The 57671-nt window shown below is 33.7% G+C and carries 42 protein-coding genes (1 of these 42 running past the window's edge); 19 read left to right on the top strand and 23 right to left on the bottom strand.

The genetic code is table 11. The features are described 5' to 3' along the window. From FEM21_RS04985 to FEM21_RS04940, 10 genes are all read right to left on the bottom strand, one after another. Positions 1-215, bottom strand: the start of a protein-coding gene (locus FEM21_RS04985; protein ID WP_236353526.1) for an acyltransferase family protein. Its footprint begins 853 nt before the window's first position; only the first 215 of its 1068 coding nucleotides appear in the window; it begins with the start codon at positions 213-215; the stop codon falls past the left edge of the window. A gap of 77 nt (positions 216-292) precedes the next feature. Next, positions 293-2527 (bottom strand): alpha-N-acetylglucosaminidase, encoded by a 2235-nt coding sequence (locus tag FEM21_RS04980; protein WP_051627481.1) that lies wholly within the window; start codon positions 2525-2527, stop codon positions 293-295. Between the two features lie 26 nt (positions 2528-2553). Further along, a complete protein-coding gene (locus FEM21_RS04975; protein ID WP_035658549.1) occupies positions 2554-3540 on the bottom strand; it encodes a family 43 glycosylhydrolase in 987 nt (328 codons plus the stop codon). A 30-nt stretch (positions 3541-3570) separates the two neighbouring features. Further along, positions 3571-5865 (bottom strand): GH92 family glycosyl hydrolase, encoded by a 2295-nt coding sequence (locus tag FEM21_RS04970; RefSeq protein WP_035658548.1) that lies wholly within the window; start codon positions 5863-5865, stop codon positions 3571-3573. A 28-nt stretch (positions 5866-5893) separates the two neighbouring features. Further along, positions 5894-7471: a glycoside hydrolase family 28 protein gene (locus FEM21_RS04965; protein ID WP_035658545.1), complete on the bottom strand. Its 1578-nt coding sequence runs from the start codon at positions 7469-7471 to the stop codon at positions 5894-5896. A gap of 242 nt (positions 7472-7713) precedes the next feature. After that, positions 7714-8562 (bottom strand): DUF4861 family protein, encoded by an 849-nt coding sequence (locus FEM21_RS04960; protein ID WP_035658542.1) that lies wholly within the window; start codon positions 8560-8562, stop codon positions 7714-7716. Positions 8563-8641: 79 nt separating this feature from the next. After that, complete coding sequence (locus tag FEM21_RS04955; protein WP_035658540.1) at positions 8642-10438, bottom strand: hypothetical protein; 1797 nt, start codon at positions 10436-10438, stop codon at positions 8642-8644. Between the two features lie 14 nt (positions 10439-10452). Beyond that, a complete protein-coding gene (locus FEM21_RS04950; protein ID WP_035658538.1) occupies positions 10453-12768 on the bottom strand; it encodes a GH92 family glycosyl hydrolase in 2316 nt (771 codons plus the stop codon). A 431-nt stretch (positions 12769-13199) separates the two neighbouring features. Then, complete coding sequence (locus tag FEM21_RS04945) at positions 13200-14816, bottom strand: RagB/SusD family nutrient uptake outer membrane protein (RefSeq protein WP_035658536.1); 1617 nt, start codon at positions 14814-14816, stop codon at positions 13200-13202. 31 nt (positions 14817-14847) lie between these two features. Next, positions 14848-17862 (bottom strand): SusC/RagA family TonB-linked outer membrane protein, encoded by a 3015-nt coding sequence (locus tag FEM21_RS04940; protein WP_035658533.1) that lies wholly within the window; start codon positions 17860-17862, stop codon positions 14848-14850. 577 nt (positions 17863-18439) lie between these two features. Here FEM21_RS04940 and FEM21_RS04935 point away from each other — a divergent pair. The 4 genes from FEM21_RS04935 (at position 18440) to FEM21_RS04920 (ending at position 23803) form a co-directional block, all read left to right on the top strand. Beyond that, positions 18440-19318, top strand: a complete 879-nt coding sequence (locus tag FEM21_RS04935; protein ID WP_035658530.1) for an inositol oxygenase family protein — start codon at positions 18440-18442, stop codon at positions 19316-19318. Positions 19319-19350: 32 nt separating this feature from the next. Then, positions 19351-20931 carry a solute:sodium symporter family transporter gene (locus FEM21_RS04930; RefSeq protein ID WP_035658528.1) on the top strand — a complete coding sequence of 527 codons (1581 nt, stop codon included), beginning with the start codon at positions 19351-19353 and terminating at the stop codon, positions 20929-20931. Between the two features lie 39 nt (positions 20932-20970). Further along, a complete protein-coding gene (gene nagB / locus FEM21_RS04925; protein ID WP_035658526.1) occupies positions 20971-22899 on the top strand; it encodes a glucosamine-6-phosphate deaminase in 1929 nt (642 codons plus the stop codon). Between the two features lie 91 nt (positions 22900-22990). Further along, positions 22991-23803 (top strand): SDR family oxidoreductase, encoded by an 813-nt coding sequence (locus tag FEM21_RS04920; RefSeq protein ID WP_035658524.1) that lies wholly within the window; start codon positions 22991-22993, stop codon positions 23801-23803. A gap of 105 nt (positions 23804-23908) precedes the next feature. On the opposite strand, the gene FEM21_RS04915 is transcribed toward FEM21_RS04920, so the two are convergent. Beyond that, positions 23909-24766, bottom strand: coding sequence for a leucine-rich repeat domain-containing protein (locus FEM21_RS04915; RefSeq protein WP_035658521.1), 858 nt, complete (start codon positions 24764-24766; stop codon positions 23909-23911). A gap of 175 nt (positions 24767-24941) precedes the next feature. On the opposite strand from FEM21_RS04915, the gene FEM21_RS04910 reads away from it, so the two are divergent. Beyond that, positions 24942-25427, top strand: a complete 486-nt coding sequence (locus FEM21_RS04910) for a DUF1761 domain-containing protein (protein WP_035658519.1) — start codon at positions 24942-24944, stop codon at positions 25425-25427. A gap of 39 nt (positions 25428-25466) precedes the next feature. Here the strand turns inward: FEM21_RS04910 and FEM21_RS04905 are convergent, their stop codons facing one another. After that, a complete protein-coding gene (locus tag FEM21_RS04905) occupies positions 25467-25745 on the bottom strand; it encodes a 4a-hydroxytetrahydrobiopterin dehydratase (protein ID WP_035658516.1) in 279 nt (92 codons plus the stop codon). 94 nt (positions 25746-25839) lie between these two features. Between FEM21_RS04905 and FEM21_RS04900 the strand changes: the two genes are divergently transcribed. Next, positions 25840-26988 (top strand): peptidogalycan biosysnthesis protein, encoded by a 1149-nt coding sequence (locus tag FEM21_RS04900; protein WP_035658514.1) that lies wholly within the window; start codon positions 25840-25842, stop codon positions 26986-26988. A 4-nt stretch (positions 26989-26992) separates the two neighbouring features. Here the strand turns inward: FEM21_RS04900 and FEM21_RS04895 are convergent, their stop codons facing one another. Then, on the bottom strand, positions 26993-27871 hold the full coding sequence (locus FEM21_RS04895; protein WP_035658512.1) for a diacylglycerol/lipid kinase family protein: 879 nt from the start codon (positions 27869-27871) through the stop codon (positions 26993-26995). A gap of 62 nt (positions 27872-27933) precedes the next feature. Here FEM21_RS04895 and FEM21_RS04890 point away from each other — a divergent pair, with 62 nt between their 5' ends. Then, entirely contained in the window at positions 27934-28899 is a 966-nt protein-coding gene (locus tag FEM21_RS04890; protein ID WP_035658510.1) for an App1 family protein, read from the top strand. Positions 28900-28916: 17 nt separating this feature from the next. Here the strand turns inward: FEM21_RS04890 and FEM21_RS04885 are convergent, their stop codons facing one another. Continuing rightward, positions 28917-30824 (bottom strand): ABC-F family ATP-binding cassette domain-containing protein, encoded by a 1908-nt coding sequence (locus tag FEM21_RS04885; protein ID WP_035658507.1) that lies wholly within the window; start codon positions 30822-30824, stop codon positions 28917-28919. 64 nt (positions 30825-30888) lie between these two features. On the opposite strand from FEM21_RS04885, the gene FEM21_RS04880 reads away from it, so the two are divergent. Further along, positions 30889-31269, top strand: coding sequence for a DUF983 domain-containing protein (locus tag FEM21_RS04880; protein WP_035658505.1), 381 nt, complete (start codon positions 30889-30891; stop codon positions 31267-31269). 2 nt (positions 31270-31271) lie between these two features. On the opposite strand, the gene FEM21_RS04875 is transcribed toward FEM21_RS04880, so the two are convergent. From FEM21_RS04875 to topA, 7 genes are all read right to left on the bottom strand, one after another. Continuing rightward, on the bottom strand, positions 31272-32324 hold the full coding sequence (locus FEM21_RS04875) for an NAD(P)/FAD-dependent oxidoreductase (protein WP_035658503.1): 1053 nt from the start codon (positions 32322-32324) through the stop codon (positions 31272-31274). Positions 32325-32407: 83 nt separating this feature from the next. Beyond that, positions 32408-33298 (bottom strand): type IX secretion system ring subunit PorN/GldN, encoded by an 891-nt coding sequence (gene porN, locus FEM21_RS04870; protein WP_035658719.1) that lies wholly within the window; start codon positions 33296-33298, stop codon positions 32408-32410. Between the two features lie 58 nt (positions 33299-33356). Then, positions 33357-34892, bottom strand: a complete 1536-nt coding sequence (porM, locus tag FEM21_RS04865; protein ID WP_035658501.1) for a type IX secretion system motor protein PorM/GldM — start codon at positions 34890-34892, stop codon at positions 33357-33359. Between the two features lie 55 nt (positions 34893-34947). Further along, entirely contained in the window at positions 34948-35598 is a 651-nt protein-coding gene (gene porL, locus FEM21_RS04860) for a type IX secretion system motor protein PorL/GldL (protein ID WP_035658499.1), read from the bottom strand. Positions 35599-35654: 56 nt separating this feature from the next. Further along, positions 35655-37070, bottom strand: coding sequence for a T9SS ring complex lipoprotein PorK/GldK (porK, locus tag FEM21_RS04855; RefSeq protein ID WP_035658496.1), 1416 nt, complete (start codon positions 37068-37070; stop codon positions 35655-35657). 258 nt (positions 37071-37328) lie between these two features. Next, positions 37329-38477, bottom strand: a complete 1149-nt coding sequence (locus FEM21_RS04850) for a formimidoylglutamase (protein ID WP_035658718.1) — start codon at positions 38475-38477, stop codon at positions 37329-37331. 56 nt (positions 38478-38533) lie between these two features. After that, entirely contained in the window at positions 38534-41050 is a 2517-nt protein-coding gene (gene topA / locus FEM21_RS04845; protein WP_035658494.1) for a type I DNA topoisomerase, read from the bottom strand. 301 nt (positions 41051-41351) lie between these two features. Here topA and miaB point away from each other — a divergent pair, with 301 nt between their 5' ends. The 9 genes from miaB (at position 41352) to groL (ending at position 48667) form a co-directional block, all read left to right on the top strand. Beyond that, positions 41352-42797, top strand: a complete 1446-nt coding sequence (gene miaB / locus FEM21_RS04840) for a tRNA (N6-isopentenyl adenosine(37)-C2)-methylthiotransferase MiaB (RefSeq protein ID WP_035658492.1) — start codon at positions 41352-41354, stop codon at positions 42795-42797. A gap of 89 nt (positions 42798-42886) precedes the next feature. After that, positions 42887-43123 (top strand): GxxExxY protein, encoded by a 237-nt coding sequence (locus FEM21_RS16770; RefSeq protein WP_316930339.1) that lies wholly within the window; start codon positions 42887-42889, stop codon positions 43121-43123. Beyond that, a complete protein-coding gene (locus tag FEM21_RS16765) occupies positions 43069-43260 on the top strand; it encodes a GxxExxY protein (RefSeq protein WP_316930340.1) in 192 nt (63 codons plus the stop codon). Before FEM21_RS16770 ends, FEM21_RS16765 begins: the two co-directional genes overlap by 55 nt. 94 nt (positions 43261-43354) lie before the next feature. Beyond that, complete coding sequence (locus FEM21_RS04830) at positions 43355-44611, top strand: sigma-54 interaction domain-containing protein (protein WP_035658490.1); 1257 nt, start codon at positions 43355-43357, stop codon at positions 44609-44611. 141 nt (positions 44612-44752) lie between these two features. Then, positions 44753-45256, top strand: coding sequence for an LptE family protein (gene lptE, locus FEM21_RS04825; protein ID WP_081824637.1), 504 nt, complete (start codon positions 44753-44755; stop codon positions 45254-45256). Positions 45257-45308: 52 nt separating this feature from the next. Next, positions 45309-46151 carry a tetratricopeptide repeat protein gene (locus tag FEM21_RS04820; RefSeq protein WP_035658488.1) on the top strand — a complete coding sequence of 281 codons (843 nt, stop codon included), beginning with the start codon at positions 45309-45311 and terminating at the stop codon, positions 46149-46151. A 3-nt stretch (positions 46152-46154) separates the two neighbouring features. Continuing rightward, positions 46155-46496, top strand: a complete 342-nt coding sequence (gene secG / locus FEM21_RS04815; protein ID WP_035658485.1) for a preprotein translocase subunit SecG — start codon at positions 46155-46157, stop codon at positions 46494-46496. A gap of 143 nt (positions 46497-46639) precedes the next feature. Beyond that, positions 46640-46915: a co-chaperone GroES gene (locus tag FEM21_RS04810; RefSeq protein WP_035658483.1), complete on the top strand. Its 276-nt coding sequence runs from the start codon at positions 46640-46642 to the stop codon at positions 46913-46915. A gap of 123 nt (positions 46916-47038) precedes the next feature. Next, complete coding sequence (groL, locus tag FEM21_RS04805) at positions 47039-48667, top strand: chaperonin GroEL (RefSeq protein WP_035658480.1); 1629 nt, start codon at positions 47039-47041, stop codon at positions 48665-48667. Positions 48668-48742: 75 nt separating this feature from the next. Here the strand turns inward: groL and FEM21_RS04800 are convergent, their stop codons facing one another. Further along, on the bottom strand, positions 48743-49993 hold the full coding sequence (locus FEM21_RS04800) for a glycosyltransferase (RefSeq protein WP_035658478.1): 1251 nt from the start codon (positions 49991-49993) through the stop codon (positions 48743-48745). A gap of 105 nt (positions 49994-50098) precedes the next feature. Here FEM21_RS04800 and miaE point away from each other — a divergent pair, with 105 nt between their 5' ends. Beyond that, positions 50099-50680, top strand: a complete 582-nt coding sequence (miaE, locus tag FEM21_RS04795; RefSeq protein WP_035658475.1) for a tRNA-(ms[2]io[6]A)-hydroxylase — start codon at positions 50099-50101, stop codon at positions 50678-50680. 129 nt (positions 50681-50809) lie between these two features. Further along, a complete protein-coding gene (locus FEM21_RS04790) occupies positions 50810-53458 on the top strand; it encodes an AsmA-like C-terminal region-containing protein (protein WP_236353524.1) in 2649 nt (882 codons plus the stop codon). An 80-nt stretch (positions 53459-53538) separates the two neighbouring features. Here FEM21_RS04790 and FEM21_RS04785 read toward each other — a convergent pair whose 3' ends face one another. After that, positions 53539-57486: a LamG-like jellyroll fold domain-containing protein gene (locus tag FEM21_RS04785; protein WP_081824636.1), complete on the bottom strand. Its 3948-nt coding sequence runs from the start codon at positions 57484-57486 to the stop codon at positions 53539-53541. Positions 57487-57671 lie beyond the last annotated feature (185 nt).

Genomic DNA, 57671 nt, shown 5'->3' with positions numbered 1-57671 from the left:
AGAAGAAAAATGATAACGCTGCGTTTGATGACTTTTTTCCAAAATACATTAGCCGTAGTTTCTTTCATTTTTCCCATAGAAAAACTCATTGCATTTCCCATTGCAAAAAGAAAGGAAGGAAATACCAAATCGGCTAAGGTAAATCCAAACCAATTGGCATGAGTCAAATAGTCATAGAAATGAGCTCCCGTTCCAGGTGTATTGACTACAATCATTAAACAAATCGTTAGTCCCCTGAACATATCAAGGGACAAAAAACGATTGGAATTTGGGTTAGAAATTGCGTTCATGTTTAGTAATCGTATTTAATTGGTGCCATTCTTTCCGTTACGGGAATAATACGGGATCTGTATTTTTTATGTAATGCTTTGGCAACATCATTTGGATTCCCTTTAGCTTTTACAGGAAAATCTTTTCTCTCCGTTACCCATTTCCATTCCCATTCTTTTATTTTATTATCAAAATTATCCTGATTGAATTTTCCCCAATTGGCTTTTACATCTGTAAAAAATTGTTGCCAACGCGGTTTGTAAAAATCAGTAAACAGTCCACTCCACTGACGGTTGCTGTATTCATGCAATCTGTTATCAGCTCCACCCCAAAGCGTAATTAAATCACGGGCGTTTTGCTCATACAATGCTTTTTCTTTTTCATCAATTCCCCAGCTTCTGGCATCGGCAATCCATGGTCCTAAAAGGAAATCCTGACGTGTCGCTAATAACAAATCCATATCGTCAATCAATTCTAAAAATTCCTTGCTGTATTTATCAAATGCTACTTTATCGTTATTTTGATACGCCTTAGTTATTTCTTGTTGCAAAGGCAGTGCATAATTTGCCAAAACTTGTCTGCTCACATCTACCAAATCATATTGGAAACCATCTGATTTTTGAGCAACAGGAATGGCTTTTATAAAAAGATCCCAGGCTGGAAGTAAATCTTTTGGTGCATAATTTAATTTGGTTCTCGCCCAACGACGATAGCCTTCAAAAGTAGGACGCGACACAATAATTGATTCTGCTCCATCACGAATCACTTCTCCATTATATACTGTTTTTACCAGAATATCCCAGGCTTTAGAAATATCAGCATTTGATTTTCCGTAACGGTTTAAAGTGTATTTAGCTAACCATGAATTTAATTCAATTGGTGTATCTCTCCAGGTATTATCCGTCATCAACTCATACAAAACCGGATTTTGTTCAATGGCTTCCATTGTTAATCCAATTCCTTTTAATTTTCCTGATTTAGGATCTTTTAAAGCTTTAGCAGGTTCATTGGCAACGGCTTCGATTCTTCCAAACATTGAAATATTTCCACCAAAATTGTGCAGCATATTCCAAATCCATTGTTTGCCATAAAAAGCTTCTGTTCGTTTCCAAACGGGTTCAATTTCGGTAGCCAAATCCAATACAATCATGCGATCATCAGGAACTGCATCCAGCATTCCTTTGATTTGTGGCGCTTCCCAAAATTCTCTGTGACTGTAAAAAAGCCAACCCTGCATTACCCAAACCGCATCTTTATCGGCTGATTTCATGCCTTCGAAAATCTTCTTACTTAATTCAGAAAGATAAACAGGATCATTCGAAGGCGGTGTATTTTCGTTAAAAGTATCTGCTGAATACAAGTGATCGGTTCCGTAAACTTCAGATTGTTTTTCTAAGAATTTCTTACCAATTTCGGCAAATAACGGATCATCAGAATCTAAGATGTAAGTATCTTCAAAATCATTCCCCCAGTTGGTTTGTTTTAATTTAGCATTTGGAAAAAACTTTTTAAAAGAAGCAGGAACGTGACCTGTAAAAGCAGGCAACACGGTTTTCATTCCTAATTCACGTTCTCTTTTTAGAATTTTCAATTGTAAATCGCGGTGCGTGTCTTTCCAGTTTTTAGACAAAGGTCCGCCCCAGCCATCTAAATTCCCCATCCAAAACCAGGAGAAATAAGCAGGTCCACTAAAAAAAGTACTCAAATCTTCATCGGTAAAACCATAAGATTTATAAACTTCATCCCAGATGTATTCTTCTCCTGTAATGGCAAGCGGCATGTTGATTCCGTGCAAAGCCATCCAGTCAATTTCTTTTTCCCAACGAGTCCAATCCCACCAACTCATGCTGTAATTGAACGTACAATAGTTCAAATAATAGCGGTATTCATAAGGTGTTTTTTTATGAATCAATTTAGGAACTGCTGGTAATTTTTTAGGCAAATTCAAATTGGTTCCATTCCAGGTAATTTGGCTGTTTGTGAAATTATTTAGATAATAATACAAAGCCGATGCAACCGAAACCCCATTGTTACCTCTTAAAACAATTTTGTCTCCCTTAGAAACAATTTCGAACCAATCTTCTTTATTGGAAGATTCGATTTCGACACTAAACTGCGAAGCGTGGTTAGGCACAACACGAGCAATAAGCTGGCCAGCAGTAGTAGCTATTTCTGTTTTTGATTTTGTCGGTTGACAGTTTCCTGCTTCAAAAACAAAAACAATAAACAATAGGATTAATTTAAGATTGGTTCTCATATTTTTTTAGATTATATTATAGAAAATCAGAAACTGGAAATACCAGTTGGTTTTATTTTTTTTATGTTGTGATTTGCATCAAAATTCAGACTATCAATACAAATTTGACGTAAAACATATTTTTCTTTTTGCGGAAAAATTCGATGGTACAAAATATAATCCTGTCCATTTTCATTAAATACGGAATGATGTCCTGGTCCATAAGTTGTACTATCAGCAGACGTTTCCAGAATAGGACTATTCGAAGCGGTTTCAAATGGACCTAATGGAGAATTTCCAACAGCATATCCTACTCTATAAGTAGCATCTATGGCTTTTCCTGATGAATACATTAAATAATATTTTCCAAAACGCTTAATCATGTATGGAGCTTCAAAATAATCTTTAGGAGTGACTGCTTTGGGTTCTTCATGAAATGAAATCATATCCGAATTCAGCTTGGTCGCCATACAAACACCATTTTTCCAATTAAATCCGGAACCCCAGTATAAATAAGCCTGACCATCTTCATCAATAAAGCAATCGGCATCAATATTATGTACAGCAGGATAGTCTTTTGATGCAATTAAAGGAGAAGAATCTTCTTTGGCATTTTTCCAGGGACCTAGCGGAGCATCACTCACACCAACCCAAATTTCGCTTCCCACAGAAACATACATGTAATATTTTCCGTTAGCTGCTTTTTTAACAGAAGGCGCCCATACCATAGAATCATTGGACCCCGGACTTGTACAGGCCTTTTTTGTTGGCCAATTTAAATGATGACGCTCAAATTTTAAAAAATCCTTTGTTGAAAACACAGCCAGTTCATCGCCTCCCCAAGGATCAATTGTAGCATAAATAAAAAAAGTATCTCCTTCTTTTACAATGCAGGGATCTGCAAAATATCCTTCTATAATGGGATTTACTATTTTTGGTTTAGACTGTAGATTGTCCTTCTTGCTTGTTAGCTTACAAGAAATCAGCAATATGCTCATCAGCAAAATAAAAATACCCGGTTTAAAATTCTTCATTACTATTATTTTAATCATCAATAAAAATTATTATTCCTCAATTGCCTGATCTGATTTAGAAGGAGGAACTTGTTTTGTTCCCCATGTTTTAGAAGGCGTTGCAGCCATTTCAAATTCTAACACACCACCTGTAACAATATCACTATGCTCAATAAATGCATTTTCGAACGCTTTTCCGTTTAATTTTACCGATTTGATGTACTTGTTTTTATCCGAAAGATTCTTGGCTTTAATGGTAAAATCTTTTCCATTTTCCTGATGAATCACTGTTTGCTTGAAATAAGGCGAATTAATCAAATAATAAGATTGTCCCGCATTAGGATACAAGCCCATCATGTGAAAAGCCAGCCAGGAAGACATAGCACCTGAATCGTCATTACCGGGAATTCCGTTACGGCTGCTGTTGTAATTTTCATCAATAATTTGGTGAATGCGATCGTTACTCAAATCAGGACGACCAATCCAGTGGTACAAATTCGGACTCAAAAACGAAGGCTCATTCGCTACATTGTAAAACTTTTTGTCAAACAAAGTGTTTAGTCTTTTTTTGAAAGCTTCATTTCCGCCAGTCTTTTTAATTAACATCGCTACATCATGAGGCACTGAAAGTGAATATTCCCAAGAACTGGCTTCGTAAAAAACACCACACCACCAGCAAACACAATTAGGCCAATCCTGCGCCAAAGGTGTGTAAGGCACATAAGATATCTTTCCGTTAGTGGCTGCACATTGAATACTGTCAACCCATTTTTTATTGGAATCTTTTGGCATAATAAAACCACGAGAACCATTATCTTCAATATCTCTCCATAAGTTTTGCCAGTTGTCTGATTGCTTGATAAAACGCCAATATTCTCCTTTACGTTTGGTTCCTTTGGCTACAATTGCTAAACAATAATCATTGTACGAATACTCTAAAGTTCGGTTTCCGGAACGCACATAATCTGTCGAAACATATCCCAAACGATTGTAATCTACTAATCCGCCGCGACCTTCTTTTTCTTCATTTCCTCCCGGAGGGAATAAAGCATCTTTCATCATCGCTTCTAAGCCTAATTTATAATTGATGCCCTCTAAACCTTTTACAAAAGCATCAGCAATTACTACTTCAGCGTTTGAACCTCCCTGAGTTCTTCCATTTGCATTTCCACTTCTGGCTTCTGGCAAATAACCATCGCGCTTGTAAATTTGTAACATCGCATTGACAATATCAATTTCTCGTTTAGGATCTAAAAGCGTAATTAATGGACTTGAAGAACGGTAGGTATCCCAAATAGCGTAAAAATCATCGTAATAAGGAGAATCATTTTCCCATAACGGATTTTCTCCTGTACGATCCACAGGCATCAGCATAGTGTGATACAATCCTGTATAAAACATAGTTTTCTTTTCTACTGAAGCTTCTTTTTCGACTTCAACTCTTTGTAATAAGTTTTCCCATTTTTGTTGGGTTTCTGCTAATTCCTTTTTAAAATCCCAGTGCGGAATTTCTTTGTCAATATTTTCTCTGGCTTTTAAACTGCTGATAAATGAAATTCCAATTTTCATGTTCAGCGTTTTATTTGCTAAGTTTTCGAAAAACAACATGGCTCCGGTTTTCTTTCCGTTATCTACCTGATTTTTTTCATTTGGAAAAAAAGTTTCTCCTTTCCATGTCGAAAAATTAATAAATGGTTGCTCAAATACTGCCGAAAAATAAACCGTATAGGTACTTCCATTGTTCCAACCTCCACGGATTTTAGTATAACCACGAACTTCAGTATCCGAAATCACTTCTACCTGAGAGCCTACAAATTGCTGTGCTTCTCTTCCATCAGGAATGATAGATTCGTCTAGATATCTTCCTAAATCAATTTTAACTGCATTTTTCGAATTCGAATCAAAACCAAATCGGTAAAAAGCCGCTCTGTCAGAAGTGGTAATTTCCGTTTGAATTTTCCATTTTTTCAATAAAGCACTATAATAACCTAAGGCTACTTTTTCGTTCTCGCGTAAAGATTCCTGTTTGATGGTTTCAAAATCTCCCGAAATAGGCATAATCGAAACATTACCATATTTTGCTCCACCGCCCGTTCCACTTACATGCACCTGACTAAATCCGTAAATTGGTTTATTCAAATCAGTTGTAAAACCGCTATTGGCATTTAAGTCGTTATCAGGTCCCGGTTTGACCATTCCGTAAGGACATGATGGTCCCACAAAAACATTTCCAAGCCCTTCGGAACCAATCATAGGATCAACAAAACGATGATTTTGTGCGTTCAAAAACAAATACTGTAGTAACAATGTTAAACAAACAAAAAAGGAATTTTGGCTTTTCTTCATAATTTTTATTTTAAATACAAATGCGATTTTATCGTATGGTTTTAATATTCGATTCTTTCAAATCAATTTTAGATTCAGCGACATTTTTTAAAACTACTTGCTCGGTTTTAGCTTCCGGTAAATCGATTTGTTTCATATTCAAATTCTGAACATCATCAAATACAAAGGCAGGTCGGAAATCAACATCGTCCAGACTAACTTTTACATTTTTGAAACTAATTCCGTTAGCATGACGCACATAAAATGCCCAGGCTGGTAATTCGCCAAACATGGAGAACTCCGGATAATCCTGAATTTTCTCAGGCACTTGATGCAATCGGCTAATCGGGATATAAGCCATTCCTTTGCTCGCTCTACCCGGATAGGAAATAGTAATATCTTCAAGACTTACATTCTCAATTTTGTATCCCGGAATTCCAACAATTGATGATGGAAACGGATTATGGAAAAAATCGACTTCGGGACCTCTTAAATCGTAATTGCTGTCCGGTCTTCCAAAAGGCACCTGCACTTTTATATTTTTAATACTCACATTTTTAATGCTTCCTGCTTTTTCTCCGCTTCGTTGTCCTATTCGAATAAAAATTGCATTGCCTGTATTTACAGCATTAATATTTGAAACTTCAATATTTTCTATCTCAGCTCCATCAACCGATTCGATAGCAATAGCCGAACGAAAAGTATCAAAAACCTGAATATCTTTTATTACCACATTCTTGAATCCGCCATAGGAAGCAGTTCCAAATTTTATCGCACTGGCACTGGATTTTATCGTACAATTAGCAATATAAATTCCATCATTAGCATATCCTGGATAATAAGATTTAAGGCAAATTCCATCATCTGCAGTGTCTAAATCACAATTAGTAATCTTTACATTTTTACAATCTGTAATATCAATTCCGTCATTATTCCAATAAGAACGATTGACCACTTTTAATCCATCCAGACTTAAATTCGAACATAATTCGAAAGACAAGCCCCAGCATGAAGCAGCAGTCAATTGTAAGCCTTCAACTGCTACTGCATCACATTGAGAAAAGCGAAACAACTTAGGTCTCATGGTTTCGTTAGGTCGGTTTCTTTTAATGGTATAATTAGGATCTACCGCAATTCCGGCATGATGTAAACTGTCTATATTTAATGCCAATTGTAATCCCTGACCATCTATTTTTCCTTTTCCGTATAATTTGATATTGTTTGCTTTATGTGCTACAATTAAAGCCATTTGCGAATTATCATCTTTTTTAGGAGAATCAGGTCGTCCCGGAAATTCCATTTTAACATAATCCACAGGATTTGTGCTTCCTAACAAAACCGCATCTTCTTCAAGATGCAGACTCACATTCGATTTCAATTGAATACTTCCTGATAAAAAGTGCCCTTTTGGAAAAACTACGATTCCGCCTTTATTTTTAAAAGCAGCATCAATTGTTTTTTGAATCGCTATTGTATTTAAAGTTTTCCCATCTGCTTTGGCGCCATAATTAGTAATTAAAAACTCCTTTTGAGTCTTGTTTTTATTTTGCGCACAAGCTTTCGAACCTAATACCAAAAGGCTTGAAATTAGGAACACAAATAACAGATGTAATTTTAATTTAAACATTTTATCTTTATTATAATTTTATCAGAACCAAAACACTTTTTATATTTAAAAACTTAAAAAACAACAACTTACACACAAAACACTCCTTTAAAAAAAGGCACAAAAAAAGTGCACAGATGACACTGATGGATCTAATAAAAAACTGTTTTTTTAATTTCAGCCCTTTAGATTTAGTATCATCTGTGCACTTTTTTACTTTTCAGAATTTCAAATCCTACAAGAAATAAAGTGCTATTTTCACTCTATTTTATGTAAGCTTCTAATTTATCCAGCGTATTTATCTCTTTTTCTCTACCACAAACTGAAATAATTTCAGTTGCTAAATGTTTTGTAGGTTTAGAGATTAATAAATACTGTGTTCCGTCATCGGTATTTTTTACATAATCTTTTGGATTATATTTTATTGCCGCTCCAATTCCTACTACCTCAGCCGCTACGTCTTCAGGATGTTCTCCCCAAACTGCGATGTAATTATTTCCTTTTTTAGTTTCAAAACCTTTAAAGTAATTTACTCCTGTAGCAAATTGTACTTTTTCGCCGTTCAAACTAACTGCTTCAACTTTAGCTTCTCTTTTTCCAGAGAACACGGTAACACGAACCAGGATATCAACTTTTTTCCCTTTGTAAGGCACACCTCTGGAAATCATTTCCATCCATGAAGTTGTGTCGGTTTTTCCAACACGAGCCAAACGATTTGTTACAGGATCTAATGAAACTAATTTTTCTCCGTCCCATAATTTCACTCCTCCTAAACCTACAGTCGATGCTACTTTATAATAATCAGCTCCCCATCCTTCTTTTTGTTGTGCCGGAGTAGGATACCAACTTGCTTTTTTCAATTCCAAACCTGGATTAGCTTTGTTGTAAACATCAATCGCTACTTTATCGCTAAAATAAATTCGCAATGCCATCCATTCGTTTTCGACTGCTGGTCCATGATGACCAATCGTTTTGTATAAATCACCTGATTCTGAACCAATGTCTGTCAGGTAAGTTATCTTATCAGACTTCATATACAAACTTGTGTCTGTATTATTTTGCCCAAAACAAACACAAGCAAACAGCAAAGCAGTCATAAATGATAATTTCATAATTTCAATTTTATAGATTAAACTTAATTTTCGTAAAATTAAGTAAACTTTCTACAATGCCCGAAGAAATCCTCTATAATTAAGAAATTGTCATTTTATGATGAAATGGTGTAAAACCAGTAACATAAACATGCAATCCATCGGTACGCAAACTTCCCTGATGATAGGTATATTCTTCACTATCTAAGTTATTTACGCTTTGATGTTCTGCTTTTCCAGGTCCAAGCTGTATGCTATCATTTTCCATACTTACAGTCGCAATACTTGATTTTAGGAAATAATTTCCTTTATCGCCTAATGTTGCTCCTTCTATTTTTGTTCCTTCTTTAAAGCACATTTCAATCGTTATTTCAGTATTAGGCGGACCATCTACTTTGAAATCTAAATTTAATATGCCGTTATTTTCTTCGATTTCAATAATTGTTGTTTGCTTTTTTACATTGGAAGCTACTCTATTCTCGAAATCCATTTTGTTCCAAAATCGTCTGTCTTTTGATTCCGATAATTGGTAATCTCCATCTGGTTTTATAAACTCAGCTGCCAATGGCTGATAATAATCAGCTTCTTTTGTTTCTCTCAAAATGTATTTATTACCCACTTTTTCGATACCATCACTACTGAAATATCCCATTCGAAAGAAAGAAGAAGCCATTCGCATGTATTTTAAAACAGCTTCTCCTTTTCTATACATCAGGAAATTAGGGTTTGATGATCTTCCGGAAACTATCATTAAAGGTTTATCATTACCTCCAAATAATGTTATCGAAGTTTTTCCACGTCGAATTCGAGCCAAATTTGAAAAGGTGAAAAACTGTTCAAAATCAAGATTCCACTTCGCGTCAGCAGGAATTTGTTGTTGTAATTTTGGATTTTCCATAAACGAAACCAACGAATCCTTTAAAACATATTGTTCAAAATCAGGCGTTTTTTCAATGCGGTTTACCATTGCTATAAACATTGGATTTCCGGTTTTAATCGCCATGAATCGGTATTGCAAATAAAATTTGGTCGCCGTTAAATTCATAAACTGATCCTGTCTTTTAGAATCCACCGTAACTAAATCGCCATTTGGTTCTGTATAATAATAATACGTAATCAGGTTTTTATGAACAATTTCAAGCAATTCCGGTTTATTGAGCAAAGCTGCCATAGTAATCAACGCCTTGTCAATAACTGCCGAATAAACGCCGCTTCGTTCTGCATAATGTCCGTCTTTATTTAGATAAATACCTTCGGCCAGCCATTGATCAATTCGGTTTACATAGCGTACATCCGGATAAAGCGAATTGATATTGGCCAAAGCCGTACAAACTACCCATCGGTGATTAGGCGTATGAATACCTCCGGTTATCATGGCTTCGCCTGCATTTTGAATAAATTTTTTAAGTTTATTTCTTAAACCTTCTAACTGTTCTTGTTTGTGATTATTTAAAACTGTAGCTACCGAACAGATTGATTCTAAAACAAAAGCCGTATCAGGTGGCGATTGTCTATTACCTCCAGCATCAAGCGTACCGTCACTATATTGACTTTTTAATAAAATATCAGCCGTTTGATTAAGATGTTCTACTAATTTTTCTGATTTATAAAAAGCGGAGTCCTTATGAGAAACTGCAGCAGACAATATTGCAATAGTAGTTGCCAATGGACGAAAATTACTCAGGCGAATTCCAGTATTTGGTAATCCTTTTTGAAGCACTAGTTTTACACTGGTATCATTAGTTGCAATCAGCTTTTTCATCAGCTCATGATCTACTTTTGCAGTAGCATCAGCACTAAAAAAAGTGTCATTAGCCAAAACAGCATCACTAGCCAAAGCACCAAGCAATGACAAACTTCCCAGTTTTAAAAACTCTCCGCGGCTCATTTTGTTCATACTGATTTGTTTTACTAATTAGACAATGAAAATGGTTTACTTTCTTTAGCCGTTCCCCATGATTTATTAGGCTCATTGCCCATTTCGAAATCTAAAGTCCCTCCTTTTAAAACAGAAAAATGATCTAAAAAAGTTTTATCATATTCTACTCCATTAAAGCGTAATTTTTGAATATAATTATTTCCCGAAGAAGCTCCTTTGGCATTAATTGTCAATGTTTTTCCGTTTTCTAATTGCAATGTAATTTTATCAAAATGAGGTCCCGAAATCACATATTGAGGAACTGACGGAGCTACCGGATAAAATCCTAAGGCTGAAAACACATACCAGGCCGACATTTGTCCTGCATCATCATTTCCGCTCAAGCCACCTACCTGATTGCTATATTCGGTTTTCATGATTTGGGTAACCAATTCCTGTGTTTTCCAGGCTTGCCCAGAATAGTTATACAAAAACGGAATCTGGTGACCAGGTTCATTTCCATGCCAATATTGTTTGGCGGCATGGAAACGATCGAGGTTGGCATTAAATCCATCTTCTCCTCCCATTAAATCGATTAAACCTTTGATATCCTGCGGAACATACCAGGTATATTGGTATGGCGTTCCTTCGGTGATATAGGGTTTTCTGATAAACTTGTCAAAATCTTTAGTAAAAGTGCCATCAGCAAAGCGACCTCTTACACAAGAATCAGCAACGCTGTAAACATTTTTATAATTCAACGCTCTTTTTTTCAAAAGTCTGGCGTGTAAAGTATCTCCTTTTTTAGCTGCAATTTGCGAAAGCGCAAAATCATCAAAAGCATATTCTAAGGTTCTTGAAACCTGTTCGCCTTTATGAAAGGATTCTAAAACCTGATCTTCTAATGGGATATAACCATATTTTAAATACGATGTCAAACCACGGCGTCCTTTTCCGTCCAAATAGTCAGCATGATTAGCTGGCGATTTGAAGGCATTTTGCAATAAATAACTGTATTGTTTATCTGAAATTTCGATATTATTTTTCAAATAAGCATCGGCTATTGCTGCTGTAGAATGATCGCCTATCATTGCTGCAGTATAACTATTCCAGCAAGGAAAAGCCGGCAACCATCCGCCTTGTTCAGCCATTGAGAACAAACTTTTCATCATTTGTCCATTGACTTTTGGCGTTAACAAATTGAATAATGGATGCGAAGCTCTGTATGTATCCCACATGGAATAATCAGTAAAATAATCTTCTTTACCGCTGTTCATTATTTGCTTTCCTCCATTAAAACTTACATACGTTCCATCAACATCATTAAAAGTTCTTGGATGCAAATAACTATGATACATTGCTGTGTAAAACTTTACTTTGTCATCTTTATTGGTTCCTTCAACTTTTACTTTTGAAAGTAAAGTTTCCCAGGTATTTTTTAAATTTTCTTTCGCTTCAGCAAAATCTAAATCTTTAGTTTCGCTTTCTAAATTTTTTCTGGCTTGTTCGATACTTGTAAATGAAGTTCCAATTTTAGCTTCGATGGTCTCTCCCTTTTCAACCATGAAAGAAATATAAGCTCCTATATTTTCCTGATTAGTAATTTGGGTATTTCCCTTTAGGATTTTTTCATTTTGATAAACTCCAAAATAAGCTGAATTTTTACTTAGTTTCACTACAAAATAGCCGCTAAATCCTGCTTTGTCTCCCCATCCCTGATAAATTTTATGTACCGGATTATAGCCTACGATTTCGTTTTTATCAGCATTTATTTGAATAAATCCTTGTGCTTCATCGCTATTTGGATTCACAATAATGTGCGCTTCGCCTGAATTTTCGAATGTAAATTGGAACAAACCACAACGCTTAGTTGCTGTCATATTTACATCAATCTTGTAATCAGCCAGATTTACATTGTAATTATAGGGAGTCGTTTTTTCGGTATCATGAGAAAAATTCGATGCTCTTTCATCAGCCTGACATTTCAGCTTTCCTGTTATCGGCATAATGGTCATACTTCCATAATCCTGCACGCAAGAGCCACTCAGCCAATGACTTCCTCTAAAACCTGAAATCTTAGTATCAGTATAATAATAAGGAGCTACACATTTGGTTTCAGTCGCCTTAGTTTGTGGCGTCCAGTTAGTCATTCCAAAAGGAACCGTAACATAAGGGACAACCTGCGCATTGCTTTCAGTTTCATCTTCGCCATGCTGCAAAGCACTAATAGTTGTAGAAGGCGCTGTACCAATTAACGGATTAACAAAATCTACATAATTACTTCCTGAAGGCTTTATTGAACATGATAAAATGAATAATAAAACAGGGCCAACTGCTACGCTATATTTTAGTGAACGGTAAAAATTCATATTTATCTGTTTGTTTTTTTTGATGAAAAACAAGCTGCTTTTAAAGATTTTAAAGCTTCTTCATCAAGAATAATTTTATATTTAGGGCTATACTTTAAGTATTGTTTTGGGCAAAAAACATCCTATTCAACAATTGAAATACTATTAGAAACAATTTGGAAATGAATTAATTTTTAGAAAGACATTTTTCAATTCTCTTTTAAAACAGTTTGATTTCTTCTGAATCAAAAAAATGAAACTATTGAAACAAGTATAAAATGTGTTTCTTCTTTATTTAAAACAAAATCCATTTATAGTTCAACAATACCACAAAATCGAATTATCATTTTTTAAAAAGAAAAGAGAAGAAGAACTAGCTTCTTCTCTTCTCAGGGTTAAATAAATCACCAACTTAACTTAACCAACTCTTAACCAATCAACAATAAATAAACTTAATTAATGTAATCCGGATTTTGTTTTAATGCAGGGTTTAACACCAATGCACTTGTTGGAATTGGGAAAACACGGTATTTAATATTACTCTCTGTTTTGAATCCCCAAGATCCTTCAAATTTTCCAAATCGAATCATATCATTTCTATGCCATCCTTCCCAGGCAAATTCGCGACATCTTTCTTTATAAAGATCTTCTAATGTTACACTTGACCAGGCAGCAGAAGTACTTCTGTTAGAACGAATAGTATTTACTAATGAAAGCGGAGTATCTCCTAAAGTAGCTGTTCCTCCACGAAGAATAGCTTCAGCTTTCATCAAAAGAATATCTGAGTAACGTAAAAACGGTACATCATTATTTTGGTTACGACTTGTTGAAGAAGCATCTGGATAGAATTTAATATTTCTATAACCAATATTCCAGGCAATTTCGTCATTACCTAAATCAAGTGCTTTTACATTTGCCATACTACCTCTGTATAAAATTGGTTTTGTTAATTCTAAATGGTAAGTATAAGCAGCTCCACCATCTGAACCTGTATAATATTCATCATAACCTTTTTTAGTTGTAGTAACCATTATAGGTGTAACTCCATCAGCTAAATACTGTTTTCCAGTTAACCATTGTTTGTTACGAATATCATTAGCATCACTTTCAAAATTAGCATAGAATTCCGGCAAGGTACTTCTAGGAGCACTTGGAGTAAACGGAAGTCCAAATCTTGCACGCATAGAACGAGGAACATCATAACGGGCATGATACATCAATCCGCCACCAGCAACAGCTGGGTCATAAGGAACAGCAAAAATAAATTCTTTCATTTGCGGACCATTGTTTGGATAGAACATTTGTAAATAAGTAGCTCTTGGTTCAATATTATACAATCCTGATTTTATTACCTCATCACAAGCTGCAATACAATCATTGTTACGTTGCGTACCTGTATAAACCTCAGCATTCAAATACATTTTAGCCAACAAAGCATTCGCAGTTTGTTTGTTAGGTCTTCCATACGTTGTTACTCCAGAAGCTGGATTTAAATTAGGAATCGCTTTTTTCAATTCACTTTCAATAAAATTGAATACTTCTACTCTGGTTGATTTAGCATGAGAAGAAAAATCACCATAAAGGGTATCTAATGGTACTGCTCCATAAGCATCCATCATAGTAAAATAAGAAATAGCACGCATTGTTTTCAACTCAGCAATTAAAGTTGATTTTTCAGTACCTGCAGGCATCGCAGTTTGTAAAATTGAAATAGCCTGATTACTTTTCCCTATTACAGTAGACGACCATCCCCAAATTCCGCCCGAGTTATCCGGTGTCCAATCATGAAAATGCATAGAAAGGTAATTTCTATTATCAAACCAGTTTCCTCCTCTTGCTGGCAAAATGGCTTCATCTGTACTTAATGATTGTGCCCACCACCAGTTGAATGAAAATTGGTCACGAAAAGCAATGTAAACCGGTCCTGCTGTTTGAATGAACTGTGTTGAATTTTGTGGAAAAACCTCCGGTGTTAACTGTGTCGTAATTGGCACATCTAAATCTTCACAGGATCCGAATAAACCAATAGCAAGCATCGGAAGTCCTAAATATTTTATTATCTTTTTCATAATATTTACAATTATTACAATTATTATTTCTTTAGAATGTCACGTTTAAGCCAAACAAGAATGATCTTGTTTTTGGATAAAAGTTATTCGAATCTACACCAGGTGCAGTACCTCCTTGTTCTACCTCAGGATCAATTCCGCTGTATTTTGTAATTACAAACAAATTATTGGCTGTAGTATACAAGCGTAAGCTTTTAACATATTTATTAATATTCTTAAAGTTGTACCCTAGAGTTGCATTATCTAATCTGATATAACTACCATCCTCTATAAAACGTGAAGAATAACGGTATGAGTTAAAATCGGCTGGAGATTCATTCTCTGCATCAACTAAAATATTAGTAGTCATAGCCGTAGTAGGTCTAAATAAATCAGCACGGGTTGCATTGAAGATTTTATTTCCAAATACTCCTCTAAAGAAAACGCTCAAATCAAAGTTCTTGTATTGGAAATTATTTGACCAACCAATTAATGCCTTTGGCTGTGCATTTCCTACATAATGATAATCAACACCATTTAATGGAGCAGTAGTTAAATTTCCATTTTTATCATAATATTGAGAAACCCCTGCAGCATTTTTTCCCGCATAATCTAATGTAAAGAATTGTCCAAGAGGTTTTCCTTCTTTCAAAATTTGTAAAGTCGCTCCAGTTTGTCCAGCACCGTCAGGCTGTACTCTTCGGATAGAATCTCCTCCGATAAAGAAAGGATTAGTTAATTTTACTATTTTATTTTTATTACTAGCGATATTTAAGTTAGTTGACCAAGTAAAATCTTTTGTTTGAACCGGTGTAGCGCCTAAAGCAATTTCAATACCTTTATTAGACATAATACCACCATTTGCAACAATTGATCCTACTGGTACTAATACTGGATTTACCTGATAGTTAAAAATCATATCAGTTGTTTTCTTATCGTACACGTCAACAGAAGCTGTTACTCTTCCTTTTAACAATGATAAATCTAGACCAAGGTTTGTTGTTGCTGTTTTTTCCCATTTCAAATCAGGGTTTGCAGCTTGTATTGGACCATAAGCTCCAATTTGTTGTCCATTATAGTAGAACGTTCCGGCACTTCCTGAAATAAATTGAGCAGTGTAAGCATTAAATCCTGAAGAGTTACCTGTAACACCATAACTTGCACGAAGTTTTAAGTCGCTAAAGATGTTTTGATTTTGCATGAAACCTTCTTTGTCAATTCTCCAAGCTCCACCCACAGATGGGAAATATCCCCAACGATTATTAGCTCCAAAAACAGAACCACCGTCTCTTCTAATTGTTCCTTGTAAAAGGTATTTGTCATTATAATTGTAATTCACACGGGCAAATTCTGAAATCAAACGTGTTTTTTGGTAAGCCTGACTATCTCCAAAATTTACTACATAACCATTTACTGAAGTATAGTTACTTAAAGCTAAGTTATTATACCCTACATTGTCAACAGGAAAATTAGTTGCAGTAGCCTGAAAACCATCTCCTAATATGTTCTCTTGCCAAGAATAACCTAAAACCGCTTTTACTTTATGATTACCAAATTCTTTATCCCAGTTTAAGAAACTCTCAATAATATTATTTGTGTTTTCATAGTAGTTTCTTAATGCTGACCCATTTACACCAAAATTAACTAATGATTTTGTCAATGGTGGATCAGGGTTATTGTAGAAATTCGCACTATTATATTGAGAATAATAGCTATCATAAAATTCTCCGTGAGAAGTACTTAATTTTTGGTGTGCAACATTTAAGTTATACGTAAATCCAAAAGGAAGTTTAATCTCAGTAGTAAAATTACCAATAAGGTTATTTGCTTTTGTCTCATCAGTTCCATGCTCAATCAAAGCCACTGGATTGAAATATCCTGTACTAGTAAAGTTTTCGAAAAAAGTACCATCAGCATTTCTAACCGGAGAAACAGGAAGGTGATTTATCGATTGTAAAAGCACCGTATTACGTTGTGGTACATTTTCATATTTACTTACAGAATTAGTAACATTTAAACCAAATTTTACTTTATCATCAAAAGCATATTGTTCAACAGATAAACGAGCGATTACACGACCAAAATCACTTTTCTTAAGAATACCTTCTCTTTTAATAGAAGTAATACTAGCTGAATAATTACTTTTTTCTCCTCCTCCGCTAATCGATAAGTTATGACTGCTTGAAAGCGCTCCTGATCTTAAAACCTCTTTTTGCCAGTTTGTATCTGCACCTTTATCATTTTCAGGAGTAAAGTTCAAATTATTTTTAGTAGTGAAAGCTCTTAATTGTGTAGCATTCATCATATCCAATTGATTAGATACGTTTTCAATACCAAAATAACTGTTGTATGCAATTTGAGTTCTTTCTTTACTTCCTTTTTTAGTAGTTACCATAATAACTCCATTTGCAGCACGGTTACCATAGATAGCTGTTGCTGCAGCATCTTTAAGTACATCGATAGTTGCAATATCATCTGGAGAAATCATAGAAATATCAACACCTGGAATTCCATCTACCACATAAAAAGGTCCTTGCGAACTATTTAAGGTAGAAACACCACGCATAACAACAGAAGCTTTTCTTGTTGGGTCACCACTTGATGAAATATTCAAACCAGCAACCTTACCTTGTAACAACTGCCCCACATCACTTATTGCTCCTTTATTCATATCTTCAGCTTTTACCGAAGTAACAGATGTAGTTAAGTTTTTTCGAGAACCTTTACCATAACCTACTACTACAACCTGCTCAAGATTATTAGCCCCTGATGTTAATTTAATTGTCAAATTCGTTTTTGATCCACTTAGCTTAACATTTTGATCTGCAAAACCAACATAAGAAACAAGCAAACCTGCACTCGGATTTGAAACTTCTAATTTAAATTTACCATCTAAATCTGTAACAACCCCTTTTTTCGTTCCAGCTTCCAAAACATTTGCACCAGGCAAAGGCATATTCTGGTCATCTACAACCTTTCCTGAAACTTGCGTTTTTTGCGCCCAGGAATTAATTGAAAACGCTATCAAGAAGAATAACGTTAATAATTTGAATTTGGTTTTTTTCATTTTTAATTAGTATTAGTTAATAATATTATGGTAAAATTAACAGTAAAGCCGTTCTTCGAAATGGATAAATTCATCAAAAACATATAAAATCCAGTCAAATAAGCCTTAAAAAACAGCACAAAAATTACATTTTGCATTTTTTAAACCTTAATTTTTTAAATTATAATCAAAAAAGGCCTTAATTCACAATACTTTAGCTTTTACAAACCTAAAATCTTGCTTTAGTAAATAGTTAAGTTAATTTTTTAGCTGTTTTTAACATTCGAAGTGAAAAAACAAGTTGGTTTTTATTCAAAATTCATGTCCGAAAACATAATTGGGTAAAACAACACTATTATATAAGGAGTTCCTCCTATATATTATGAAGGAGAAAAGTATTTGAAGTTCAAAAAATAAAATCCATATCATTCTATCCTAATAAATACAATGTAATTAATTCGCTAAAAGATATTATTCTGAAAAATTTATCCATGTTTTTGAATCATTTATCCATTTTGCAAAAACAAGATGTCTGTAATTTTGAAATAGTCAATCAGACAGACAAAAAAATACGCTATCACATAAAAACCAAATAAAAATGAAGAGCATCAATAATTCAGACAAATTCAATAATCCAATGGATCAAATTGATGATTGGGAAGAAAACTTAATTGAACGTTATCCTGATCCTGCAGCTGAGAAAACAGAAGAAGAATTTAGAAACTATGTAGATTCAGAAAGAGTAGAAATAGTAAAAGAATTTTACAGAATCAATCATACTTATCAAACCTATGATTTTGTATGCGAAAAAGAAAAAGAATTCCTGAAATTTGACCGAAAAGAAATGTCGCTATGGGAAGCCGTTGATTTCTTAAACACTTTAGTTGATGATAGTGATCCGGATATTGATTTAGACCAATTTCAGCATTTATTACAAACTTCCGAAGCTATTCGTGCCGATGGCCATCCAGACTGGTTTGTGCTTACAGGATTTTTACACGATATAGGTAAAGTATTATGCCTTTTTGGCGAACCGCAATGGGCTGTTGTAGGAGATACTTTCCCTGTAGGCTGTCAATTCTCAGATAAAATTGTATATCCTGAATTTTTCGCTGCAAATCCAGACAGCACTAACGAAAAATACAATACTAAATACGGTGTTTATTCACCTAATTGCGGTTTAGACAATGTAAAAATGAGTTGGGGACATGACGAATATTTGTACCAAATCATGAAGGATTATTTGCCAGAACCTGCTTTATACATGATTCGTTACCATTCATTCTATTCACAACACAGGGAAAATGCTTACACGCATTTGATGGTCGAAAAAGACATTGAAATGTTTGAATGGGTAAAAAAATTCAATCCTTATGATTTGTACACAAAGGCTCCTGTAAAACCAGATTCTAAAGCATTACGTCCTTATTACGAAGAGTTGGTAGCTAAATATTTACCAGCTAAATTAAAATTCTAAAAAGAGACCTATTAACTTAATAACCATTTGTCATGTTATACACTTATCTGGGCTTTTTTGGATTCACACTTCTGGTTGTTTTTTATACCAGCTATAAGCTTCGAAAAGATAATCTTAACACTTCAAATGGTTATTTTTTTGCTGGAAAAAGTTTAACCGCTCCTGTTATTGCAGGATCAATGCTGTTAACTAACATTTCCACCGAACATTTAATAGGAATGAACGGCAGCGCTTATAAAAACGGAATTATTGTTATTGCCTGGGAAGTTACCTCGGCAATAGCATTAGTTATCGCTGCTATTTTTATTATTCCGCGGTTTTTAAAGCTAAAATTGACTACAATCCCTGAGTTTCTGGAGAAACGTTTTGATTCCAGCGTTCGCTCTGTAGTTGCAGTTTTATTAGTATGCTCTTACATATTCACGCTATTACCTATCGTTTTATATGCCGGAGCCATTAATGTCGAAAGCATTTTTGACTTTTCTACGGCATTTTCAATTCCTAAAGAACAATCTTTATTATACATCGTATTTATCATAGGAATTATCGGATCCTTATACACCATTTTTGGTGGATTAAAAGCGGTTGCTTATTCAGATTCTCTCAACGGAATTGGTTTAATGCTGGGCGGATTATTAGTCACTATTATTGCTTTGTACCAAATTGGAAAAGGAAATATTTTTGACGGCGTAAGTTCGATTTATCATTTTGCTCCAAAGAAATTTGACATTATAGGCAGCGAAGATTCCGTTTTGCCTTTTTCGACTCTTTTTACAGGATTGATGATTAACCAAATTTATTTTTGGGGAATGAATCAGTCTATTATTCAAAGAGCTTTTGGGGCTAAAGATTTAGTCGAAGCCCAAAAAGGCTTAGTTTACACAGGCATTTTGAAATTACTAATGCCTTTAATTATTGTTATTCCCGGATTAATTGGTTTTTACTATTTCCAGGAACAATATTATGACAAACCTGATTTAATTTATCCGCTTCTGGTAAAAAAAGTACTCCCTACCTACCTGTACGGACTTTTTGCAGCAATAATATTAGGAGCGGTTTTAAGTACTTTTAATAGTGTATTAAATGCAGCCAGCACGATTTTTTGCATTGATATTTACAAAAAAAGCTTTAATAAAAATGTAACCGAAGAAAAACTAGTTCATTACGGTAAAATATCTTCTTTGGTTTTGGCGTTATTATCTATATCCATAGCGCCATTAATGGCTTATTCGCCAGCAGGATTGTATTTTTTATTACAAAAATTAAACGGAATCTTTTTTATTCCTATTTCATCCATACTGGTTGCAGGATTGTTTTTCAAACAAATTAATGCCGCAGGTGCAAAAGCAGGCGTATTATTTGGGTTCATTTTTTACATTCTAACCTCTTTTGTACTGCATCTTGATATTCATTTTGTGCATTTATGGGGAATTGAATTTGTATTCAACTTCATTATTATGCTTGTTGTTTCAAAAATGTATCCTCATTCAAAATCAAACATTGCATACGAAGAAGAATTGTCAAAAAAATATGAAAAATCGTGGTCAGGGATGAATTTAGCAGGAAGTATATTAGTCTTTTTGACCTTATTAATTTATATAATATTATCTTAGTAGAACGCTCATCTACTATAACAAGAAAAAAACAACACAATGATAAAAAGCAATATTGACAAAGCTACTGGATTTGAAAAAAGATTTGAAAACATCAACACGGTGGTTTTCGAAAATTCAAAAACAGCCTCAATAGCCGTTGCACAAGAAATTGCAGCACTAATCAGATCAAAACAGGAACAGCAACAATCTTGTATTCTTGGACTAGCCACAGGATCTTCACCAAAAGGTTTATATGCCGAATTGGTAAGAATGCACAAAGAAGAAGGTCTTAGCTTTAAAAACGTTATTACTTTCAATCTGGACGAATATTATCCAATGGAGCCTGATTCTATCAATAGTTATGTACGCTTCATGAAAGAATTATTATTGGATCAGGTAGATATTTTACCTGAAAATTACAATATTCCAGATGGAACTTTATCAAAAGAAGAAATTCAGGCCTACTGTGCTAATTATGAAGAAAAAATAGAAGCTCTGGGCGGAATCGATTTGCAGGTTTTGGGAATTGGAGGTAACGGACATATTGGCTTTAACGAATCAGGATCTTTACAAAATTCAAAAACAAGATTAGTTGCTTTAGACCATATTACCAGAGTTGCCGCAAGTAAAGATTTTTCAGGATTAAGTAATACGCCAAGAACAGCAATTACACTTGGAGTAAAGAAAATCATGGAAGCTAAGAGAGTTATTTTATTGGCTTGGGGAGAAGGAAAATCGAATATTGTTAAAGCCTCTGCCGAAGGAACTGTAACAAATTTAGTTCCTGCATCTTTCCTACAAGAACATGATAATGCTGTTTTTATTTTAGATCAGGAAGCAGCGTCTAAATTAACCCGAATCAACAAACCGTGGCTAGTCGAAAAAATTGTCTGGACCGATAAATTGACCCGAAAAGCAGTGTTAGGAATGGCACTAGATCTAAAAAAACCAATTCTAAGACTTACTGACGCCGATTATATCGAAAACGGAATGAGTGACCTATTAGCCGATTTAGGTCCTGCTTACGATATTAACATCAAAATTTTCAACAAATTACAAAATACTATTACTGGATGGCCAGGTGGAAAACCAAATGCTGATGACAGTAATCGTCCGGAACGTGCTGAACCTGCTAGAAAAAGAGTGCTAATTTTTAGTCCGCATCCTGATGACGACATTATTAGTATGGGTGGTACTTTTATGAGATTACACGAGCAAGGTCACGAAGTTCATGTAGCCTATCAAACTTCAGGAAACATTGCCGTTGCCGATAGTGAAGCCGAAAGATTTGCCCGTTTTGTATGTGATTACAATGAAAAATTTGACATTAAAAGTCCAGAAGCCAATTCAATTTACGAGAAAGCTCAGGAGTTTTTAAACAACAAAAAAGCAAGCCAGATAGATACTCCGGAAGTAAGACACATTAAAGGACTTATTCGAAAAGGAGAAGCGCGAGCCACCAGTCATTTTGTAGGTTTAACAGATGACCAAATTCATTTTATGGATTTGCCTTTTTATGAAACCGGAACTATTGAAAAAAAGCCATTAGGAGCTGAAGATATCCAATTTACAATGGATTTAATCGAAAAAATAAAACCTCATCAAATATTTGCTGCAGGAGATTTAGCCGATCCTCATGGAACACATAAAGTTTGTTTAGACGCTATTTTTGAAGCTGTAAAAAATCTTAAGCCAAAAGATTTTATGAACGATTGCTGGCTTTGGTTATACAGAGGAGCCTGGCAGGAATGGAGCATCGACGAGATTGAAATGGCTGTTCCTATGAGTCCTGATCAGGTTTTAGCAAAAAGACATGGAATTTTCAAACACCAGTCTCAAAAAGATGGTGTGGTATTTCAAGGTACTGATGCCAGAGAATTTTGGCAAAGAGCCGAAGACAGAAATAAAGAAACTGCTGAATTGTATGACCAGCTTGGTCTATCTAACTATGCAGCAATGGAGGCTTTTGTAAGGTGGAAATATTAAACTACACTAACCCTTTTTTATAGAGAAAAGCTGTACGGATTTTTATTAATTCGTGCAGCTTTTTGAATACATAACACTACTAAAATAAAAAATGAATTTATTTAACATTAAAAACAAAGTTGCAGTAATAACAGGAGGAACAGGAGTTCTTGGAAGCTCAATTGCTGAACATCTGGGCGAATCCGGGGTAAAAATTGTCATTTTAGGAAGAGATCAGCAAACAATAGACAAAAGCATTGACAGCCTCAAAAAAAATGGCTATGATGCCCTTGGAATTGCCACTAATATCCTAGACAGAGAATCATTAGAGAAAGCCAAAAATAGTATTCTATCACAGTACGGAAAAATTGATATTTTACTCAATGCCGCCGGAGGTAATATGCCTGGTGCTACAATAGGTCCTGACCAGACAATTTTTGATTTATCTATGGATGCGTTTCAAACTGTAACCGATTTAAATTTAAACGGAACAGTACTTCCATCGATTGTTTTTGGTGAAGTTATGGCTAAGCAAAAAGAAGGTGTAATTATCAATTTCTCATCAATGACAGTAGATAGAGCGGTAACTAGGGTTGTTGGGTATTCTGCTTCCAAAGCAGCTATGGAAAATTTCACAAGATGGATGGCTGTAGAAATGGCTACAAAATTCAGTAGTAAGATTCGTGTAAATGCCATTGCTCCAGGATTTTTTATTGGAAACCAAAATAGAAAATTACTAACTAACGAAGATGGTTCTTACACTCAAAGAGGAAACAGTATTATTAATAACACTCCCATGAAACGCTTTGGCGAGGCTGATGAATTAGCTGGAGCGATACACTTTTTATGCAGTGATGCTGCGCAGTTTATCACAGGAATTGTACTCGCTGTAGATGGTGGTTTTAGTGCTTACAGTGGTGTCTAAACTAAAAATAAAAAAGCCTGAGAAATTAATTTCTCAGGCTTTTAAACACTAAACTTATTATAAAACTAACTTAATAAAAAAAACAATTTTCTAACCAAAAAAAAATTATTCTTCAGACACGATTGGTCTTTTATCTACTTCAATAGCAACATTCATCAAATAAGCCACACCACTTTCGTTAACCATAGTCATGTTAAGCGTATCTAACATTGCTAATTTTCTAGATACTAATCCATTAAATTGATTATAAGAAATATTCATCTCTTTTAAATTATTCAATTTTTCAATTGACAATGGTACTTGTCCTTGAAAATTGTTTTCAAACAGACTAAAATTAGTTAGTTGAGTCAAATTAGCAACGTCAGGGCTTAAAGTACCTCTTAATTTATTGCTATTCAACAATACTGTTTTTAAAGTTGTCATTCCATAAAATGAAACTGGAATTGTTCCTTCAATTTCATTATTAAAAACAGCCAGAGTTTCTAAACTTTTCAAATTCCCTAAGTTAGAAGGTAATTCGCCTGAAAGTTTATTCATGTACAATTCCAGAGTTTTTAAATTACTTAAATTACAAATTGAAGCAGGAATTGCTGATGACAAACTATTGAAAGACAAGTCTAAAACTCTTAATTCTTTTAAATTCCCTAAACTAGCCGGAATGCTTCCTGAAAGACTATTTTTATGTAAATTTAATTCTTGTAAGTTTTGTAAATTTCCTAATTCAGCAGGAATATTACCTACCAAATTATTATCCTGAAGATCTAAAGCAACTACTTTCTCATTAACTACCTTAACACCCGCCCAATTAGTCATTGGCTGAGACAAATTCCATTGTACTTTCCATTCACTACCATTAGTAGCTTCATACAATTTAACAAGGATTTCTTTGTCAGTAAGTGCAGTATTTGCAAGCATTGAAAAAGAAGAGAAAACCAATAAAACAAGAGTAGTTATTTTTTTCATAACCTAAATTTTTACTTTGTAGGATTAAAAGTAGTACAAATCTAGATTAAACACTAAAATAATCGACGAAATGCACTTAATTTTAACTTTAAAGAGAAATATCCTTACAATCTAAGTATAAAAAAAGTTCAAAATATTTTATTTATATCTGAACAACTAATTAAAAACCAACCACATGAACATTAACTTCTTAGCACTATTTGTTGCTGCATTATCGACCTTATTTATTGGATTTATTTGGTACAACCCAAAAGTATTTGGAACAATCTGGATGAAAGAATCGGGTTTAACCGAAGAAAAAATGAAAGGCGCTAAAATGCCTGTTATTTTTATCATGGCACTGTTTTTTGCCTTTTTAATAACTATGATAATACAATTCCTGACCATCCATCAATGGGGCGCTTTTGGAATGATTGGCGGAGGAAATGCAATCGACACAAAACCTTCTTATGCTGCTTTCATGGCTGATTATGGAACTGCTTTTAGAACTTTTAAACATGGTGCTTTTCATGGTTTTCTCACAGGACTTTTTCTGGCTTTTCCTATGATTGCAACCAATGCTTTATTCAAAAGAAAAAGCTGGAAATACACTTTTATCAATAGCGGATATTGGACCATTTGCTTCACAATTATGGGCGGAATTATCTGTGCCTGGCAATAAAAAAACACATCCTCACTTAAGCAATTTTGAGAGGATGTCTTATAATAACTTGTCTATCGATTGGGCTAATTTAAAATCTTTATCAGTCACACCTTTTGCATCGTGAGTAGAAAGTCGGATATTGACTTTATTGTAAACATTAAAAAGTTCCGGATGGTGGTTTTGACTTTCGGCTAATAATCCAACTTGGACTATAAAACCAAGCGCCTGATTGAAATTTTTAAACTCAATTTTTTTCTCAATACCGTTATTTGAAAAAGTCCAATTTGTCAATCGAGACAAATGTTCCTGTGCTGTTTTTTCATTATAAGTTTCCATAATATTTCTTTTTATAAAATTAGTTAATTTCCAGTTTTAACAATCGTGTAGTCTTAAAAATAGTACTTTCGCAAATAATTAATTCCCTCAACAATTGAATTTTTCTTTTTCATTTAAAATACACGATGCTGTTCAAAATTTACCTGATGATTGGGATATTTTGGCAACAAAAAATATTTTTCTTTCTAAAGATTATTTAAAAATTTTAGAATCTGCAGCTCCGGAAAACATGAGTTGTCGCTACATTTCTTTGTTTGAAAACGAAAGAATCATCGGCATCGCTGTTTCTCAATTTTTAGACTTAAGTCAAATTCCATCTTTTGGAGAAAGAGACAATTGCCTGCGAACAAAAATTAGAAATATTGTTTTTAAACGATTTGGCTCCAAAGTTTTAATCATTGGCAATAATATGCTAACGGGACAAAACGGTATTTTATTGGATGAAAATGCATCTATTACAACCGTTTTAAAATTATTAAAACAAGCTACTGAAGCATTAGAAAAACAATATAAAAAACAAGGAAAAAATCCCCATCTTACTATTTTTAAAGATTATTCTGAAACTGAAATCAATTATTTTGACAGTCCGGAATTTGATTCTTTTTATCGTTTTTCGACGCAGCCTAATATGATTTTCGACATTAAAAATTCCTGGTCTTCTTTTGATGATTACATAACCGATAAAACCAAAAAATACCGCGATCAGTATAAAAGAGCGCGGAAAAAAGCATCGGAAATTACTAAACAAAAAATGAGTTTAGAAGAAATTCAAAAACATAGCAAACGAATTCACAAATTGTATTTGAATGTGGCAAAAAAAGCGGCTTTTAATACTTTTTATCTTGATGAAAATCATTTTGAAATTTTCAAGAAAAACTTAAAAGACAGGTTCCTATTTTACGGTTATTTCGAAGATGACAAATTAATTGGTTTCAACACCTTAATTAAAAACGGAAGCGATATTGACACTTATTTCCTGGGATATGACGAAAATTGTCAAAAAGAAAAAATGCTTTATTTGAACATGTTATATGACATGATAGGCTATTCTATCAATAAAAAATACAGTCGGATTATTTTTGCCAGAACGGCATTAGAAATTAAAAGCTCAGTAGGTGCAAAAGCTGAAAATATGTATGGATTGATGAAACACAACAATCCTTTTCTGAATTTATTTGTATCGAAAACGTTTCATTATTTCGAACCAAAATTAGAATGGAAAGAACGTAATCCTTTCAAATAGAAAACTAGGTTTTAAGCGATGCGATTTTTAATTTTCTTGCTGATATCGAAATATCTAAATTAGTTTGATTACCACAATATTCTCCATCAATTTGAAAACTGGTTGGTTTATCTATGTTTATCAAAGCTTTATCAGTAGAAATAACCGTAACATAACCAGATGAAACCGGAATTTTCCCCATAATAATTTTTAAGAAAACACTAATAGTTATCTTTCTTAAAATTATTAATTCAAATTTTCCGTCACCCATAATCCCAATTGGATTAATTACCACGCCTGTTCCGTATTTTTGAGAATTAGCAATAACAATCATTTGTGCTTTGGTTTCAAACAGTTGTTCATTACTTTTTATATTTACATGAAACGTTTTTCCAGCATGCAATAAAGTTTTAAAAGCTTGTTGCGCATAACCTAATTTCCCTCTTATAGCGCTTTTTTCATAGTTTTTAATCAAATCGGCATTAAGACCTAAATCGCTCAGATGCACACACATTTTATTATTAATATTTATAAAATCAATGGCTAAAAAATGATCCTGAAAAGCAGTTGCAATATTTTCTTCCTGTGATTTTATCAAACCCAAATCGGTTGCTAATCCGTTAGCTGAACCTACAGGCAAAATACCAAAAATTACATCTTCATTTTCTAAAGCTTCAATCACAATTTTTATTGTGCCGTCTCCACCTGCAATAATTACACGATCTGGCTGATATTGGGTATAAAAATCCTTAATATTTTTTAAATCATCGACTCCGGTAGTTTCTATACAATACAAATCATGATTTAAATATTTAGCATAATGAGAAACCTGAGCAATCAAATTGCCCTTCCCTAGCCCTCCCGAAATAGGATTTACCACCATCATTACGTTCTTTTTCTCCATTTTGCTTCTTTTTTTTCTTAAAATTAATTAATTTAGAATACAATACAAAAGAAAGATTAGAAATGAAACCTATTATAAAATTATACCGCGGTTATGCCAATGAACAGGAATTAGTAGTAATGGGACATGTTTTCAAACCAACAAAGAAAGCTGAGTACGATTTTCAGGATAAAAACTTCAAAAATGCAAGTTCGATAATTGGTATGTATCGAATGAAAACCTGGACAAATTCAGATATTTACTTAAAACACAACAACAAAATAATTCATACTAAAACACTTTCTGACGGTTATTTTAAATTTTGCATTCCGCTTGAACAGACTGATTATGGCTGGATTGATTATGAAGTGAGTTTAAATTACCAGAATAAAACTATTACAGCCAAAGAAAGTTATATTCGTCCACGAGTGGATCATTTGGGAATCATCTCAGATATTGATGATACTTTTTTGATCTCGTACACGATGAATCCGTTAAGAAAATTATATAATTTATTATTTCGAAATGTAAACAGACGTAAAATTTTTGAAGATGTAAATGCACATTATCAAGCCTTGAGCCAATCAGGAAGAAATATAAATGAGGAATTGAATATTTTTTTTTATGTTTCCAGCAGCGAATGGAATCTATACCGTTTTATTGTCCGTTTTACCGAAATTCATAAATTACCCAAAGCCGTATTGTTACTCAAAGATATTAAAACAAGTTTACTGAATTTTTTCTGGACAGGAAGAGGTGATCACAATCATAAATTTGAAAAAATAAAACATGTTTTAGAATTCTACCCTAATCTAAAGTATATTCTTATTGGTGATGATTCTCAGGAAGATCCTTATATCTATGAATCTATTTGCAAGATTTTCCCATTGACAGTACAGGCTATTTACATTAGACAAACTACTAAAAAGAAAAAATCTAAAGTAATTAAAACACTTCAAAATTTAGAAACTCTTTCAGTAGAAGTTTGTTATTTCAAGAAAAGTAAAGAAGCAATAGCGCATTCAAAAAAAATAGGCTTAATTTCTTAAGCCTATTTTTTTATTCTCTACAATTTATCTATTTCTTCCTGAACTACTTCCCAGTCCAGTAACAATTGATCTAAATCTTCTTTCTTTTTGTTATAAGCTTTAAAAAAAGCAGCATCTTCAATATGTTTGTCATAATTTGAAGCCAACATTTTATCGTCATGCTGAATGTCTTTTTCCAATTGATTAATTTGGCTTTCAATCTTACTCAAACGATTCTGCAAGGTTTTCCCTTTTTTCTGATCTTCGTAAGAAGTCTTTTTAGTTTCTTTTGGTGCAGCGGTTTTTACAACATCTTTTTTCTCTACTTCACGCATGTTTTCCATATTGCGTTGTTCTAAGAAAAAGTTGATATCACCTAAATATTCTTTTATTTTTTGATCTTTAAATTCGTAAACAATATTAGACATTCCCTGCAGGAAATCCCTATCGTGAGAAACTAATAACAAAGTCCCGCCAAATTTTTGCAAAGCGGCCTTTAAAACGTTCTTAGATTTAATATCTAAGTGATTCGTAGGCTCATCCATCAACAAGACATTGATAGGCTGCAAAAGCAATTTACACAATGCCAAACGGTTTCTTTCACCTCCTGAAAGTACTTTTACTTTCTTTTCTACATCATCACCACGGAACAAAAACGAACCTAACATATCTCGCACTTTCGAACGATTACTATCTAATGCGGCATCTTCCATAGTTTGCAACAAAGTAATTTCGCCATCTAAATATTCAGCTTGATTTTGAGCAAAATATCCTAATTGTACATTATGCCCTAATTTAATATTTCCTGAATATTCGAATTCATTAACTAATGCTTTGATAAAAGTCGATTTTCCCTGACCATTTTGTCCCACGAAAGCAATTTTGCTTCCGCGTTCTACTAAAAGTGAAATGTCTTTTAAAATAGTTTTGTCTCCATAAGCTTTCGTTACATTTTCGGCTTCGATTACTACTTTTCCGGGTTCTTTAGAAACCGGAAACGAAATATTCATTACCGAATTATCATCTTCATCAACTTCAATTCTCTCAACCTTATCTAATTTTTTAATTAAAGATTGCGCCATCGAAGATTTAGTAGCACTATATCTAAATCTGTCTATTAGTTTTTGAGTTTCTTCAATTTTCTTAGCCTGATTTTTTTGAGTTGCTAATTGCTTTTCGCGAAGTTCCTCTCGCAATTCTAAGTATTGCGAATAAGGTTTATTGAAATCATACGCTTTTCCAAGCGAAATTTCGATCGTTCTATTCGTAACATTATCTAAGAACATTTTATCGTGCGATACAATCACCACTACTCCCGGATAATTGCGAAGGAAATTTTCCAGCCAAATAATACTCTCAATATCTAAGTGATTCGTTGGCTCATCTAGCAACAAAACATCATTATTTTGCAATAACAATTTTGCCAACTCAATACGCATTCTCCAGCCTCCCGAAAAAGTCTCAGTTTGATTATCGAATACTTCTCTTTTAAAACCTAATCCTAAAAGAATTTTCTCCGTGTCACCTACATAATTGTATCCACCCAGCAAATCAAACCGATGTGTGTAATCAGATAAATCTTCGATAATCTTACTGTATTCTTCACTTTCATAATCGGTTCTGGTAACCAATTGATGATTGATTTCTTCTAATTTTTTTTCGACAATTTTGATTTCAGTAAAAGCCTCATAAGCTTCTTCAAGCACCGTTCTTCCACGTTCAAAATCAATATCCTGACGCAAGAATCCCATTCGAATATCTTTTTCCTGAGAAATAACTCCTGAATCCGGTTTAAAATCACCAGCCAGCATTTTAAGCATCGTTGATTTTCCTGCTCCATTTTTCCCTACAAGACCCACTCTGTCTCCGGCACCTAATCTAAAAGTTACTTCTTCAAACAAATAAGTACCTCCAAACGAAACCGATAAATTGTGTATATTAAGCATATTTTATGACTAATGTTTACAGGTAATTTTCGAAAAAATGTACCTTTGATAAAATTTTTTGCAAATGTTAAAAAAAGGATCCAAACTAAATAGTATTTTAACAGGAACTTGTCCGAAATGCCAAAATGAAAGCATGTATGTAGATAAAAATCCGTTGAATTTGGCTAATGTTTTAAAAATGAACGAAAAATGCTCTCATTGCGGATTAACGTATCAAATTGAGCCTTCGTTTTTTTATGGCGCAATGTATGTGAGTTACGGACTAAATGTTGCAATAGGAATTGGATCTTTTATAATCTCTTATTTAGTATTTCACGCTTCGCTAAAAACATCATTCATAGCCATTGTAGCGACATTAATTATTTTAGGACCAATGGTGTTAAGATGGTCAAGAAATATTTATATCAATATGTTTGTTTCTTACGACCCCAATTTCAAAGCTTAAAACTATTTTTTCTTTCTTAATTTAAAGCGGTTAATATCAATTTCTTTTTGCACAGGAATTCCATTTTCTATGGAATCAAATAATTCTTTAGCCATTGCCGGACCCAACATCACTCCACGGGTTCCTAGTCCGTTTAAAATATGAACTGATTTATAATGAGCATGAGTTCCTACTAATGGCCTCCTGTCTCTCACTGTAGGTCGCACTCCGGCAAAATGTTCTATTATTTCGAATTCGCAATTAATAATTTCCTTAATTCGATCTGTTAATTCCTGTTTTCCTTCTTCGGTTGGCAAATCGGTTTTGTCTTTCCAGTTGTACGTAGCGCCAACTTTGAATAATCCATCACCCAATGGAAGAATAAATACCGAAGTATTCACAATTACATCTAAATCCAGGTCTGGAGCTTTAATAATAAAAAGTTCTCCCTTAGTTCCATCCAGAGGTAAATCATTAAAATAAGGATTCACATGCATACCGAAACCTTCGGCAAAAATGATATGTTTAGTTTCAATGTTTTTGTAGCGAATGCTATCCGATAAAACCTCCAAAGTATCATAATCAAATCCTTCTTGAAGTAAAAGTTCTTGCTGCAAAAGATATTTTTTGTAGTTTTCCAGTAAAGCAGCCGTATCTACATAACCTGTATGCAAAACTTCACCATAATGATACGGGGCATCAATTCCTGAGTAGTTTTTTGTGATTATCGATGTCGATAAAAATGGAGCTAAAGCAGGTTTATCTGAAGCTGCAAACCAATTATTTTGCTCTTCAACAGAAAAGAATTTTCGAAGAATGGGTTTCTTGAAATCTACTTTGATTTCGAGTTTTTTTTCTAAATCAGTATAAAAATGATTCATCAAAAGTAATTGTTCCTGTGCCTGCCAAACTTCACTAAAACGCTTTAAAATAACCGGATTATATAAACCTCCGGCAATTTTTGAAGAATTTTGCGAATCATTATCAACAACTATAATCTTTTTATTGTTTGCCAAAGCAATTTCAGAAAACGAAATTCCAGCTAATCCACAACCTACAATTAAATAATCTACCATTTTAATCAAATAAAAAACAAAAATACAGAAAACAAAAAACTCTTACCATCAGGTAAGAGTTTTTATAAAATTTATATTTGAAATTAGTAATTCCACATATCCGATTCAAAATCACGAATTTTCTCTTTCACGCGTTCGGCTTCGAGTAACTGATTTTGAGCATTATCTTTCATGTATTCTTTAATTTCTCTATCTCCATACACGTTTTCTTCTTTGTAAATCACACTATTAAAACGCCTTGAATTTAGTATTTGATCGAAAGATACCGGCATTGCCGAGTTCTTATTATTGAATGCTTTGGCTTCATGCAAAACTTCTCTAGCGTCTGGGAAGAAAATCCAAAACAATTCAATATAATCTTTCTCTTCGCTATTCATCGTGTACACATCTGGCGTAACCGGACAAATGGCAAGCAAACGGTATTTCAATTCGCTCTGACGTTTGTCAAAATACCAAAAACCTTTGATCTTGTATTGTGTAACATCCTGAGCAGTCAAATCGGATCTCAAAATATATTCCTGAGATACTTTTTGTCCGGCATTAATTTGTTCTCTACCAGCATCGGTTGTATCAATTCGACTCAAGGAAGCCTGAATATCTTTATACGTTTTTTTGGTATTAAAATAACTATCTGAATATACTTCGGTAATTGCACCACTTTTAATCGCTCTTGTTAACACATCATAAAGCGAACGTCTGTCGGCACCAATATTAGCCGTATCAACAGGGAAATATAGTGGAAAATTAATTTTCTCACTCAAATCAATTATTTCCCAAACCATTTTACCCATCAATACATCTCTATCATGAACATAACCATAAGCTAATGGCTTATCATTATCGGAAATGAGTTGCGCCGGAGTCTTCAATCCAATTTCTTCTGGAATTTTAGCATTCAGCAAATTAGACTGAGCATAAGAAGCTACTCCTCCAATTAAAGAGATTGCAATTATCAAAAAATTTCTCATATTCATCATAGTATCATTTAATAAGAATAAATGTAAATTTCTATCCTGGGCAAAAGGTATTTAATTATTGTATTTCAAAAATAACCGGAGCTGTTCTTGGCAATAAATAACTACCAGCGCCTACTAATTTTGTTTTAATTTCAGAAATAGTAACCTGATCACCTCTTCCTGCTTTAGACAATATTGCTTTACATTGCGCATTTAATTTATCACCTTGTACAACAACTGTTGGCTGACCTGTAACTTTTAAATTAAATCCAACAACATCAAGATTAACATCAAAATCAAAGTCTACTAACTTAGCTCCAATAGTAGCAATTTCTAAGTTTGATTTAGGTCCTTTTACAACACCCATTTCACCTCTGATCGTACCTGTTGGACCAGGAATTCCTTTAATTCTGAATACTTTTTTATCAGAAGCTACTTTACCATCAGACATTTTACCTGAAACATTAATCACTACTTCATTTCCACCTTGTGGATTCATCACATATTTTCCGTTTCCAACTTTACTTAAACCGGGAGCTGAAGCATTCACATCTTTGTCAGCAATACCTGCAAATGAAATAGAAATAGGATTTGAAACTCCTCTATATACTACATTCATTTTATCTGCAGAAATTGTTGCTGAATTAGGTCTTGGCACTACAACATACTTTCCTTGAAATTTAAGAGGTACTGTTTTACCATCTTCAGCAAAAGTAAATTGCCCGGCAATAGTTTGTTCTCCAACACCACCTGCTGTTAAAGAGATAACTGCCTGTCCATTTACAATTTTTCCAGGACCAGAAAAAGAAGTTGGCTTTGTATTTTCGTCATAACGACCCAAAACTACTTTACCAGTAACTGCTTCTCCCTGAAAATAAGCATTTTTATCTAAAACAACAATTGCTTGATAATTGCTATAAGAAGCTGCAGCAACTGCTGCTTTTCCTAAAGCTGCACTATACACATCAGATTCTGCTTTATTAATATCATTTTGCCAGGTCGAAAGTTTTGCAACCGTTGCAATAGCTGGAAAGTCTTTAAAGTGATATGATAAAAATTTTATAGCAATACCTTCTTTATTTTTAACATCAGAAACATCAAATTTAGTTTCGATTTCACTTACAATCGCAGCATATTTTTTATCTGACAAAGCGGCTTTCATATCTGCTTTATACTGATTAATTGTCGCAATAATTTCGTCTCCTTTTTTAGTATAACCTTCTCCGGTAAACCAGTCAGCTATATTGTCTCCTTTATCCATTTCTTCGTAAGGAAGTTTTCCAGTTTCCGGATCCACTTCATAACCTTTTGTTGCCTGCTCTTTTAATGAAGCAATATAGTTGAAGAAATTATCTGTTATTGTTTTTACTTTATGAGCTGTTACTGATGCTGCTGTAAATTCACCTTTTGCTTCGGCTGCTTTAGCATCTAAAGCCATTAGCATTTGGTCATTCGATTGCTTGGAATTAGTGTTTGAACTTTCGAATTTTTCATTCATTAATCCAAAACCTGATATTACTTCTTTTGAAACATTCATTGCCAACATAGCGATGAAAACCAGGTACATCAGGTTAATCATCTTCTGTCTAGGGGTTAGTTTTCCTCCTGCCATATTTTCTAATAATTAGTTTTAGTAATTTTTCTCAATTTTCTTTTAAGTCTAATTATTAACCTTTATTATTCATAGCAGAAAGCATACCTCCATAAACACTGTTCAATGAAGTGATATTAGCTGTCATAGATTGCATTTGCTCTTTTAATTTAGAAGCATTTTCAGCAATTTCTTTGTTAGCCTCAGCATTTCTTGAAGCACTTTCTAATTGTACTTTGTATAAACTATTTAATGATTCCATTTGTGCTGCAGCAATAGATAATTCTTCGCTGTATTTTTTTGTAGCAGCAATTCCGTCAGCAGCAGGAGAAATTCCTTTAGCAGCTGATTCAAAATTTTTGATACTGTTTCCTAAGCTTGCCATTAATTCGCCGTCAATTTTAGCATCTTTCAATAAATTATCTAATTTTTGAGATAATAATCCTTGTGCTTCAGATGGAGATTCTGCTTTTGGTTTTCTATTAGCATTTGGAGTTCCATTAGCTAATTCTGGATAAACTAAAGTCCAGTCTAATTCATTATCTACAGGTTCGAATGCAGAAAGCGCAAAAATTAAAGCCTCTGTTAACAATCCAATAGAAAGCATTAAGGTACCTGTTAATGGTCCAATTTCGAAATGTGTAATTTTAAAAAGAGCTCCAACAATTACAACTGCTGCTCCCATACCGTAAGCAAAATTCATTGCTTTTTTACTTAATAATGCCATAATCTTAGTTTTTTTTAGTTTAATGTAGGTGTATTTATATTTAATAAGGGGTATTACTATCTTCTTGTACTAGCTCTTCCAGTTGTTCCATTTCCTGTGGTTTGAAGTCCCATATAATCCTGAACTGTTCTAAACCCGATGAAACTTCTAGCTGAATCAGCATATTCAAAATCTCTTGTACTTACCTGCAAGAAATAAGCAACATCTTTCCATGAGCCTCCACGAACCACTTTTCGTTTATTAGATGCATCTAAAACATTTGGGTTCATTGTTGAAACATATTCGTAAGCATTTGGATCATAAGAAGAATCCGTCCACTCTGATACGTTTCCTGCCATGTTGTATAAATTATAACCATTTGGCTCATAAGATTTAGCCTCTACGGTGTATAAAGCCTGATCAGCAGCGTAGTCTCCTCTGTTTGGTTTGAAATTAGCTAAGAAACAACCTCTGTCATTTTTAGTATAAGGTCCTCCCCATGGATAAGTAGCCGATTCTAAACCACCTCTGGCAGCATATTCCCACTCAGCTTCTGTTGGTAATCTAAACGAATTAATCAAATTACGACCATTCTTTTTAGACTTAATATAAGTGTTTTTGTTTAACGTTCTCCATGCACAAAAAGCTTTAGCTTGCGTCCATTTTACTCCTACTACCGGATAATCTCCATAAGCTTTGTGCCAAAAATAATCATTATGCATTGGCTCATTATACGAATAAGCGAAGTCTTTAATCCAAACTGTAGTATCTGGGTAAATTTTTACTTCTTCAGTTCTGATAAAATCTTTTCTTTTTCCAACTTTAGCTTTAGCTGCAGCCTGAATATCCATCCATGAATAACGGAATTTCAATTTATCTACATCAATACTACGCAATCCATTGTACGATTCCTCAATTGGAATATACATAGAATCCATAACCTCCACATAATATTCATCTGGATATTGTTTTGGATCCTTGATTAATTTTACATTTCTGTTTAATTTTCTACCTGCATATTGGTCATCAGCAGTTCCTACACTGTAATAATTATCATACATGTATTTATCATAAGCAGTCATTTTCTCAGGATCAGCATCGTTAAAAGCAAAATCACCAATACTTCCGGCTTTTTTACCTTTTCCATCTCCAGGTTTTGCGCCAGTTTCATCAGCAAGAATAGCTAATTTCATTCTGATTGTAGAATCTTTTACCCACTCCACAAATTGACGGTATTCACTATTAGTAATTTCAGTTTCATCCATATAAAATGAACGCACTGTTACCGTTTTAGTCTGAGCATCCTGAACTCCGGCAATATCTTCATCAGATTTCCCCATAATATAAGCTCCACCAGGAACTAAAGTCATTCCGTATGGTTTTTCCGGATGCCATTTGGCTCCTTTAACACCAACTAATTCACCTTTATCACTAGATTTACCACAGCTTATTAAAAGTGACAAAATTGCCATAAATGCAATGAACTTCTTCATATAATTTCGGGTTATTTATTCTTTATTTTTATGTATGTAAACGTATTTATTATTTATTAATAAAACAATATTTTTTTTCTCTAATTAAATACTCACCCAAAAGTAGAGTTAAATAAATTATAAAAAAAACTTTTTATCGACAAAATGCATAAAAATACGATTAAAAACATATTTTATCGACGAATCGCAATTTAACAACTACACAAATTCCAAATAAAATTAATTAAAACGAACTATTAACTACTAACAAACACAGCTTTAAAGCACATTTTTCCTTTGTGCTTTCCACCATCTTTCAGGCAATTCCTGATTACAGGCAGCCAAATACTCTTCGTATGAACAAGGTAATAACGTATTTCGTTTTAATTTATTATTCCCGTTTGAAAAAGGAATTTCTATCCACCAGCGATCTGTTTTATCACTTTTGTAAAAAACCAGCATTTCCTCATCAATTGGCACACTATATTTTATATAATTCTCCCTGCTTCCAAAAGGATATTCCTTAGAACGATAATGATAACCTTCAATAAAATACCAGATAATCTGAGTCATCAAAATAGATTCCTGACGGGAACTATGATGATTAAATATTCCAAACATCGAAACCTTATCACTAATTCCCGCATATCTTGCCAGAGCACAAATTTCTTTTCCGTTAAAACCATTGGGAGCAAAAGAAACAAAATTTCCGGAATCAGCTGATTTTACCGAATTCAAGTCTAAACTAACAAAATCAGCATCTCTAAAAACAGGTTCAGCAATAGCGATATTATTAGAAACTTCCCCAAGGCGATAGGCATCAAAAAACAGTTTTTCGATTAAATCTATTTCTTCCTGAGAATTATAGTAAGTTTGGTAACCAATATTGCAAAAATTAAAAAGATTATTAGGTTCATCAATAATCATTTTTGACAAATAAGAATTGCTCGACATCTCTTCTTCCTCTTTTCCAAAGTCGAATTTACTGTCAATAGCAACCAAATTCACCATTTGCTCTAATTCATCATAAGCACGATACATGCTGTATGTTAAATCCTGAGAACCTCCAATAATTATGGGGATTATTTTCTTTTTTATTAAATCAGAAACTACTTTACGTACTGCAAAATAGGTATCCTCCTTAGAATTTCCTGGCAAGATATCACCTAAATCAGCAATTGTAGTAGCCCAGTTTCCTGGAAACATACTGTACAATTCCTGCCTAAAAGCAGATAAATCACCTGAATCTTCTACGACATCATTTCCTCGATTTTCCAAAACACCTACCAGAGCAATGCTTACTTTATCTAAATCCGGAAAATCCTCTTTAGTGTGAAATACCACTTTACTTCCCAGTTGCTGAGAACTTAGTGATTTTAGCATCCTTAAAAGCGATTCATCTATTGGCTCCAGAAAATCAAATCCTATCATAATATTTTATTCTTCACATTTTATTTCCTAAGAATACGAGGAAAATAGTAGTATTATTTCTTTTTTGCAGTAGTCTTTTTTGCAGCTGTTTTTTTGGCAGCCACTTTCTTCGCTGGTGCTTTTTTAGCAGGAGTTTTTTGAGCAATTAATTCCTGAACTTCAGCCAAAGTCATTTTAGCCGCATCCACATCTTTACTCAATTCAATTTTGATTTTTCCTTTCAAAATTACCGAACGTCCCCATCTGGCTTTTTCAACAACAATTCCTTCTTCTTCCCAGTTATGAATTACCTTATCGATATTTTTTTGTAATTTATCTTCAATCAAAGCCTCAATATCAGCCTGAGATAAATTATCAAAATCGTATTTTTTACTCACATTTATGAAAATTCCGTCCCATTTAATAAACGGACCAAAACGCCCTGTTCCTTTTTGAACAGCTTCTCCTTTGTAAGTAGCAATTGGCGCATCAGCCTTTGCTTTTTCTTCGATTAATTCCTGTGCTCTTTCTACAGAAACATCCAATGGATTTTCGCCTCTTGGCAACGAAATAAAAACACTTCCGTGACGTACATAAGGACCAAAACGACCATTATTTACTTCTACTTCTTCACCTTTATAAGTACCCAGATTTTTAGGCAACAAGAATAAATTTAATGCCTCTTCCAAAGTAATATTACCAATGTTTTGCTCTTTCATTAAACTGGCAAACTTCTTATCCTCATCTTCGGCATCGCCAATTTGAGCCATTGGACCAAATTTACCTAAACGAACAGAAACCGGTTTTCCTGTTGCCGGATCTGTCCCTAGAATTCGTTCGCCGCTTTCTCTATCGGCATTAGCTTCAACATCTTTTACTGTTGGATGAAACTGATCGTAAAACTCCTGCATCATTTTTGCCCATTCGATATTCCCTTCGGCAATTTCATCAAAATCCTGTTCTACTTTGGCTGTAAAATTATAATCTAAAATATTCCCGAAATTCTTCACTAGGAAATCAGTAACAATTGTTCCAATATCAGTTGGCACTAATTTTCCTTTATCCGACCCGGTATTTTCTTTCAACAACTTCTCTCCTACTTTACCAGATTGCAAAGTAAGCTGTGTATAATTACGTTCCTGACCTTCTAAATTTCCTTTCTCAACATAATTTCTATTGATAATTGTAGAAATTGTTGGTGCATAAGTTGACGGACGACCAATTCCTAATTCTTCTAATTTTTTAACCAAAGAAGCCTCAGTATATCTTGCTGCCGGACGCGAATAACGCTCAGTAGCTGTAATAAAATTGTTTTGTAATTTCTCATTTACTTTCAAGGCAGGCAACATTCCTTCCTGTTCTTCTTCGTCATCATCATGTCCTTCTAAGTACACTTTTAAGAAACCTTCAAAAAGCAATACTTCTCCGGAAGCAGTAAATAATTCGCTATGATTATTCGCTTCTATTTTAACATTGGTACGTTCTAATTTAGCATCACTCATTTGCGAAGCCAAAGTTCGTTTCCAAATCAAATCGTACAAACGTGCCTGATCTCTATCGATATTTACGGTGTGACGTGACATATCCGTTGGACGAATCGCTTCGTGCGCTTCCTGAGCTCCTTTGCTTTTATTAGCAAAAGTTCGAGGATTAGAAAATTCTTTTCCGTAAGATTTGATAATCTCCGCTTCCGCAGCTTCCATCGCTTCTTTAGAAAGATTTACCGAGTCAGTTCTCATATAAGTAATCAATCCCGCCTCGTACAAACGCTGTGCTAATTGCATGGTGATTCCAACAGGCAAATACAATTTACGAGCAGCTTCCTGTTGTAAGGTCGAAGTGGTAAATGGCGCTGTTGGTGATTTTTTTGTTGGCTTTGTTTCTAAGTCAGCAACTTTGTATGTAGAACCGATGTTTTTACTTAAAAAATCTTCGGCTTCTTTTTTAGTATTGAAATTTTTAGGCAGTTTTGCTTTAAACGATTTTCCTGATTCATTAGTAAATTCGGCCACAACAGAATAAGAAGCGACAGCATTAAAATTCTGAATTTCACGCTCGCGCTCTACAATCAAACGCACAGAAACCGATTGAACACGACCGGCCGAAAGTCCGCCTTTAATTTTTCTCCAAAGTACAGGCGACAATTCATAACCCACCAAACGGTCTAACACACGACGCGCTTGTTGTGCATTCACTAAATTATAATCAATTTCACGCGGATTATCGATTGCTTTTAAGATAGCATTCTTTGTAATTTCGTGAAAAACAATTCGTTTTGTTTTCTTTTTATCTAACTTTAATTCTTCCGCCAAGTGCCATGAAATAGCCTCCCCCTCGCGGTCCTCATCGGAAGCCAACCAAACCGTTTCGGCATTTTTAGACAAAGATTTTAATTTAGTAACCAAGGCTTTTTTATCAGGAGAAACTTCATATTTAGGTTTAAATCCATGTTCTACATCTACTCCTATTTCCTTTGAAGGTAAGTCGGCAATATGCCCATAACTTGACTCTACTTGAAAATCATTTCCTAGAAATTTCTCGATCGTTTTTGCCTTTGCAGGTGACTCAACTATTACTAAATTCTTTGCCATTACTTTATTTTTCTCAGACAAAAGTAGAAGATTTTTTTAAATACAAAGACTTTAGATTTTTTTTTTGAAAGAAATAACATTTTGCCAGATACATTATATAGGTATGATTGTTTTGAATAAAACACCAAAAACACATTATAAAACAGCTACATTTTGTATTCAAAATTTAATCTCAATTATAAAATAGTTATCTCTACTTTTTTGACTTAAACTTAAATGTCTTAAATTTTGTTAATTCTTTAGCTGACATCTTGTCATATCCATTTCATTTCTGCTATCTTTGTACTTTGAAACAACTTGAATGGAAAAGATTATTGAAGAGAGCAAACAAGGCGAAAGTCTTGTACTAGAAAACAAACCTGAGAATACTAAAAAACTCTTTATTGAAAGTTATGGCTGTGCGATGAATTTTTCAGACAGTGAAGTGGTAGCTTCCATTTTATCTGATGGAGGATACAACACCACTTCCGTTTTAGAAGAAGCCGATTTGGTTTTGGTAAACACCTGTTCTATTCGTGATAAGGCCGAACAAACTATTCGTAAACGTTTAGAAAAATACAATGCCGTAAAACGTACGAATCCGAAAATGAAAGTGGGCGTTTTAGGCTGCATGGCTGAACGTTTAAAAAGTCAGTTTCTGGAAGAAGAAAAAATAGTTGATTTAGTAGTTGGACCTGATGCTTATAAAGATTTACCAAATTTATTAGCCGAAGTTGAAGAAGGTCGTGACGCTATCAATGTAATTTTATCAAAAGAAGAAACTTATGGTGATATTTCACCCGTGAGATTAATGAGTAACGGAATTACAGCTTTGGTTTCCATCACTCGTGGTTGTGATAATATGTGCACTTTTTGTGTAGTTCCTTTTACCCGTGGTCGGGAGCGTAGTCGTGAACCACAAAGTATCATGTCTGAAATTCAGAATTTATGGGATAATGGATATAAAGAAATTACACTTTTAGGACAAAATGTTGATAGCTATTTATGGTATGGCGGCGGACTAAAAAAAGATTTCGTAAACGCCAGCGAAATGCAAAAAGCCACTGCGGTAGATTTTGATCAATTATTAGAAATGGTCGCTGTTGGATTTCCTAAAATGCGTATTCGTTTTTCGACTTCTAATCCACAGGATATGCACGAAAGTATTTTGCATGTAATTGCGAAACACCAAAACATTTGTAAGCACATTCACTTGCCTGTACAATCAGGAAGTAACCGAATTCTGAAAGAAATGAATCGTTTGCATTCTCGTGAAGAATACATGACTCTTATTGATAAAATAAGAACTATTATTCCAGATGCAGCTATTTCACAAGATATGATTGCCGGTTTCCCAACAGAAACTGAGCAAGACCATCAGGATACTTTGAGTTTAATGGAGTATGTAAAATATAATTTTGGTTATATGTATTCGTATTCTGAACGCCCGGGAACATTGGCAGGAAGAAAAATGCAAGACGATGTAACCGATGAAGACAAAGCAAGAAGATTACAGGAAATTGTCGATTTACAGCAAAAACACGCCTGGTTCCGTTCTGAAGAATTTATAGGAAAAACGGTAGAAGTATTAATCGAAAAGGTTTCTAAAAAATCAAAAGACGAATTCTCAGGTAGAAATTCTCAAAGTATCACCGTAGTTTTCCCAAAAGAAAATTATAAAATAGGTGATTTTGTAAATGTAAAAATTACAAGTTGCACCAGCGGAACCCTAAAAGGCGAAGCGATAGGGTATTCTGAAATGAATTAAAAGTTTTGCCACAGATTAAAAAGATTTTCACAGATTCTTAAAATCCTTATTAATCCTAAAAATCTGCGACAAAGAAAAAACAAATACACATGGAAGGTTACAGAGAAGAAGAAACATACAAAATTATAGGAATTTGCATGGAAGTTCATCGAAATCTCGGTCCTGGATTATTAGAAGTAGTTTACAAAGATGCTCTGGAAATTGAATTTAAAGAAAATAATATACAATTTGAGAGAGAGAAAAAGAATTTTCAGTTGAATACAAAGGTAAAATCTTACCTCATAAATTTTATGTTGATTTTGTTGTTAACGAAGATATTATTTTAGAAATTAAAGCTATAAAAGAATTCTCTAATGAGCATATTGCTCAAATTCTAAACTATTTAAAACTAGCTAAATCAGAAATTGGATTATTAGTAAATTTTCAAACAAAATCTTTACAGTATAAAAGATACTCTTTATAAAAATCTGTGAAAATCTTTTTAATCTGTGGCTAAAAAACAAATCATAATAAATTCATAAAATGAATTTGTGTAATTCGTGGTTAAAGAAAAAAATATGGAATCAGTTCAAAACATAAAACAACGATTTGAGATTATTGGGAACGACCCAAAGCTCAATCGTGCGATAGAAAAAGCCATTCAGGTTGCTCCTACTGATATTTCGGTTTTAGTAACTGGAGAAAGCGGTGTAGGTAAAGAAAATATTCCCCGAATAATTCATTCATTATCACACAGAAAACACGGTAAATATATCGCTGTAAACTGTGGTGCTATTCCTGAAGGAACTATTGACAGTGAACTTTTTGGTCACGAAAAAGGCGCTTTTACAGGTGCCACAAGCACTCGTGAAGGCTATTTCGAAGTAGCTAATGGTGGAACAATTTTCCTTGACGAAGTGGGCGAACTACCGCTAACTACTCAGGTACGCTTGTTGCGTATTCTTGAAAATGGCGAATTTTTAAAAGTAGGTTCATCGCAGGTTCAAAAAACAGATGTCCGAATTGTGGCCGCTACGAATGTCAATTTGTTTAGCGCTATCGAAAAAGGGAAATTCCGTGAGGATTTATATTATCGTTTGAGTACAGTAGATATTAATTTACCTCCATTGCGAGATCGAAAAGATGATATCCATTTATTATTTCGAAAATTTGCTGCCGATTTTGCACATAAATACAAAATGCCGCCTTTAAAACTGGATGACAATGCAGTACAATTATTGCAAAAATACCGATGGAGCGGAAACATTCGTCAGCTTAGAAACGTTGCTGAACAAATTTCGGTTTTAGAAACTAATCGGGATATTTCGGGAGCGACTTTGCAAACTTATTTACCACCTACAGAAGGTAATAATTTACCATCAGTAATTAATAGCAACAAAGCCGAAAGCGATTTTAGTACCGAAAGAGACATTCTATACAAAGTACTTTTCGACATGAAAAGTGATTTGAATGATTTAAAAAAACTGACTTTGGAACTAATGAAAAGCGGCGCAGCCAAAGCTCAGGATATTAATCCAAATTTAATTCAGAAAATATACGGTTCTAAAGAAGAAGACAGCGAAATTGAATTTGAAGAGCAGCCGGTTACTGCTGTGATGAATCCAAATCATAACGAAAATTACAATAATTCAGAAGACAATTACCTTTTTGCCGAAACCATCGAAGAAGAAGAAATATTACGTCTAGAGCAAAAAGAAATCGAAATGATTAAAAAATCATTAGAAAAAAACAAAGGAAAAAGAAAAGCTGCTGCTGACGAATTAGGAATTTCGGAAAGAACACTGTACCGAAAAATCAAACAATTCGATCTTTAAAAAGAAAAACCAATATTAAAATCCTAAATTGCTCCGCCAGTTCGCTAACGCTCGAGTCCAAATTCACTATCTTTGACAGAGTTTTTGAATTTCGAATATTGGAATTTGGAGTTTAAAAATTGGAATTTATTACATATTTTCATGAAAAAAATATATTCACTTTTTGCACTAATCACTCTTTTTATGTTGAGTGGTTGCGGAATTTATAACTTTACCGGAACAGGAAAAATTGATGCTAAAACCTTTCAGGTTAATTTCTTTCAAAATAATGCTGATTTAGTTGAGCCTGGAATTGATAGAACTTTTACTCTGGCATTACAGGATTTGTTAATGAATCAAACCAATTTAAACTTGGTAAACAGTGGTGCCGATTTAACCTACGAAGGCGAAATTGTGGATTATCGTGTTAGTCCAATGACTGCTACTGCCGATCAACAGGCTTCTCAAAACCGATTAAAAATACGAGTGAATGTGCGTTTTATGAATAGAAAAAAAGAATCTGATGATTTTGAAAAAACATTTGAATTCTATTATGATTTCCCTGCGGCTGCACAATTGCAAGGTGCTGTTTTAACTACTGCGCTGGATGAAATTTTTGAAAGAATTACGCAGGATATTTTTAATGAATCATTAGCCAAATGGTAAATGTTGATTCGGTTATTCGACAATCAAATAACCAAATAACCAAACAAACCTTATGAACGTAACCGATTATACTTATTTAATTAACAAACCCAATACAATTACCGAAAAGCAAACACTTGCTTTAGATAAGGTATTGGATGAGTTTCCTTATTTTCAAAGTGCAAGAGCCTTACGGCTAAAAGGACTTTACAATGAAAATAGTTTTAAGTACAATTCGGCATTAAAAGTTACGGCGGCGCATACTACCGACAGAGCTATTTTATTTGATTTTATCAGTTCAGAAGAATTTAATGCTATCCAAAAAGCATTATTCGAAAAGAAAGCTAACGAACTATTATCAATTAATGTAGTTGACAGCATCGAAGTTATTCAGGAAAAAGCTGTAGAAATAATTGAAGATTTTTCATTATCAGAAATTAATCAGGATAATGAAACTGAAACTTCATCAACAATAAATACTGCTGAAGAAAAATTAGAATTAGGCAAACCTTTAGAATTTTCTAAAAACGAAACACATTCTTTTCAGGAATGGCTTCAACTTTCCAGAATTCAGCCTATTGACAGAACATCTGAAGCTAATTCGAATTCGAAAAACGCAAACCAAGAAGAGGAACTTAAAAAGAAAAAAGAATCTATAATCAACAGGTTTATTGAAAACAACCCGAAGATTTCCCCAATAAAACCCGGAACTACATCCATAACAATAGACATCAATAAAGAAGACACCAGCTCATTGATGACTGAAACTTTGGCCAAGGTATATTTAGAACAAAAAAAATATCAAAAAGCGATTCAGGCATATGAAATATTAATTTTGAAATATCCAGAAAAAAGTAGTTTCTTTGCAGACCGCATATCGGATATTAAGATTTTACAACAAAACAATAATAATTAAGTAATGAGCACATTTTCAATTTTTTTAGTTTTAATAACAATAGTTTGTTTCCTACTGATTGTAGTAATTATGGTTCAAAACCCTAAAGGTGGTGGTTTATCATCTTCATTAGGAGGATCAACTCATTTAGGTGGAGTACAAAAAACAACTGACTTTTTAGACAAAAGTACCTGGACTTTAGCTATCGCTTTAATCGCTTTAATTTTACTTTCAAGTTTAAGCTTCACTGGATCTTTAAGCGATAACGATTCTAAAATCATTGACAATACTGAAGCTGCAGCTCCTGCAACTCCAGCGGCTACTAATCAGCCAGCTGCGCCTGCAACTCCAGCTCCTGCAAAATAATATCTATCTATCTGATAGATTAAAAATGCCAGCCTGTCAAAAGCTGGCATTTTTCATAAGAAAAAATGTCAGCATTTTTCGTGTGGCATAATTTCTGAAAACAAAATAGCAACAATAAAAATCATAATTTAAAATATAAAAACATGGCATTAAACATTAAACCTCTTTCAGATAGAGTTCTTATTGAACCAGCTGCAGCCGAAACTAAAACTGCTTCAGGAATTTTCATTCCGGATACTGCTAAGGAAAAACCACAAAAAGGAACTGTTGTAGCAGTAGGAAATGGATCGAAAGATCATGACATGACTGTAAAAGTAGGCGATACTGTACTTTATGGTAAATATGCTGGAACTGAATTAAAACTAGAAGGAACAGATTATTTGATTATGCGTGAAGATGATATACTAGCAATCATCTAAAATCCCCTCCCAACCTCCCCGAAGGGGAGGAGATTGAAATAAATAAAAATATTTACAAATAAAAACTATCTCGGCTCCCTCTCCTTTGGAGAGGGCTGGGGTGAGGAAAAATAAACAAGAAAAATGGCAAAAGACATAAAATTTGATATCGAAGCACGTGACGGATTAAAACGTGGTGTTGACGCATTAGCAAATGCAGTAAAAGTAACTTTAGGACCTAAAGGTCGTAATGTAATCATTGGAAAAACTTTTGGTGGACCAACTGTTACTAAAGACGGTGTTTCTGTTGCAAAAGAAATTGAATTAAAAGACCCATTAGAAAATATGGGAGCTCAAATGGTTAAAGAAGTAGCTTCTAAAACTAATGATTTAGCAGGAGACGGAACTACAACTGCAACTGTTTTAGCACAAGCTATCGTAAAAGAAGGTTTAAAAAACGTTGCTGCCGGAGCTAACCCAATGGATTTAAAACGAGGAATTGACAAAGCGGTTGAAGCTATTGTTACTGACCTTGCAAAACAATCTCAGGTGGTAGGAAGTGATTCAGATAAAATCAAACAAATTGCTTCTATTTCTGCAAATAATGACGAAGTTATTGGTGAATTAATTGCTACTGCTTTCGCAAAAGTGGGTAAAGAAGGAGTAATTACTGTTGAAGAAGCTAAAGGTACTGATACTTTTGTTGACGTTGTTGAAGGAATGCAATTTGACAGAGGATACCTTTCTCCATATTTTGTTACCAATTCTGAAAAAATGGAAGTAGAATTAGATTCTCCTTACATTTTATTATACGACAAAAAAGTTTCTTCTTTAAAAGAATTATTACCGGTTCTTGAACCAGTTGCTCAATCAGGAAAACCATTATTAATTATTGCTGAAGATGTTGATGGTGAAGCACTTTCTACATTAGTGGTAAACAAATTACGTGGTGCTCTTAAAATTGCTGCTGTAAAAGCGCCTGGTTTTGGAGACAGAAGAAAAGCAATGCTTGAAGATATCGCTATCTTAACTGGTGGAACAGTAATTTCTGAAGAAAGAGGATATACTCTTGAAAATACGACTATCGAAATGTTAGGAACTGCTAAAAGAGTAGCAATTGATAAAGACAATACTACTGTTGTAAGCGGTGCTGGTGAAGCGGAAATGATTAAAAACCGTGTGAACCAAATTAAAGGTCAAATGGAAGTTACAACTTCTGATTATGACAAAGAAAAATTACAGGAGCGTTTAGCTAAATTAGCTGGTGGTGTTGCTGTACTTTATGTTGGTGCTGCTTCTGAAGTAGAAATGAAAGAGAAAAAAGACCGTGTTGACGATGCTTTACACGCAACTCGCGCTGCTGTTGAAGAAGGAATTGTTGCCGGAGGTGGTGTAGCTTTGTTAAGAGCTAAAACTTCTTTAGCTGAACTTAAAGCTGAAAATGCTGATGAAGCTACCGGAATCCAGATTGTTTCTCGTGCTATTGAAGCTCCATTAAGAACTATTGTTGAAAATGCAGGTCTTGAAGGTTCTGTAGTGGTAGCAAAAGTGGCTGAAGGTTCAGCTGATTTTGGATATAACGCTAAAACAAATGAATATGTTGATATGCTAAAAGCAGGTATTATTGATCCTAAAAAAGTAACTCGTGTAGCTTTAGAAAATGCAGCATCAGTTTCAGGAATGATTTTAACTACTGAATGTGCATTAATCGACATCAAAGAAGAAAATGGTGGCGGAAACCCAATGGGTGGTGGAATGCCAGGAATGATGTAATATTTTTAGAATTACAATATAAAAATTCCAAATACCAAAAACTGGTATAAAACTAAAAAAATCCGTCTTGTTGAATTACGAGACGGATCTTTTATTTTTCTCTTCTATCCAGCGGGACATATATTTTGTACTTTTTAAAGTATGATGCTGCAGCAACTCACCCATAAAATTATTCAAACGATGCTGTTTGAAATTCGAAAGTAAAAATTGGATTTGTTTCGAAAAATCAACTTCGAACAAACTTTTTAAATAGCGGTTTTTAATTATTTCAACACCATTATTTTGAGCCTGAAGCCAAATTTCTTTTTCCTTATACAATTGAATTGCCTGTTCAACAAAAGTATCTGGATGATCAGCAACAAAACCATTCCACTGTAAATTACCTTGCATCGACTCATTACCGATAGAAGTGGTAACACTTGGCGTTCCGCATTGCATTGCTTCCAGTAACTTTCCTTTTATTCCTGCTCCAAAACGAAGCGGAGCTAAAACCACACGGGCTTTTTCGACAACTTCATTAGCATTTTCTGCCCGACCCTGAATCAGGAAACCTTCTTTTACATTATGTAATTGCGTGACTTTTTGAGAAGGATAAGCTCCGTAAATATTCAAAACAGCTTCGGGAAATTGCTTTTTTATAATTGGCCAAATTGTTTCTTTCAAATACTGAACTGCGTTCCAGTTAGGCTCATGAAGAAAATTACCAATAAATACAAAATCTTTTCGCTCTTCAAAAGAATGTAATTTATCTAATTCAGGAATCGCTTCTCTTTTTAATAAAAGTGGTAAATAATACAATAACCCAGCATCAATTTTAAAAATTGTAGTTAATAATTCGATTTCATATTCAGAAATCATCAACGACAAATCACAACGCAAAATACTTGCTATTTCACGTTTAGCAACTTCTTCAGCTAATAAATCTAAAACCTTAAATTCACGCTTTTCTTTAAATGCTTTTTGTCTTGCTAATCGCAAACAATGTAAATCTTCAGTATCTAAAATCCGTAAAGCATCCGGACAATTTTCAGAAACACGCCAGCCAAATTGCTCTTCGATCATAAATCGATCAAATAAAACCACCGCTGGATTTAATTCTTTTATAAAACTATCAAAACTGGAATTATTCAATTCAATGGATTCTTTTTGTACATCAAACTCACTCAAATCAACCATAAAATCACTATCCTGCGCCGGACTGGCAAAAATAACCTGAAATCCCTGCTTTTGAAACAACGAAATTAATTGCATCATCCTACCTCCTGCCGCCGAAGAATTGGGCTCAGGCCATACAAAACCAATAATTAATAATTTTTTCTGATTCATTGAACTAATAAATGAAGTAAACTAACGGTAAAATAGCAGCAAAGGTCGAAAATATAATAGAATACAAAGCAAAAAACTTAATTTTGTAACTTAAAACACAAAATCATGTTAGGATTAAAATTAGCCACAGATCCAAGATGGGTCAATATCGTAGAATCTAATATCGAAGAAATCCTGACAGACCACGCCTGGTGTGAGCAAAAAGCGGCTTCGAATGCTATAAGTTTGATTACTCAAAATTCAGAAAAAGAAGAATTAGTAAACGAATTAATACTGATTGCCCAGGAAGAATTAGAGCATTTTAAAATGGTTCATGATCTTATTAAAGAACGTGGACTTACTTTTGGTCGTGAACGCAAAGACAGCTATGTTAACGAATTGTTCAAATTCATGAAAAAAGACGGAAGTCGGAACGATGCTTTGTGCGAACGTTTGCTTTTTTCGGCAATGATTGAAGCCAGAAGTTGTGAGCGTTTTAAAGTCCTTTCAGAAAACATAAAAGATCCTGAACTGGCTAAATTTTACCGTGATTTAATGATTAGCGAAGCAGGTCATTACACTACATTTTTAGGTTTTGCCCGAAAATATGCCGACAATGTAGATGTTGATAAACGATGGGCAGCATGGATTGAATATGAAACTTCGATAATTACTAACTACGGAAAGAATGAAACTGTTCATGGATAATAATTTATTCCGTAATTCATTCCTAATCTTATTTGCCAAATAACTATTATTATCATGTCTCAAAAAAAAGTTCTGATTTTTAAAATAATAAAATATATAGGGATCACACTACTAACATTATTGATTTTTATGTTTGCGGCTCCTTATATTTTTGCCGACAAAATCAATGCAGAAATAAAAAAAGTAGCCAATCAAAAATTAAATGCTAAACTGGATTATTCTGAATCAAACATTTCTTTTTTCCACCATTTTCCTTCTTTGACTGTAAGTTTAGAAAATTTCAAACTAAATGGTTCTGCACCTTATCAAAACGAAAGTTTAATCACAGCTAAGGAAGTTGCTTTTGGTATTGATGTTCCTAGTTTAATCTTTGGAAAATCAGTCAACATAGACAAAATTTTTCTTTCTAACGCTGATATTAATGTAAAAGTAAGCAAAGAAGGATTAGCTAATTACAATGTTTACAAAGCGGATAAAACAAAAACTACTGAAAAGAATGAAGAAGACAGTTCGTTAAAACTAGAAAAAATAGAAATTGACAATACTAAAATTGTCTATGATGATTTATCGACCAAACTTCATTTTGATATTTTTGGTTTTAACTATTTAGGAAAAGGTGATTTAAGCAAAGCTATTTTTGATTTATCTTCTAAAGCGCAAATAGAAAAATTGAATCTTTTGTATGACAATGAGCCTTACTTAATGAACAAAAAAGTAAATGCTGATTTGATTACCAAAGTAAATGTCAACTCACTTTCATTTATTTTTCAGGAAAATGATTTGAAAATAAACAACCTAATTGTTGATTTTAAAGGAAAATTTGACTTCCTAAAAGAAGGTTACAAAATGGATTTTATCCTGAAAACCACTAATAGTGATTTACATGATTTCTTTACCGCTTTTCCTCCAAAATTTATTACCTGGCTGGACAAAACTAAATTATCCGGAAAAACTGATTTAAATTTATCTTTAAAAGGAGATTATATTGCTTCAAAAAATATAGCACCAAAACTTGAGTTGGATTTCAAAGTAAAAAACGGAAGCGTTAATTACAATCAAAGTCCTGCCACTATTAGCAATTTGAATATTGATTTTGACACACAATTGCCTTCATTAAATCCAGATTCTTTAATTGTAGATTTAAGAAACTTATCACTCAATCTTGGTGAAGAAACTTTAAAAGCAAAGTTATACAGCACAGGAACTTCAACTATTGATGTGAATGCTATGCTTAACGCCAAAATTGATTTAGAAAAACTAAATCGTGCCATAGGAATTCCGGATATTGAACTAAAAGGAATGCTGGTAGCTGACGGAACTGCAAAAGGAAAATATGACAAAAAAAACGGAACTTTCCCAGTGACCAATGCCGTTATTAACCTGACAAATGGCTATTTAAAAACAAAATACTATCCAAATCCAATAACTGATATCGGAATCGTATCGACAATTTCGAATCCAAAAGGAACTTTTGAAGATTTAAAAGTAGTCTTGCAACCCGCTCAATTTACTTTTGAAGGAAATCCGGTTTTTGTAAAAGCCAATCTTAGTAATTTTGACAATCTTATTTATGATATTACTGCCAAAGGAACTTTGGATATTGGTAAAATTTACCAGGTTTTTTCTCAAAAAAGTCTTGATGTAAATGGTTTCATTAAAGCTGATTTAGCTTTAAAAGGAAAACAAAGTGATGCCGAAAAAGGATATTATTCGAAACTAAAAAACAGCGGAACACTTGAAATTAGAAACATAAAATTAGCTTCTGAATATTTACCGAAATCATTTCTTATCAAACAAGGAATTTTTAAATTCAATAACGATAAGATGCGTTTCAATACATTCTTAGCTTCTTATGGAAAATCTGATTTTAAACTGAATGGTTATTTGCAAAATGTATTCAATTTTATGGCTTCTAAAAACGGCGTTTTACACGGTTCTTTTGCTTTAAACTCAAAATACATCAATGCAGACGAATTCATGTCTGAAACAACAAAAAAAGAAACTACAACGACGACAACTTCTGAAACAGGAGTGATTGTTATTCCTTCTAATTTAGATTTACATTTTACAGCCAATGCTCAAAAAGTGGACTTTAATGAACTTGAACTTAAAAATGCAAAAGGAAGTCTAAAAATGAAAAACGGTTTACTTAGTATGCAAAATACAGGTTTTGATTTAATAGGTTGTAATGTCGCTATGAATGCTACGTACAAAAGTGTCAATACTAAAAATGCCCGATTTGATTACCATATTAAAGCGAATGAGTTTGACATTAAACGTGCTTATAACGAAGTAAAATTATTTAGAGAAATGGCTAGTGCCGCTGAAAAAGCACAAGGAATAATTTCGCTAGATTATAATTTAAAAGGAAGGTTGAATGCTAATATGGAACCTGTTTTTCCATCACTTACAGGAAACGGAATAGTTTCTATAAAAAATGTAAAAATGTACGGCATGAAAATGTTTAGTACTGTTGCTAAAAAAACATCTAAAGAAAGTATTAAAAATCCTGAACTTAATAAGGTTGATATCAAATCGTCTATTAAAAACAATATAATTACTATAGAAAGATTCAAATTTAAGTTTGCCGGATTCCGTCCCCGAATTGAAGGAACAACGAGTCTGGACGGAAGATTAAACCTTAAAATGAGATTAGGGTTACCTCCTTTGGGAATCCTTGGAATACCGTTAATAATTACCGGAAATAAAGATAATCCAAAAATAAAAATTGGTCGAAAAACCGAAGATTTAGAAGAAACAAAGGATAGCATTCAATAATTTCCTCTTTTCCAAATAACAAAAAAATAGCCATCTCAATTACGAGATGGCTATTTTGTTATAGCTTTTATTTTAAAATACTATTTCTTCACAATAGCTTTTATTGTGTAATATTTGCCATTCTTGACATGCAAAAAGTAAACCCCTTTGTTTAAATCATTCAGAGACATTTGTTGCATCGTACTTGTTAAAGGTTCTGATTTGACTTTTCTAGCTAAAATATTATATAGCGAAAGTTGAGCACCATCAAAAACAGTATTTACTTTCACATTTAGAGTTGTTTCAACCGGATTAGGAAAAACAGTAACATTTTCGAAAATGCCTATAGCAGAAGTACTCTCACAACTTCCCAGTTTATCACCATGATTCAAATGAGCCTGAACTGCATTTTTACTTATACAAATCTCGGTATTATTATGACAAACCATAACTTTATCACCTGAATTACCACACTGCACATTTATTGCATTAACTTCTATTGAAGAAGTAGTTTGACAACCTTTGGCATCAGTTATAATTACAGTATAGCTTCCTGCAGTTGCTATAGCTATAGTCTGAGTCGTTTGATTTGTACTCCACGCATAAGAATAAGGTGCTGTACCTCCAGCAGCAATCGCTTTGATTGATAGCGAAGAAGTTCCATAACCAACATAGATGGTGTTTTTTTCATGTGCGTTATTAATAGCATACACATCAGGAATTGAAGCGGTCAATGCGATAGGATTTGAATCATCACAGTCGTCATTATTTTCTACACCACAAGGTACAGGTTCACCACTGCCCAATCCATCATCATCATTATCTGCATATAATATTTTACTATCATCGCAATCAGTATTATTTGTAGCATATCCTTCAGGAGCAACAGCTGAACATAACATTACTGCTACGTTCGATCCAAATCCATCCCCATCGGCATCTACATAATATAAAATTGGCTCATGAACATTAGGATCATTATCATTACAATCATCAATACTAGAATAACCGTCATTATCATTGTCAATTAGAGTAGTTACATTAAATATTTCTGAATATGCTGAAGAATCTGTTTTATTAGTTGCTTTTAATCGGTAATAGTATTTTGTATTAGAAGTTAAATTACTATCTGTGTAAGTCACTGCATTAGCTTCGACTTCCTTTATTTTTACAAATGAAATACTATCTATTGACCGTTCGATAACAAAATTAGCTTCATTATTAGAATTATCTTTCCAATTAAGTATTACTGAACTTGAAGGATTAGGAAGAGGCGTTAAATTAGCTTGAAAAGTTACTTCTGAAGGTGCATTAATAACTGTTGTATTGTATATAGCCGTAATTTCTGAAGCTGATAATGCATAATTGAATATTTTTAATTCATCTAATTTTCCTTTGTAAGGAGCAGGAGCTGTTCCCACTGCTAATTCCAGTTCACCGATATTTCCAATCACTAAATCTGTTGGCTCAGCAATTCCTCCTACTCCAGTTTCGTCAAGTTCACTCTGAAGTACTCCGTTTAAATATACACGTAATTTATGTGCAGTTACATCTCTCATCAAAACTACATGTTCCCAGTTTCCTGTATAAAATTTAGATCCAGTAGCTTTAACTTCTTTTTTAGTAACATCATCATCTATTGCAAAACGTAGTTCTCCACTTTTAAATTCCAGATTGTAGCGTTTACCTGTTGCACCTGTAGTTGTATTCTTTGTAAACGAACCTTTACACAATAAATACACTGAACTTGTTGATCCGGTAGGAAGCAAATTAGAAGCCGCATTCATCCAAAATGAAATCGTAAACGAATTGTTATTTAAATAAATTTGATCCTGATTAGGAATACTTGCCATATAATTATTGCTATTAGATGTCGCAAAATTAAGTGCATTATTAGCTTTTCCAGTTATTCTGACATTACTGTTATCAAAATCAGATTCTAATTTTCCACTATTATCATAAGTTGATAAATCACTAATCTCATCTCCATCTCCTGCTGCTTCTTTAAATGGCCAATGTCCAACCAGACCAACAGGAAAATCAGAAATTGTTCTAAAATCCCAAGTATCTCCAGTAGTTGTTCCTTTTAAATTTGTTGCATCAACTCTCCAATAATATTTAGTATTTATTGCCAAATTAGTTGCCAAATAAGAAGGACTAGCCACATAATTCACATCGGCTACTTTTGTTAATTGAGACGGATTAGTTCCAATGTAAACACTATAAGTTGTAGTTGTGTTACCTCCGGTCCATTTCAATAAAAGACTTCCATTTGCTAATTCACTAAAATTAAATCCATTTGTTGGACTAGGATTTAGTGTTTTTGTAGGAGCTGAAGGAATTGCTGGTGTAGTAATTGAACTTAAGTCACTATAAGTTGAAGATTCGGTAGTTGTAATAGCTTTAATTCGATAAAAATACTTTGTATTAGGAACTAAATTAGTATCGGTATAAGAAACTGTATTTGCTGAAACCTGTGCAATTTCTGTAAATGTGTTACCATCTAATGAACGCTCAATTACAAAATTAGTTTCGTTAGTTGAATTATCTTTCCAGTTTATAATAACTTTACTTGAGGGAGTTGGTAACTCAACCGAAGTTGCATTAAAAGTAATAGTAGTTGGAGGAATAATAAATTCAGGTGGAGTAGTGTTAATCAATCCGTTTATATAAACCTCAATATTTAAATATTCTGGAGAAGTAGTACTGAATGCAAGAGCATCGTTCGGATTATTTTTGTCTAATCCATTATTCTCTTCCCAAATATCAGGCATACCATCATTATCAGTATCTAAAGGTGATGGCGCGTTATAAACATGACCTGCTCCTCCATTAATAAAACCAAACTGTTTTGTTAAATCAGATTGTACATAAACATAAGTAGCTGTCGTTCCTTTAGACATTAAATCAGATACCATTAAATTATCTACCTGATCTCTTCTAGGATACGAAGCTCCTACACTTGATACTATCTTATCATAAGCTGCCTGAGCTGACAAAGGAGTATTTTTCATTGGATAATCATAAGGAGTAGACAAAATTGTTGATGCATCTCCTGTTGGATATCCTGTCAAATCCTGAGGAACTAAAGCTCCATCTAATAGTCCGTTTTTATTATTATCGAAATAATTTCCAGAACCATACACATTAAAATTAGCATTTCCTCTATTAAAAGGGGTACTGATTGAATTACTTGTATTTGGTCCACCAATAAAATAATTATTAATAATATTCACATCTGAACTACCTGCTGAATCTCCTCCCATAATGTAGGCATCTCCAGATTCAGTGTGTCCATAAGTATTTCCGTAATTACCCCAATTATAAACAACGTTATTTACAAACTCGTTAATCCCCTTTATTTTATTGTTACGGGTCTTGTTACAGATATATAAATTACCAATTAAACTAATCTTTCCACCTGCAGAAGGCTGAATCAAACCACCAGCAGAGTGATTATGACGATGTAAGCCTTGCCCCATAATAGAATTCTGTATGGTTATATTATCAGGACTCGTACCCTTATTATCCCAGTTAATTGAAAAAACTTCATCTGTCCCCCAACTAAAAGTCATATGATCAAATATCATATTAGCTCCATTAGCTAAACCAGATGCATCCTGATTTTGAGAAGTACCTCCATAACGTATACGTAAATATCTAGCTATTGTATTACTAGCTCCTGTAAAAGTAACTCTTGGCCCTAGAAACACAATTCCCTCTCCAGGTGCAGTCTGTCCAGCTATAGTTGTATTTTTAGAAACAACAATTTGCGATTGTAAGTTGACAATTCCTCCAACTTTAAAAATGACAAAGCGTCCTTCTTGGCTAACAGCATCTCGAAATGATCCTGGTCCACTATCATTTAAATTGGTTACTAAATAAATTTTAGGATTGGCAGCACCTCTGGCTCCCGTTGTAAATCTACCGAAGCCCTGTGCTTCGGGAAAGGCTAAAGTCTGGGAAGTTAAATCCCCTGAACCTAACGCAAGACCACAAAGCATTAAAGCTTTTGGAACTTGCTTAAAAAGTAAAGTTTTAAATTTCATAAATAAAAGATTAAGGTTGGTTACTCAAATCTAATTATTTAACATTTCATTAGCATCCTGTCCTGTCCTGTTCCGATTTTTTTTTAATTTAAAAACATTTCTAAAACGAAATGAATCAATCAGTAGCTATAAACCAAAAAACTCCAACTATAACTAGTTGGAGTTTTTTTGTGTTGTACTCAGAG

The organism is Flavobacterium seoulense, from assembly GCF_000695795.1.
Classification (GTDB): Bacteria; Bacteroidota; Bacteroidia; order Flavobacteriales; family Flavobacteriaceae; genus Flavobacterium; species Flavobacterium seoulense.
This window is presented reverse-complemented; position numbering and strand designations above follow the sequence as displayed.

Excerpts from the sequence above, each read along its gene's own strand:
- FEM21_RS04830 (WP_035658490.1), top strand. The coding sequence starts at position 43,355 with ATGGAATCAGTTCAAAACATAAAACAACGATTTGAGATTATTGGGAAC.
- FEM21_RS04965 (WP_035658545.1), bottom strand. The coding sequence starts at position 7,471 with ATGTTTAAATTAAAATTACATCTGTTATTTGTGTTCCTAATTTCAAGC.
- FEM21_RS04820 (WP_035658488.1), top strand. The coding sequence starts at position 45,309 with ATGAACGTAACCGATTATACTTATTTAATTAACAAACCCAATACAATT.
- FEM21_RS04950 (WP_035658538.1), bottom strand. The coding sequence starts at position 12,768 with ATGAATTTTTACCGTTCACTAAAATATAGCGTAGCAGTTGGCCCTGTT.
- FEM21_RS04785 (WP_081824636.1), bottom strand. The coding sequence starts at position 57,486 with ATGAAATTTAAAACTTTACTTTTTAAGCAAGTTCCAAAAGCTTTAATG.
- FEM21_RS04970 (WP_035658548.1), bottom strand. The coding sequence starts at position 5,865 with ATGAAGAAAAGCCAAAATTCCTTTTTTGTTTGTTTAACATTGTTACTA.
- FEM21_RS04885 (WP_035658507.1), bottom strand. The coding sequence starts at position 30,824 with ATGCTTAATATACACAATTTATCGGTTTCGTTTGGAGGTACTTATTTG.
- FEM21_RS16770 (WP_316930339.1), top strand. The coding sequence starts at position 42,887 with ATGGAAGGTTACAGAGAAGAAGAAACATACAAAATTATAGGAATTTGC.
- FEM21_RS04945 (WP_035658536.1), bottom strand. The coding sequence starts at position 14,816 with ATGAAAAAGATAATAAAATATTTAGGACTTCCGATGCTTGCTATTGGT.
- miaE (WP_035658475.1), top strand. The coding sequence starts at position 50,099 with ATGTTAGGATTAAAATTAGCCACAGATCCAAGATGGGTCAATATCGTA.
- FEM21_RS04980 (WP_051627481.1), bottom strand. The coding sequence starts at position 2,527 with ATGAGAACCAATCTTAAATTAATCCTATTGTTTATTGTTTTTGTTTTT.
- FEM21_RS04915 (WP_035658521.1), bottom strand. The coding sequence starts at position 24,766 with ATGAAAAAAATAACTACTCTTGTTTTATTGGTTTTCTCTTCTTTTTCA.
- topA (WP_035658494.1), bottom strand. The coding sequence starts at position 41,050 with ATGGCAAAGAATTTAGTAATAGTTGAGTCACCTGCAAAGGCAAAAACG.
- miaB (WP_035658492.1), top strand. The coding sequence starts at position 41,352 with ATGGAAAAGATTATTGAAGAGAGCAAACAAGGCGAAAGTCTTGTACTA.
- FEM21_RS04905 (WP_035658516.1), bottom strand. The coding sequence starts at position 25,745 with ATGGAAACTTATAATGAAAAAACAGCACAGGAACATTTGTCTCGATTG.
- FEM21_RS04880 (WP_035658505.1), top strand. The coding sequence starts at position 30,889 with ATGTTAAAAAAAGGATCCAAACTAAATAGTATTTTAACAGGAACTTGT.
- FEM21_RS04800 (WP_035658478.1), bottom strand. The coding sequence starts at position 49,993 with ATGAATCAGAAAAAATTATTAATTATTGGTTTTGTATGGCCTGAGCCC.
- porN (WP_035658719.1), bottom strand. The coding sequence starts at position 33,298 with ATGAATATGAGAAATTTTTTGATAATTGCAATCTCTTTAATTGGAGGA.
- FEM21_RS04940 (WP_035658533.1), bottom strand. The coding sequence starts at position 17,862 with ATGAAAAAAACCAAATTCAAATTATTAACGTTATTCTTCTTGATAGCG.
- FEM21_RS04810 (WP_035658483.1), top strand. The coding sequence starts at position 46,640 with ATGGCATTAAACATTAAACCTCTTTCAGATAGAGTTCTTATTGAACCA.
- FEM21_RS04920 (WP_035658524.1), top strand. The coding sequence starts at position 22,991 with ATGAATTTATTTAACATTAAAAACAAAGTTGCAGTAATAACAGGAGGA.
- FEM21_RS04955 (WP_035658540.1), bottom strand. The coding sequence starts at position 10,438 with ATGAACAAAATGAGCCGCGGAGAGTTTTTAAAACTGGGAAGTTTGTCA.
- FEM21_RS04875 (WP_035658503.1), bottom strand. The coding sequence starts at position 32,324 with ATGGTAGATTATTTAATTGTAGGTTGTGGATTAGCTGGAATTTCGTTT.
- FEM21_RS04910 (WP_035658519.1), top strand. The coding sequence starts at position 24,942 with ATGAACATTAACTTCTTAGCACTATTTGTTGCTGCATTATCGACCTTA.
- FEM21_RS04895 (WP_035658512.1), bottom strand. The coding sequence starts at position 27,871 with ATGGAGAAAAAGAACGTAATGATGGTGGTAAATCCTATTTCGGGAGGG.
- lptE (WP_081824637.1), top strand. The coding sequence starts at position 44,753 with ATGAAAAAAATATATTCACTTTTTGCACTAATCACTCTTTTTATGTTG.
- nagB (WP_035658526.1), top strand. The coding sequence starts at position 20,971 with ATGATAAAAAGCAATATTGACAAAGCTACTGGATTTGAAAAAAGATTT.
- FEM21_RS04935 (WP_035658530.1), top strand. The coding sequence starts at position 18,440 with ATGAAGAGCATCAATAATTCAGACAAATTCAATAATCCAATGGATCAA.
- porM (WP_035658501.1), bottom strand. The coding sequence starts at position 34,892 with ATGGCAGGAGGAAAACTAACCCCTAGACAGAAGATGATTAACCTGATG.
- FEM21_RS04975 (WP_035658549.1), bottom strand. The coding sequence starts at position 3,540 with ATGAAGAATTTTAAACCGGGTATTTTTATTTTGCTGATGAGCATATTG.
- groL (WP_035658480.1), top strand. The coding sequence starts at position 47,039 with ATGGCAAAAGACATAAAATTTGATATCGAAGCACGTGACGGATTAAAA.
- porK (WP_035658496.1), bottom strand. The coding sequence starts at position 37,070 with ATGAAGAAGTTCATTGCATTTATGGCAATTTTGTCACTTTTAATAAGC.
- FEM21_RS04890 (WP_035658510.1), top strand. The coding sequence starts at position 27,934 with ATGAAACCTATTATAAAATTATACCGCGGTTATGCCAATGAACAGGAA.
- FEM21_RS04930 (WP_035658528.1), top strand. The coding sequence starts at position 19,351 with ATGTTATACACTTATCTGGGCTTTTTTGGATTCACACTTCTGGTTGTT.
- FEM21_RS04790 (WP_236353524.1), top strand. The coding sequence starts at position 50,810 with ATGTTTGCGGCTCCTTATATTTTTGCCGACAAAATCAATGCAGAAATA.
- secG (WP_035658485.1), top strand. The coding sequence starts at position 46,155 with ATGAGCACATTTTCAATTTTTTTAGTTTTAATAACAATAGTTTGTTTC.
- porL (WP_035658499.1), bottom strand. The coding sequence starts at position 35,598 with ATGGCATTATTAAGTAAAAAAGCAATGAATTTTGCTTACGGTATGGGA.
- FEM21_RS04960 (WP_035658542.1), bottom strand. The coding sequence starts at position 8,562 with ATGAAATTATCATTTATGACTGCTTTGCTGTTTGCTTGTGTTTGTTTT.